Origin of the sequence: Occultella gossypii, from assembly GCF_019947135.1 — a bacterium.
Taxonomy (GTDB): Bacteria; Actinomycetota; Actinomycetes; order Actinomycetales; family Beutenbergiaceae; genus Occultella; species Occultella gossypii.
On record NZ_JAGSHT010000005.1, the window covers coordinates 284,158 to 334,327 of the forward strand.

The window sequence follows — 50,170 nt, forward strand, 5'->3', positions numbered from 1 at the left end:
GGCGAGGACGTCATCGACGTGCGCGCGTCGGCCCACCGCCCAGGCGCGCCAGGCACCACCCGGCTGCGCTGCCACCTCGACCGCTCTCATGGGTTCGAGGACAGCCAGGTCAGGTAGTTCGTGTACCGCTGGTGTGCGTACTTCAGGGCGAGGGCGTCGTCGTACAGGTGGCCGTAGAGCTTGCGGGCCATCGACCAGGAGTCGAGCACCCGCTCGATCCGGGCCAGCCGCACCCGCACGCTCGCGGCATCCACGCCGTCGAGCCCGGCGTGCAGCTCGTCCAGGATCTCGCCGACCGAATCGGAGCCGTCACGGTCGAGGGTGTCGTACTGGGCGCACGCGTCGTCGAAGATCCCGCGCAGCCAGGAGATCCGGTCCGTGCGCAGCGGGGCGCCGTCGTCGCCGTCGAACACCCCGGCCCGCAGGTCCGGGTTGATCTTGTCGTGCAGCACGAACGGCAGCACCGCGCGGACGTCCTCGATGCCCACCTCGGGGCGGCCCCGGAAGAACGCCATCGCCTTCGAGTAGGAGATGAGCGACTGCAGGGACCGGACCGAGAGCCCGTTCAGGGCGGAGGTGCCGACGTCGGAGAGCCGGTCCCGCCCGGTGTCCTGTGCGGCGATCTGATGCACGTCCGCGCCGGCGAGGCGGGCGGTGTCCTTCGTGCGGTACTCGAACTGCACGCCGGCGCGCTCGAGGAACTCCAGCTGGGCGGCGAAGAACTCGATCCGGCGGCGCACGTCGGCAGGCAGCGGCATGGCCCGGATCGCGGCGTCGAGGGCGTCGTGCTCGGCCTCGGTGAACACGATGCCCTCCGGCACCTGCTCCTCGGGACGGAGCCGGCGCGCGGCCCGGTCCACCAGCTGGTCCAGGAACCGGGTGTTGAACGGCAGCGCGTGTGCCACCACGTCGATCCGGTCCTTGAGCGCCTCGACCACCTGGTAGGTGCCGCCGCCGGCATCGTCGTTGGCGGTCAGGTACCAGGCGGAGGAGCCGGTGGAGTAGATCTGGTCGTAGACCTCGACGTAGCCGTCCGCGAGCACGGTCAGCAGCGCCGACTGGGTGCGGGTGGGGATCCGGTTGTACTCGTCCACGATCTTCACGCGCATGCCGAGCCAGGTGCGCCAGGCGACGTCCACCTCGCCGAGGGAGTCGGCCGAGATCAGGTCCTTGGGCAGCGGCGTGCCGAACATGTCCGTCACGGTCAGCTGTGGGTGGCCGTGCTGCATCGCCCGGCGGACCTCACGGATCGGGTAGCCGGCCAGGATCCCCATCAGCACAGCGGATGCGGTCTTCCCACGGCCGGGCCCGCCGAGCAGCAGGCACCGGCCGCGCACGGCGAAGGTGAGCAGTGGCAGCAGCACGAAGCTCGAGTAGGACTGCGCGGACGGCAGCCGTAGCTCGGCCGCGCTGTCCCCCAGGGCGAAGGACCGGCCCGCCGCGCCTGGGCGTTCGAACTCGATGTCGTAGTGCGGGGAGATGATCGCGTGGTTGACGATCCAGAAGTAGGCCTGCCGCAGCTTCTCGTCGAGCCCGGTCGGGCCGGCCGACTCCGGCGCGAGCGGGGCGAACAGGTCGTCGACGCTGAGTTCGCGCCGGTCCTCGCTGCTCGCCGTGGGCAGCGTGGGGGCGGCGGAAAGGCCCTCCGGGGCGACGGCGGGGGGTGGGCTCACGCGGGCGCCCACCCGATTGCTCCGGGGTGCTCCGGACTCGTTCATCGGCGGGTCCTGCTTCCTGCGCGGTGCGCGTCGGTGCCGGCCTGGGGCAGCGGATCGGCGAGGCGCCGGCCGTGGTCGAGGGCGTCGATGCGATCGACGGCGGCCGCGAGCCTCTCGGCGGGGGAGCCACGCAGTTCGTGCCAGGGCACGCCGGAGCCGTCGAGGACCTCGCGGAACCGAGCGGTCATCGCGTGCCGCAGGTGTTCGCCGTCCCGCAGCCCGTCCTGGACGAAGTCGATCTCGTCGCCGGTGAGCAGGTACAGGTCGGGGCGCCGGCGCGCGGCCAGTGCGGCCACCGAGGGCGAGGCGGCGCCCACGTACCGCTCGTGCCAGACCGTGGTGGCGAGCACGTCGGTGTCCGTGATGAGCAGCGGTCGCGGGGTCCGGGCCGCGGCCTCGTCCTCGAGCCGGGTCTGCTCGGCGGCGACCAGGGCGAACTCGCTCGAGTGCCAGGGCGCCGTCAGCCCGCCGGGCCGGATCTCGCTCCAGGTCCGCCCGAACTCGGGCACCTCCGGCGTGCCGTAGTGGGCGGTCAGGTCGTCGGCCAGGGTGGTGGTGCCGGTCGACTCCGCGCCGACGACCACCACGCGGGTGGTCAGGTACGCGCGCACCGGGGCCGGCAGTGCCCACCAGTGACGGTGCGGATCCGCGCGCACGGCGGTCCCGGAGACCGGCACCTCCTGGCGGGCCGGGTCCACCCGCACCCACTGGGCATCCAGGCGGTCCGCGAGTTCCACTCCGTACGCGTCCGAGGTGAACACCGCGTCGACGGGTGCGTCCAGCAGGGAGGTGATGACGGCGAGGTGGGCCTCCCAGGCGGCGTTCGAGCCGTAGTCCACGGGGGAGTCGTCGATGGCGTGCACCACGTGGGCCTGGGGCGCCTCGGTGCGGATCCAGTCGGCGCGGACCGGCGCGGGGACCGACTCCACGGACGAGGCGAGCACCTCGACGGTGAGCCGCTCACAGGAGCGCAGCCCGGTCCGGATCAGGTTCAGGTGGCCCGCGTGCAGCGGGTAGAACTTGCCCAGGACGAGGCCGTGCCGGAAGCGGCGCGTCACGAGCGACCGACCCGTGCAGGGCCCACGGCGTCCGGGTCCGCAGCATCAGCGTCACGCTCAGCCCCGTCCACGCTGCCGACGGCGTCCGCACCGCCCAGCGCCTTGCGCCACTGGCGCATCCCGACCACGCACATCGCGAGGTAGACCACGTACAGCACCGCCGTCAGCCACAGCCCCTGCGACGCGTACAGGCCGATCAGGATCACGTCGGTGACCAGCCATACGGTCCAGTTGCCCAGCCACTTGCGTCCGAGCATCACCTGAGCGACCACCGACGAGGACGTGGTCAGCGAGTCCCAGAGCGGGACGGCCGAATCGGTCCACGCGGAGAGGGCGAACAGGCCCGCGACGGTGAGCATCGCCGTCACCCCTACCGCGGCGACCCACGCCCAACGGGGCGTGCGCCGCACGACGAGGGCTCCGCCGTCGGGCCCGCGCCTGGTCCACCAGTACCAACCGAGCGCACCGACCACGGCGAACAGGACCTGCAGTGCCGCGTTCGCGTACAGGCCGGCGCTGGAGAACAGGATCAGGAACGCGACGTTGTTGGCGAGCCCGATCGGGAACGTCCACACGTTCTGGCGGACGGCGAGCCACACGCAGATCGCGCCGGTGACGAATCCGAAGACTTCCGTGGGGTCCACGCCCGCGAGACTAGCCGACCGGGGACTGGTGGATCGGTGGGAGCCGCATGTTGACACATGCCGATATGGGTATATATTGAGCACATGGCACGAGCAGCAACGACGGCGGATGCGTTCAACGCGGTGGCAGAACCACTGCGACGCGACATCCTCGATGCCCTGGCGGACGCCGAACGGTCCGTGGGGGAGGTTGTCGACCTGCTCGGGTTGGGGCAGCCGCAGGCGTCCAAACACCTGCGGGTCCTGCGTGAGGTGGGGTTGGTGGACGTGCGAGATGAAGGGCGTCGGCGGTTGTACCGCACGAACGCGCACGCGCTGCGGCCGATCCACGAGTGGGTCAGTCGCTACGAGGAACAGTGGAACGAACGGTTCGACGCGGTGGACACCGTGCTCGAGGAACTGAAGGAGAGCGAGTCATGAGCCAGACGACGACGAAGGGCACGGCGGTCCTGACGCTGCCGAGCGACACCGAGATCCTCGTGACGCGGGAGTTCAACGCGCCGCGACACCTCGTCTACCGGGTCTTCACCGAGCCGGACCTGATCAGGCGGTGGTGGGCCGGCCAGCGCGGCAACGTGACGGTCGCCGACGTCGACCTGCGGGTCGGCGGCGCCTGGCGGTACGTCCTGGTGGCCGACGGCGGCTTCGAGGTCGGCTTCCACGGCGAGTATGAGGAGATCGTGCCCGACGAGCGGATCGTGTGCACCGAGATCTTCGAGGGCATGCCCGGCGGCGAGGGGGCGGGCGAGGCGACCCGGATCACCTACACGTTCACCGAGACCGATGGCCGGACCACGCTCGAGGTGCTCACCGCCTGCAAGTCCAAGGAGACCCGGGACATCATCATCTCCTCGGGGATGGAGGTCGGGATGCAGGAGGGTTACGACCTCGTCGAGGAGCTCGCGGTCGAACTGGCGCTCTGACGCGGCCGCGTGGTCAGCGGCGCGGGGAGTCCACCCGGTCCCACCCGCGCGGCTGGCTGCGCGACCCGAGGCGGTCACTGCGGGAGCGGTACACCACGTACGGGCGCCACAGGTAGAACAGCGGGACGCTGAACACGTGCACGAGCCGGGTGAACGGCCACATCGCGAACAGCGCCATCGCCGTCATCGCGTGCAGCTGGAAGCCCAGCGGCGCCTGCGCCATCAGCTCCGGCTTCGGCTGCAAGTAGAAGATGCTGCGCCACCACTCCGAGACCCCGGTGCGGTAGTTGTAGTGGCCGCCAAGGTTCAGCACGCCGCCGGCGACCGTGTTCCACAGGCCCAGCGCGATGACGAGAGCGAGCGCGACGTACATCGCCTTGTCCATCCTGGTGGTCGCCCGGAACACCGGGCCGGTGGTGCGGCGGCGGTAGATCAGCAGCACCAGGCCGACGAGGGTGCAGAAGCCGGCGATCCCGCCGACCGCGATCGCGAGGAAGTGGTAGAGCTCCTCGGACATTCCGATCGCGTCGGTCCAGTTCTTCGGGATCACCAGGCCCATCACGTGGCCGAGGAACACGAACAGGATGCCGAAGTGGAACAGCGGGCTGCCCCAGCGCAGCAGCCGGTCCTCGTAGAGCTGGGAGGAGCGGGTGGTCCACCCGAACTTGTCGTAGCGGTAGCGCCAGATGTGCCCGACGACGAAGATCGCCAGCGCCACGTACGGCACGATCACCCAGAGCAGCGTGGTCATCGACTCTCTCCCATGTAGGACGGTGGAGCGAACGGTTCCAGGCCGACCTCCTCCTCGGGCGGCCCGGCCGCGATGAGGGTGGCGATGGCCTTCTCCTCCTCGCCGGCGAGCGGCGGGAGGGTGCCGCAGACGGCGGTGAGCGCGCCCGCGTAGGGCGAGCCGGCGTCCCGCAGGGCGACCCGGAGCACCTCGAGGCCGGCACGGTGCTTGAGCAGGAGCTCACGGCCCCAGGCCAGGTCGGTGGTGGCGGCGAACTCGAGCACCACGCACAGGTGGTCGGGCAGCTCGTCGTCGGAGAGCTCGAGCCCGCTCTGCCGGTAGGCGGACTTGAAGTCGAGCATCGCCATGCCGCGCTTGCGGGTGTCCCCGAACGCGTAATAGGTCAGGTAGAGGGCCCGGCGGCGGTCCAGGTCGAACGTGCGCACGTACTCGGCGCCGATCGCCTGCTCGTCGCCCCCTGGAGCTTGGCTGAGATGGTCGACGAGGCCGCCGAGGTCGCTGCGGGCCGGCTCGGGCAGGGTGGCGACGGCGGCGGCGAGGGCCGGGAGCCGGTCGGTCAGGTTCGCGTCGGGGTACTCGAGCAGGAACGCGGCGACGCGGTAGATGAGGGCGTTGGTGCCCTCGCCGGCCCGGGGCCGGTCCCGGCGGAGGGTGAGCAGCTGCTTCATGACCGCTTCTCGCCGTCGGCTGGTTCGTTGCTGTCCCGGCGCTCCGGGAACAGTCCCGACGGGCTGCCGTTGCCGTCCCAGTTGAGCAGGTTCACCCGGGCGGCCTTGTCCGACGGGTCGGTGCCGAAGTCGGAGCGCTGCCGCGACTTCAGGGCCGCGAAGTTCTCCACCGCGAGCGGCGTCTGCGAACCCGACCCCTCGCCGAACGGGCCGGAACCACCCATGCCCGGTCCGCCGTCGTAGTCCAGGGAGCATTCCGTGGCGAGCTCCTCCAGCCCGTGCGCCTGCTCGGCGTGCGTGGGCGGGATGACGTACCGCTCGTCGTACTTGGCCAACGCCAGCAGCCGGTACATGCCGCGGATGTCGGCGCCGGTCATCCCCACGGCGGTGGCGACGGACTCCTCGGGCTCGCGGCCCATGTTGATCTCGCGCATGTAGGAGCGCATCGCGGCCAGGCGGCGGAGCACGTTCGTGACCGGCACGGGGTCCCCGGCGGTGAACAGCTCGGCGAGGTATTCGACCGGGATCCGCAGGGTGTCGATCGCGGCGAACAGGTTGCCCGGGTCCTCGGCGTCCTCGCCGGTCTCGGCGACCACGTCGACCACGGGAGACAGCGGCGGGATGTACCAGACCATCGGCATGGTCCGGTACTCGGGGTGCAGCGGCAGCGCCACCTCGTAGTCGTTGATGAGCGACCAGATGGGGGAGCGCTGGGCGGCGAGCACCCAGTCGTGGGCGATCCCGGCCGCCTCGGCGGCGCGGACCACCTCCGGGTCGTGGGGGTCGAGGAAGCAGTCCCGTTGCGCGCGCAGGAGGTCCTTCTCGTCCGGGACCGACGCCGCGGCGAGGACCCGGTCGGCGTCGTAGAGGACCAGGCCGATGTAGCGCAGCCGGCCCACGCAGGTCTCCGCGCACACGGTCGGCAGGCCGACCTCGATGCGCGGGAAGCAGAACGTGCACTTCTCCGCCTTGCCGGTGCGGTGGTTGAAGTAGACCTTCTTGTACGGGCATCCGGTGACGCACTTGCGCCAGCCGCGGCAGGCGTCCTGGTCCACCAGGACGATGCCGTCCTCCTCGCGCTTGTAGATCGCACCGGAGGGGCAGGAGGCGGCGCACGCGGGGTTCAGGCAGTGCTCGCAGATGCGCGGCAGGTAGAACATGAAGGTCTGCTCGAACTCGAGCTTGACCTTGTCCGAGACCTTCGCCAGCACCGGGTCACCGGGCACGATCTCGGTGGAGCCGGCCAGGTTGTCGTCCCAGTTGGCGCTCCAGCTGATGTTCATGTCCTTGCCGGACAGCAGCGACTTCGGTCGGGCGACCGGGGTGTGCTGCTGGGCGGGGGCGGTGGTGAGGGACTCGTAGTCGTAGGTCCACGGCTCGTAGTAGTCGCTCATCGAGGGCATCTTCGGGCTGGCGAAGATCGTCGCGAGGTTCTTCAGGCGGCCGCCGGCCTTGAGCTTGAGCCGACCCCGCTTGGTGAGGGTCCAGCCGCCCTGCCAGGTGTCCTGGTCCTGGTAGGTACGGGGGTAGCCCTGACCCGGGCGGGTCTCCACGTTGTTGAACCAGACGTACTCGGTGCCGGACCGGTTCGTCCATGCCTGCTTGCAGGTGACCGAACAGGTGTGGCAGCCGATGCACTTGTCCAGGTTCATCACCATCGCCATCTGTGCCATGACGCGCATCAGTACTGCACCTCCTGGGAACGACGGCGGATCAGCGTGACCTCGTCGCGCTGGTTGCCGGTGGGGCCGATGTAGTTGAACGCGTAGGACAGCTGCGCGTATCCGCCCACGAGGTGCGTGGGTTTCATCATGATCCGGGTGAGCGAGTTGTGGATGCCGCCGCGTTTGCCGGATTTCTCCGACAGTGGCACGTCGATGAGCCGGTCCTGCGCATGGTGCATGTACACGGTGCCCTCCGGCATCCGGTGGGAGACGATCGCTCGGGCCACGACCACGCCGTTGCGGTTCACGCACTCGATCCAGTCGTTGTCCGCGACGCCGATCTTGGCCGCGTCGAGGTTGGACATCCAGACCGCCGGGCCGCCGCGGGACAGGCTCAGCATGAGCAGGTTGTCCTGGTACTCGGAGTGGATCGACCACTTGTTGTGCGGAGTGAGATACCTGACCGCGATCGTGGTGCCCGCGCCGCCCTCACCGCTGGCGCCGACGGGCGTCTCCCCGAACAGCATCGCCATGTTCAGCGGCGGTCGGTAGATCGGCATGTTCTCCCCGATCTCGGTCATCCAGTCATGGTCGAGATAGAACGACTGCCGGCCGCTGAGCGTGTGCCAGGGCTTGAGCCGCTCGACGTTGATCGTGAACGCCGAGTACCGGCGGCCGCCGCTCTCCGAACCGGACCACTCCGGCGAGGTGATCACGGGGGTGGGGGCCGCCTGGGTGTCCGCGAACCGGATCCGCTTGCCCTCGTGCTCGGCAGCCAGGTCGGCCATCGGCTGGCCGGTGCGCTGCTCCAGGGTGCGGAAGCCGGCGGTGGCCAGGTGCCCGTTCGTGGTCCCGGACAGGGACAGGATGAACTCGCAGACCTGGCGGTCCTGCTCGAGGGCTGGCCGGCCCTGCGCCACGCCGCCCAGCGCCTCGCCGTTCAGGTCCCGCAGGAGGTCCACCTCGTGGGCCAGGTCGAACGTGATCCCCTTCGTGGTGGCACCGAGTTCGGCCAGGAGCGGTCCGGCCGAGCGCATCTTGTCCGCGATCGCGGTGTAGTCCCGTTCGACGACGACGAGCTTCGGCATGGTCTTGCCGGGGATCGGTTCGCACTCCCCGAACTTCCAGTCCTTGACGATGCCCGACGGCGTCGCGAGCGCGTCCGGGGTGTCGTGCGTGAGCGGGACGGCCACGAGGTCCTTGCGGGTGCCGAGGTGCGCGCGGGCCTGCTTGGAGAACTCCGCGGCGATGTTGTGGAACGCCTCGAAGTCGGTGCGGGCCTGCCACGGTGGGGCGATCGCGGGGTTGAACGAGTTCACGTACGGGTGCATGTCCGTGCTGGAGAGGTCGTACTTCTCGTACCAGGTGGCGGCCGGCAGCACGATGTCGGAGAAGATCGTGGTGGAGGTCATCCGGAAGTCGAGGGTGAACAGCAGGTCGAGCTTGCCGGCGGGTGCCTCGTCGCGCCAGCGCACGTCCCGTGGGCGCTTGTCCGGTGGCGTCTCGGTTGCGTTGACGGAGTGGTCGGTGCCGAGCAGGTGCCGCAGGAAGTACTCGTCGCCCTTGGCCGAGCTGCCGAGCAGGTTCGAGCGCCAGATGCCCAGCACCCGGGGAAAGTTCTCGGGTGCGTCCGGGTCCTCCGCGGCGAACCGGAGCTCCCCGCTCTTGAGCTGGGCCGGGACGTAGGTGCCGACGTCCTGCCCGGCAGCCTCGGCGTCGTCGACGACCTGCAGCGAGCTGCGGTCGAAGGTGGGGTAGGACGGGGACCAGCCGAGCCGGGCGGACTGGGCGAGGATGTCCGCCGTCGCCATGCCGGCCCAGCGGCCGCCCGGGCGGCCGGACAGTTCGTCGGCGGTGAAGGCGTCGTAGCGGAACTGGTCGGTGTGCAGGAACCAGTACGCCGTCTGGATCATGTGCCGCGGCGGCCGGGACCAGTCCAGGGCGTTCGCGTACTGGTTGAACCCGGTCAGCGGACGCACCTTCTCCTGGCCCACGTAGTGGGCCCAGCCGCCGCCGTTGCGACCCTGGGACCCAGTGATCGTGGTGAGGGTGAGGAAGGCCCGGTAGATGGCGTCGGAGTGGAACCAGTGGTTCGTCCCGGCGCCCATCAGGATCATCGAGCGGCCCTTGGACTCCTCCGCGTTCGCGGCGAACTCCCGGCCGATCTTCGCGGCCTTCTTCGCGGGCACGCCGGTGATGGCCTCCTGCCACGCGGGCGTACACGGTGAAGTGGCGTCGTCGTAGCCGGTGGGCCATTGGCCGGGTAGGCCGTCGCGGCCGACTCCGTACTGGGCGAGCAGGAGGTCGAAGACCGTGGTGACCAGGTGTGCGCCGACCCGGCGCACCGGGACCCCACGCACGATCGCAGCGGCGGCGCCGTCGGGGGTGTCGAAGCGGGGCAGCGTGACCGGCACGGCGTCCGGGACCGCGCCTGGCCCGGCTGCCGCGCCCGTGGAAGCCGCGTCGGCGACGCTCAGCGAGGGGGTGACGCCCTCCAGGTCGAGGTTCCACTTGCCGGCGCCCGCCTCCCCGAAGCGGAAGCCGAGGGACCCGTTCGGGATCACCGGGGCGCCGGTGGACTCCTCCAGGACCACGGTCTTGAACTCGTCGTGCTCACCCCGGCCGAGCGTGCTCGGCGGTAGATCCGCGGCGGTGAGGAACTTCCCGGGAACGTAACCCTCGCCGTCGGGCTCGAGCCGGATCAGGAACGGGAGGTCGGTGTACGTGCGTGCGTAGTCGACGAAGTACGGTGTGTGCCGGTCGACGAAGAACTCCTTGAGCACCACGTGGCCCATCGCCATCGCCAGGGCGCCGTCCGTGCCCGGCACCGGGGCGAGCCACTCGTCGGCGAACTTGACGTTGTCCGCGTAGTCGGGGGCGACGGCGATGACCTTCTGGCCCCGGTAGCGGGCCTCGACCATCCAGTGTGCGTCCGGGGTACGGGTCACCGGGACGTTCGAGCCCCACATGATGAGGTAGCCGGCGTCCCACCAGTCGCCGGACTCCGGCACGTCGGTCTGGTCCCCGAACACCTGCGGCGAGGCCACCGGGAGGTCGGCGTACCAGTCGTAGAAGGACAGCATCGCGCCGCCGATGAGGGAGTAGAACCGGGACCCGACGCCGTGGGAGACCATCGACATCGCCGGAATCGGGGAGAACCCGGCGATCCGGTCCGGACCGTGGTCGGCGATGGTTGCCACGTGCGCGGCGGAGATCATCTCGACCGCCTCGCCCCAGCCGGCTCGGACCAGGCCGCCCTTGCCACGTGCGGCCTTGTACCGCTTGGACCGCTCCGGGTCGCCGGTGATGTCCCGCCAGGCGAGGACCGGGTCACCGAGGCGGGCCTTCGCCTCCCGGTACATCTCGAGCAGGACGCCGCGCACGTACGGGTAGCGGACCCGGGTGGGGGAGTAGGTGTACCAGGAGAACGCGGCGCCGCGCGGGCAGCCCCGCGGCTCGTAGTCGGGGCGGTCCGGGCCGGCGCTGGGATAGTCGGTCTGCTGCGCCTCCCAGGTGATGATGCCGTCCTTGACGTACACCTTCCAGGAGCAGGATCCGGTGCAGTTGACCCCGTGCGTGGACCGGACCACCTTGTCGTGCGACCAGCGGTCGCGGTAGAAGGTGTCCGCGTCCCGCCCGCCCTTCTGGTGCAACGTGCGCAGGTCTGCGGAGACCTCCTTGGGCTTGAAGAACCGCCGGGCCTTGAGCAGGCCCTCCACGATCCCGGAGTCCAGCCCGGGTGGTGGCGTCTGCTGTGTGGTCATGACGGGTTCCCTCCGGTGGCTGCTGCTGGGTCTGCGGCGTCGGTGGCGGCCGCGGCTTCGCCGCGGCGCAGGGCGGCCTTGCGGACCGGACCCCAGGTGAAGGCGGCCATGCCGAAGGCGACGAGGGCGAGCAGGATGTACCCGACCGTGTAGCTGCCGAGTGCGTCATAGGTGGCGCCCATCACGAGTGGCGGCACGAACCCACCGAGGCCGCCGGCCGCGCCGACCACGCCGGTGACGGACCCGACCTTGTTCGGCGGAGCGACCTGCCCGACGAGTGCGAACGTGGCGCCGGACGCGGCGCCGAGGGTGGCGGCCATGCCGAGGAACGCGGCCGTCGGGATCGGCACCAGCGGCAGGCCGATCGCGTCGATGGCCGCGAACACCCCGGTGGCCGCGAAGCTCACGAGCAGCACCTTGATCGCGCCGATCCGGTCCGACAGCGCGCCGCCGATCGGCCGGGCGACCACGGCCAGGATGACGAACACGGCCGTGCGGAACGAGGCATCGGTCCCGGTGAGCCCGTAGGCGTTCACCAGGTAGGTGGGTAGGTACACGCTGAAGGCGACGAACCCACCGAAACCGAGTGCGTACAGGGCCGCCAGCTGCCAGGTGACAGCGAGCTTCATCGTCGAAGCCGTGTTGGCGACGAACGAGCCCGCGGGCTTGGGCCGGTCCGGGGACTCCCGGAGCATCAGGTAGCTCACCACGGAGTACCCGGCCAGGATCGCGCTGACCAGCACGAACGGCGCCTGCCTGCCGAAGGAGTCGGCGAGCGGCACTGTCGTGAACGCCGAGACCGCGGTGCCGGCGGTGCCCATCCCGAAGATCCCCAGCGCGGCGCCGCGCTTGCTGACCCGGTACCAGGAGGACACGAACGGTACCCCGATCGCGAACGAGGTGCCGCCGAGCCCGAGGAAGAACCCGCCGAGCAGCATCATCGGGAACGAGTCCGCCACGAAGGCGATGAACAACACCGGGATGATGGTCAGCACGCTCACGAGCGGGAACATGAGCTTGGCGCCGAACCGGTCGGTCAGCGCCCCGATCGGGATCCGGCCGAGCGATCCGACGAGCACCGGAGTCGCCACCAGCGCCGACTGCTGGAAGCCCGTGAGGTCGAGCCGTGCTCCGTAGTCACCCCCGAGCGGGGAGATCAGCGACCACGCCCAGAAGTTGACGCCGAATCCGATCGTGGCCAGGACCAGCATCATGGTCGCCCTCGACCGCTGGCCCCGTTCCAGGGGCGTCATGGCCCCGCCTGCTGTGTTCGATCCGGACATCGTCTCCGCCGTTCTGACGCCGTGCGATCAACCTCCCGAAGAACCTAGCAAGGGCCGCAAGGGGGCGCCCGTGATAAATCACGGACGCCCCCGTGCGGATGGTGTCAGGGGAGCCGGTCCGCGAGCTGGGCCTCGTACAGCGACTCCGGGATCAGGCCGGCGCTGTCGGTGCCCTCGATCCAGCCCTCGGGGTGTGGGTACGGGCCGTCACCGGTGACGATGCCGAAGCACCCGATCGCGTAGTTCTGGCCGGTGGGTGGGCGCTGGACGACCAGCTGGGAGCCGGCCGTGTCCGTGTTCCAGGCCACCGAGTGCACCGCGGACCAGCCGTGCCCGGTGCCCCAGTCGCCCCGGTTGTAGAGGCCGATGGTGCGCTCGCTGTTCGGGTCGATCTCGGTGTGGTTGTCGAACAGCAGACCTTGGCTCCACTGCCGGTGTCCCTCGCTCGAGGTGTGCGAGCCGGTCGCGGTGGTCCGGTGGAACACCACTCCGGAGACCGAGCTGGTCCCGTTCGAGACGAATGCGTGCCGGGACTCGCTGGCGTGGCAGTCGGTGAACAGCACCTGCTGCGAGTTGCGCTCCACGTTGAAGTTGTAGCGCATGCTCCCCGTGATCTCGGAGACCGGGTCCAGCGCGTGGCAGGAGACGACCGTGGCCCGGGTGGTGGTGCCGGTGACGATGCCGGACTGGCTGAAGTGCAGCACGGTGCACCTGCGTACCCAGGCGTCCTCGGCCTGGCGGATCCGGATGGCGTGCTTGGCGTGGGACCCGGCCGCCGTGGTCGGGCCGTCGTAGGCGACGTCCACCCGCAGGTCCTCGATGCCGACCTCGGTGACGCGACGCGCCTGGTCCCAGACGTAGACGTAACTCTGGGACAAGGACCGGTCGAGGGTGGTGAACAGCGGCACGTCGACGCTCACCCGGTTGCCTGCGATGGCGGTGATGTACCGGTTGTAGACGATCGGGAGCTGTCCCGGCGTCCACGGTGCGTCGGTTCCGGTGCCGCCGCCGTCGACGGAGTCGATCCACTCCTGCGTACACGGGTGGGTGATGATGATGTTGTCGCCGACATTCAGGGCGGAGGCGTCCGCCACCGTGAAGGCGTCGTCGGCCACCCGCACGAGGTCGCTGACGAGATCGGTGCGGGTGCCGGGCACCTCGCCGTCCCAGTTGCCGTTGTCGCCGATGACGATGGCGCTGCGCTCCGGGTCCCCACCCTGTGGCCTGATGATCGTGTTCGTCGCAGGATCCGCCCCGTCGCCGACACCCCGGATCACGACGCCGCTATAGGGCTGGTCGATGGTGCGGCTCACCGGATACATGCCGGCCTGGAGCAGGAGGGCACCGCGGAAGCCGTCCTCGCCGACGGGCAGGGCACCGACCACCGCGATGGCGGCCTCGATGTGGTCGTGGTTGTCCGCGCCACCGGGCAACGGGGCGACCGAATGGACCACTGGGACGTCGGGAATCTCCCGGCCGCCGCGGTGATAGCCGGAATGCCCGAAGTCCGGCAGCCGGTGCCCGTCACGGCGGGGGTAGACGAGGCCGCCCCGCCCGTTGACGCGGACCAGGACGGAGTTCCAGGTTCCGGCGGGGGAGCGCCGCGAGCGTGCGGTTGATGCGGCCGGCCCGGTCCCGGCATACGCGGCGGTCGCTGTCGATGCGCCCACCGCACCCATCGTGGCTGCGCCCAGTAGGAATCCTCGACGTGAGATCTGCACAACTTCCTCCTTGAAGCTCGGTGAACCCGAATGATGGTGTGCCGGCATGGGGCTTCCACCACCGATTGCCACAAGTTGTCGCGCAACTGGGTATGCGCTTTCCGAGGCGGCGGGAGCCGAGGATGCGATCAGCGCGCGCGCGTTGACCCGCGGACCACCAGCGAGACCGGGACCACGATGTGCTCGGCTGGTCCCGGGTCCCCTGCGATGCGCCGAGCGAGCAGCCGCATGGCCGTGTGGGCCACGCCGCGATGGTCGGGGTCCACCGACGTCAAGCCTGGACTGAGGTAGTCCGACGTGGCGATGTTGTCGAAACCCGCGACCTGGATGTCCTGGGGGATACGGCAGCCATGCCCGGTCAGGGCCGACATGGCACCGAGGGCCACCACGTCGGTGACGGCGAAGACGGCGTCGAACCGGACACCGTCTCGCAGGAGCCTGCGAACCGCCTCGCGGGCGTCGTGCATCGAGAAATCCGGCAGCGGCACGATGAGGCGGGGATCCGCAACGATCCCGGCGTCCGAGTGCGCGGCCTCCCAACCGGCCCGGCGTGACGAGGCGATCCCCAGGTCGGGCGCGGTGGAGCCGCCGAGCACCACGATGTTGCGCGCCCCGCCGTCGATCATGTGCGCGGTGGCCAGCCGGGCACCGTCCTCGTTGGCGAGCATGACGTGGTCGACCGTCGCGGGCATCTCCCGCTCGCTTAGCACGACGAGCGGCACGCGCGACTGGGCCCGCGCGATGTCCTCGCGGTCGAGACCGACCGTCGACAGCAGGACACCATCGAACATCTGCAGACGCGTCAGGGAGATGGCTTCCCGCTCGTTCTCGGTGCGTGCTGCGGTCCGTTCCAGCACGAGATGGCGTCGACCGGCCTCCACCTCGACCGCGATCTCGTCCGCGAGGCCACTGAAGTAGTCGTGGAAACTGGGCGCGATGAACGCGATCGTGTCGGTCCGTCCGATACGAAGGTGACGGGCGCGCAGGTTGACCTCGTACCCCAGTTCCTCCGCGACCGCGAGGATCCTCGCCCGCGTTTGCTCGGCGACCCGTCCGCGGTTGCGCAACGCGTTCGAGACCGTTGCGACCGTGACGCCGGTGCGCTCGGCGATGTCGTTCAAGGTGACCACGGTTCATGCTCCCAGATACGTGATTCCACGGTCTCCGCCACCCCCCTGCAACCGGCGCCAGGACACGTCCTGACAGTTAACACCGTCCGCCCGAAAGTTTCGGAGCGAGGACTCCTGAGCGGGGCAATGGCCTCCGAGGTGAATAGATCTGCTTAATCGTTAGTGCACGTTCTCCCGTGGTCTCTTGACGTCGCCTCACGGGCGGTTCTACTCTCTGGAAAGTATCGGGTAGGAGATCGCAAGTTGCGTCGCTCACTCGGACCGAGGGCCCGCCGCCGAGGGCGGTCCTCGGTGGTTCCAAGCCCTTATCGGAACCCGATCGGCAGGCTCATGACCGGTCCGGCTCACGTAGCCCGGACCACGACTCGATGGAGAGATGGACATGGCAGCAACGGCAACAACATTGCGGCGACGGCGTCCAGGTGCGCTCGTCGCCGCGGCACTCGCCGCCACGCTCGGGCTCGTCGCCTGTAGCAGCGGGGACTCCGGCGAGCCCGACGCCGACGGCGCGGCCGAACTCGAATGCTCGACCGAGAGTGTCGCGAACGAACAGTGGCGGGCTGCCGAGCCCGTGACCTTCTCGATGCTCTGGACGGACTGGCCGGAGACGCCGGTCACCGAGCAGTGGCAGCTGTTCGATGAGATCGAGCGACGGACGAACGTGACCCTCGAGCTCACGAACATCCCGTTCAGCGACGCGGTGGAGAAGCGCAGCCTGCTGATCAGCGCGGGCGACGCGCCCCAGATCATCCCGCTCATCTACACGGGGGACGAGCGGCAGTTCGCGGCATCGGGTGCCGTGGTCCCACTCAGTGACTACGTCGACTACATGCCCAACTTCAGTCATTACGTCGAGGAGTGGGAACTGGGGGAGATGCTTGACAACCTCCGACAGGATGACGGCAGGTACTACATGACGCCGGGTCTGCAGGAGGTGTCGGTGCCGGTGTTCAGCCTGATCATCCGCAAGGACATCTTCGACGAGGTCGGGGCGCCCGTACCGGAGACGTGGGAGGACCTCCAGGCCGGACTCGAGCTGATCAAGGAGCAGTATCCGGACAGCCTCCCGCTGGCTGACGGCTTCGAAGGTGCGTCGATGCTGAACTACGCGAGCCACGCCTTCGGGACGGTCGCCGGCTGGGGATTCGGCAATGGGATGTGGTTCGACGAGGATGCCGGGGAGTTCGTGTACGCCCCGACAACCGACGGCTACCGCAGCATGGTCGAGTACTTCCGCGGGCTGGCCGCCGATGGGCTGCTGGACACCGAATCGTTCACCGAGGCCAACGATGGCATGGGGACCGTGACCGAGAAGTTCGCCAATGAGACCGTGTTCGCAGCCTCCGGCGCATCCGGCACGGTGCAGGAGTTCGCCACTGCCCTCGACGCGGCGGGCGTGACGGACTACGAACTGGTGCAGATCGCGCCGCCCGGCGGTGAAGCGGGCCAGGTCGTGGAGCCACGCAACTTCTGGAACGGTTTCATGCTGACCGCCGACGCGGTGGAGGACCCGAACTTCTGCGACATGCTGCACTTCGTGGACTGGCTCTACTACAACCCTGAGGCCCGCGAGATGCTGCAGTGGGGGATCGAGGACGAGACCTACACGACGGCTGACGACGGCACGATCTCCCTGATGCCGGACTACACCCTGGGAGCGTACAACCTCAACCCCGAGGGCACGATCGACATCCAGACCGACCTCGGCTTCGCGAGCAACGTCCTCGCCGGGTCGACGGAGTCCAGGACGCTCAAGGAGTCCTACAACCAGCCACAGTTCGTCGAGTACATCGACACGGTCCTGTCCACCCGGACCCCCCGTGATCCGTTCCCACGGGCACCCCTGACGGAGGCCGAGCTCGAGCAGGCGTCGCTGCTCGGGACACCGCTGCAGGACAGCGTGGACACCGCGACGCTCGAGTTCATCCTCGGTCGCCGGGACATGAGCGAGTGGGACTCGTTCCTCACCGAGATCGAGTCACAGGGTCTGTCGACCTATGTCGACCTGGTCAACGGCGCCCGGGAACGGGCCGCGGACCAGGACTGAACCGGTGACTCAGCCCTTGGCGGGCCGGCGGCGTACCCGCCGGCCCGCGGGGGTCGACCCGCTCACGAAGGAGTGACCCTTGAGCGCAGCATCCGTACCGAGCCGCACCCGTACCGCCGAGCCCGCGGTGATCCCGGGACCGAACGCACCGGCCCGCTCCTCCCACACCGGCGGCCGCGCCTCGTCCGACCGGCGCGGCCGGCGACCGCCGTCACCGAAGGTCCCGTGGCGCAAGGCGCTACGGCGTGACTGGGCGTTGTACGTCATGGCACTCGTGCCCGTCGCCTTCCTCCTGCTGTTCCGTTACGTCCCGATGCTGGGCAACGTCATCGCGTTCCGACGCTTCCGGCCCGGCGGCAGCATCTTCGGAGACGAGTGGGTGGGCCTTCGCTACGTCGAGATGTTCGTCAGCGACCCCAACTTCTGGATGGTCTTCCGGAATACGGCGATATTGGGCTTCTTGACCCTGCTCGTGTGTTTCCCGCTGCCGATCGTGCTGGCCCTGATGCTCAACGAGGTGCGCACCCGAGCGTTCAAGCGCACCGTCCAGTCGATCTCCTACCTGCCGCACTTCCTGTCGGTGGTGATCGTGGTGGGGATGGCGATGCAGTTGCTGTCGCTGCAGGGCACGGTGAATCAGGTCATCGAGTCGTTCGGCGGTGAGGCGGTCGCGTTCCTGCAGCGTGCGGAGTGGTTCCGGACCGTGTATGTCGGGTCCGAGGTCTGGCAGACGCTCGGCTGGGGAACGATCCTCTATCTCGCCGCGCTCACCACGGTGGACGCCTCTCTCTACGAGGCGGCGCGGATCGATGGCGCGAACCGGTGGCGCCAGACCTGGCACGTGACGCTTCCGGGCATCAGGCCGACCATGGTCACGCTGCTGATCCTGAACATCGGACTGTTCCTCAACGTCGGGTTCGAGAAGGTGCTGCTGCTCTACAACCCGCTGACCTACTCCACTGCGGACGTGATCTCGACGTACCTCTACCGAGTCGGGCTGGTGGCCAACAACTTCAGTTACGCGACGGCGATCGGACTGTTCCAGGCAGTCATCGGTCTGGCGATGATTCTCGCCGCGAACCTCGTCTCGCGCCGAGCGGTAGGAGCAAGCCTGTGGTGACTCAGAGTGCCCTGACCAAGACCACCCTTGGGACACGTTCGGGGCGGCCCGTCGGCCCGCGTGACACTCGGGGATACCGGGTGTTCACGTGGGTCAACGGCACCCTGCTGGTGCTGTTGTGCGCGGCGATGCTCTATCCGTTCGTCACCGTGCTCGCACAGTCGTTCAGTAGCGCGGGCGCGGTGAAGGCAGGACTGGTGAACCTCTGGCCTGTCGGCTTCAACCTCGACACCTACGGCGCGGTCATACAGAACAGCCACTTCTGGAGCTCGTATCGCAACACCGTCGTCTACACCCTGGTCGGGACGGCGATCGCGATGGCTCTGACGACTCCGTACGCATACGTGCTCGCCAAGCAGCACCTGCGTGGCCGCACGGTACTCATCGGAATCGCCGTCGCGACGATGTTCTTCAACGGGGGACTGATCCCGAACTACGTGTTGATCTCCACGCTCGGCATGACCAACACGATGTGGGCCCTGGTGCTCCCCGGAGCGATCTCGGTCTTCAACCTGCTGGTGATGAAGTCCTTCTTCGAGAACCTGCCCCGCGAGCTGGAGGAGGCGGCCCAGATCGACGGGCTGGGCTGGTTCGGCATCTTCGGACGCATCGTCCTACCGCTGTCGAAAGCCGTGGTCGCCACCATGGTGCTCTTCTACTCGGTGGCGATCTGGAACGACTGGTTCCCGGCCTTCCTCTATCTCGACAAGCAGGAACTGTTCCCCGTCACGCTCTTCCTGCGGAACCTGATCGCCGGTGCCTCGTCGGCGGCGTCGGAGGGTGCGGCAGCCGCAGGATCGACGACCGAGGCCATCTCCGCGAACATCCAGGCCGTCACCATGGTGCTGACCCTTGTCCCGATCCTGTGCGTCTACCCGTTCGTCCAGCGCTACTTCGTCTCCGGGGTCATGCTCGGCTCCGTCAAGGGCTAGCGCCTCCCCGGTACGTCATCCGTCCTACTCCCTGGAGGCCCCATGTCCCTCGACCACAGACGCGTGACCTCCACGGTCCAGGTCACCGACCGGGCCGGCGCGCCCCTGGACCATCGCGAGGTCACCGTGCGTCAGCTGCGGCACGCGTTCGAGTTCGGCTGCGCCGGCTTCGACATCGCACAGCAGTCGGATGAGTACCGCGCCAGGTGGCTCGATGTCTTCGACACCGCGACGCTCCCGTTCTACTGGGGCCGGTACGAGCCGGTGCGTGGTCGGACCGGACGTGACGAGCTCCTGCGTGACGCGCGCTGGTTCGCCGATCATGGGGTTCGTCTCAAGGGGCATCCGCTCGTGTGGCACACCGTGAAGGCGGCGTGGCTCGACGCGCTTCCGCTCGACGAGGCGGAGCAGCTGCTGCGTCGCCGGATCCGCAGGGAGGTCGCGGACTTCGCGGGCCTGATCGATGCCTGGGACGCCATCAACGAGGTGGTCATCATGCCCAGGTTCACGAACGAGCCCGACGGCGTCCCCAACGCGATCACCCGGCTGTGCGCTCGACTTGGCCGGGTGGAGATGGTGCGTCTTGCCGTCACCGAGGCCGGTGGCCACGCTGAGGGGCCACCACGCCTGATCCTCAATGACTTCGATCTCGGCCCGGAGTACGAGGAACTCATCGAGGGCGTTCTCGAGGCGGGCATCCCGATCGCCGCGATCGGGTTGCAGTCCCACATGCACAAGGGCTTTCGAGGTGAGGAAGCGCTCGATTCGGTGTGTGAACGGTTCGCGCGGTTCGGCCTGCCGTTGCACTGGACGGAGACCACACTCGTCTCCGGTGACCCGATGCCCGGGCACATCGAGGACCTCAATGACTTCGTCGTCGATGCCTGGCCGAGCACGTCCGAGGGTGAGGCCCGTCAGGCCGAGGAGATCGTGCGGCACTACCGGACCCTGGTGGCGCATCCGGCCGTGGCGTCGATCACGTACTGGGGGCTCGGCGATGCCGGCGCGTGGCTCAACGCCCCCGCCGGACTGCTTCGAGCGGACGAGTCGGCCAAACCCGCGTACCGCGCGCTCAGGGACCTGGTCCGCGGACAGTGGTGGCTTCCGGAGACGACGATGGGTACCGATGCGGATGGGCGCATCGCGGTCGCGGGTTTCGCCGGAACCTACGAGGTGGCCTCCGGCCGGGCGGCTGGAGAGTTCCCGTTGAGCGGCACCGACTCCCACGTGACCGTCGCCTTGGACTGACCCGGCCCGCCGTCGGGGGCCGGCGCGTCGAGCAGGCCGGGCCCCTTGCGCCGCTTGGTCGGCACGCCCGGGCCTCACCGGCCACCATGGCAGCAGGCCCGTCCGGATCACTCCGAACGGGCCTGCTGACCTGCGACTTCTCTTGTGGGCGATACTGGGATCGAACCAGTGACCTCTTCCGTGTCAGGGAAGCGCGCTACCGCTGCGCCAATCGCCCGGGCTGCGAGGTGGGTACGGGATTCGAACCCGTGTATACGGCTTTGCAGGCCGCTGCCTCGCCTCTCGGCCAACCCACCGGTGGTACTTTCATGGGACCCACCGGAGTGGTGCCTCCGAGCGGACGACGGGACTCGAACCCGCGACCCTCACCTTGGCAAGGTGATGCTCTACCAACTGAGCCACGTCCGCATGCTCGCTTCTCCCACCCGAAAGTGGTTTCTGCGTGCGTCGGAGACTCTAACCCAGTCCCGGGCCGAACGTCCAACCGGTCCCACCTGGGTAGCGTGTGACCGTGACCACAACGCCTCCGGGGCCTCATCGAGCACGGGCCTGGTTCCGTGGCGTCCGCGCCCGAGAGGTGATCGACTACGCCGACCTGGCCCGCGAGCCCGAGGCCCTGGACGACGGTGGTTGGTGGGTGGTGGTGGCCGAGTTCGACGGGCCGCTGCATGCGTGGCGGTTCGCCGAGGTGCACCACACCGGCGCCGCGGACGCCGTGGTGCGCGACGCGCAGCCGTGGCACGGTCCGGCGCCGGAGCAGTGGCGCAGCACCATGTCGCGCGAGGAGTACATCTCGGCCGTCGAGGCGGTCCGGGCCGCCGTTGTCGAGGGCGAGGTCTACCAGGCGAACATCTGCCGGGTGCTGTCAGCGCCCCTGGCCGGGCCGTCGCAGGCCGCACTGCCCGACGGCGGTGGCTGGCGTCCCGACGCGGCCGCCCTCGCGGTGCGGCTCGCCACGGGCAACCCCGCGCCGTACGCGGCGCTCGTCGACGTGCCGGCCGGTCCGGACTGGCCGGGGAGCTGGGTGGTGAGCGCGTCCCCGGAACTCTCGGTGCGCGTGCGCGATGGGTATGTCATGTCCGGGCCGATCAAGGGCACCGCGGTCACCGCCGACGGGCTCGGCGCGAAGGACCGCGCGGAGAACGTGATGATCACCGACCTGGTCCGCAACGACCTCGCGCGCGTGTGTCTGCCCGGCACGGTGGAGGTCACCGATCTGCTCGCCACCGAGGAACACCCGGGCCTGGTGCACCTGGTCTCCAGGGTCCGGGGCAAGCTGGCCCCAGGGCCCGGCGGCGGGGTGGACTGGGCGGCCTTGCTCGGGGCGACGCACCCGCCCGGTTCGGTCTCCGGTGCGCCCAAGTCCTCGGCGCTGCGCCTGATCGGTGAGCTCGAGCCGACGGCTCGGGGGCCGTACTGCGGCCAGATCGGCTGGCTGGACGCGGACGCAGGCGAGGCCCGGCTCGCGGTCGGGATCCGGACGTTCTGGTGGGCTGAGGCCGTGCTCAGGTTCGGCACCGGCGCCGGGATCACCTGGGGCAGCGATGCCGCGGCCGAGTGGGAAGAGACCGAACTCAAGGCCCGCCGGCTCGTCGGACTGGCATCCACGTCGCGGTAGATGCGGGTCGCGGCCGTCAGCCCACCTTCTCGAAGACGGCGACCTGGCTCGCGCTGGTGGACGTGAACGGAGCTCGATCCCAACCGGCCCAGCGGTCGCGTAGACGCAGGCCGGCAAGCCTGGCCATGAGGACCAGTTCCGAAGGCCAGACGTAGCGGTACGGCGCCGCGTGCTTGACCAAGCGTCCCGCCATCTCCATCCAGTGATGGGACCAGGCCACCTGCCCGACCAGATCGTCGTAGGTCTCGATGCCCACATGGTCGCGGTCGAGTGTGAACACCCGGCCCGGCGCGCCCGGCGGAACAGCCGCGGGCTGGGGAACGACCACCTCCACCACGAAGCACCCGTCGGGACCGAGGTGCGCCGCCGCGTTGGCGAAGACCGCCACCTGGTCCTCCTGGGTCGTGACGTTCATGATGGCGTTCGCAACCAGGTACACGAGCGTGAAACTGCCCGCGACCCGGGTGGTCGTCATGTCACCGATGCTGACCCGCACCGCCTCTGCGCCCGGTTTGGCGCGCAGCCGTCCGGCGATGTCCTCGGACAGTTCGATCCCCTCCACGGGGATTCCGCGTGCGCTCCGCGGGAGCGCCACCCGGCCGGTTCCGACCGCGAACTCGAGCGCCCTGCCATCGGCTGCCAGGTCAACGAGAGCATCCGCGATCGGGTCAACCACGGTCGGGTCGGCTTCGCCCGCGTAGACGGCGTCGTAGATCTCGGCGAGTTCCCTCGGCCAGGCCACGTAGCCCATGCCAGCAAGTCTCGCGCGACCTGGACGTGAGCACCATGGTTTACCACGACCGGCATCCCCGACGGGCGTGGCGTTTGGCCCTCCCGGGCGCTGCTAGTATCGTTCCTCGTCAGCCGCACCGCTCGAAGAGCGTGTGGCATGGGCGATTGGCTCAGTGGTAGAGCGCCTCGTTCACACCGAGGAGGTCACTGGTTCGAACCCAGTATCGCCCACATCCGAGGCCCTGATCTGCGAGAACGCAGGTCAGGGCCTTCTTCGTACCGTCCGGCGGAACGGCCCCGGCGGTCCGCGGTTGCTCGCTAACCTGAGCGCGAGACCGGCGAGGTGGCCGGCCCGACGTGGAAGGCCACACGATGACGATCTTCGAGGGCATCAGCGCTGAGTCCGTCCAGACGCCCCGGCTGCGCGCCAACGTGTTGCGGCGGCCCGCGACGTCGGCCACGCGCCGCACGGTGGTGTTCGTCCACGGCAACGTGTCCTCGTCCCTGTTCTGGCAGCCCCTGATGTTGGCCCTGCCCGCGGATCTGGATGCCTACGCGATCGACCTGCGCGGGTTCGGCGACTCCGAGACGTTGCCCGTCGACGCCACGCGCGGCCTGCGGGACTTCAGCGACGACGTCCACGGCGTGATCGAGGCGCTCGGCCTCGGCGACGGGGTGGACCTGGTCGGGTGGAGCATGGGTGCCGGGGTGGTGCTGCAGTACGCCCTCGACCACCCGGTGCGCACGCTCACCCTGCAGGCTCCGGTCTCGCCCTTCGGCTTCGGCGGCACCCGGGGCACGGGCGGCGAGCGCATCACACCCGACGACGCCGGTGTCGGCGCCGGTGGCGCGAATCCCGACTTCGTGGCCCGCCTCGAGGCCGGAGACACCAGCGATGAGGCGCCGACCTCGCCGCGCTCGGTGTATCGCTCGTCCTACGTGGCCGCCGGCTTCGTGTCCGAGCACGAGGACGTCTGGGTCACCTCGATGCTCACCACGAGGACCGGACCGGACAATTATCCGGGGGAATCGGTCGCCTCGCAGAACTGGCCGGGGTTCGCCGCCGGCACCCGCGGCGTGCTGAACACGATGGCCCCGAAGTACTTCGACGCGTCCGGTATCGTCGACCTCGGGACCAAGCCGCCGATCCTGTGGGTGCACGGCAGCGCGGACGCGATCGTGGGCGACGCGTCGTTCTTCGACATCAACCAGCTCGGTGCGGCGGGCGTGATCCCCGGCTGGCCGGGCGCGGACGTGGCCCCGCCCAGCCCGATGGTCGCCCAGACCCGCGCCGTGCTGGACGCCTACACGGCGGCGGGCGGCGCCTACCGCGAGGTGCTGTTCGAGGGCGCCGGGCACTCGCCGCACCTCGAGCGCCAGGCCGAGTTCCTCAAGGCCCTGTCCGAGCACCTCGCGTGAGCCAGGACAGCGCGCCGCCCGGGTGTCAGTACCCCGGCGGCGTAATCTGAGCGTCTGCGGACGCCGCCGGCGAGGAGCACCCATGGGCATCGACGACATCATCAGCAAGGCCAGGGCCGAGGCCGGCCCGGCGGGCATCGAGGCTCTCTCGGGGCAGATCGCCGAGCAGATCAAGGACCACACGCCCGAGGAGATCGACGAGATCACCGGCCAGGCAGCGGCGAAGGCCAAGGAACTGAGCTGAGCGTCTCGGAGTCCGTCCGCGGACCGACCGGCCACCCGGTGGTGCGCGGCGAATCGGGCCGGGCGGACTCGCTACGATCGAGGCGTCAGTTCATCGCCTCACCCATGCCCGCTTGGAGCCACACCGTGCCCGACCTGAACCTGCTCATCGATGGTGTCGAACGCTCTGTCGAGGTCGGCACCACGGCGAGCGACCTGTACGCCGAGCAGCGCGACGTCGTCGCCGTCCGGGTGGACGGCGAACTACGGGACCTGGCGGTCGCGCTCGACGGTGTGTCCGCCGTCGAGGCCGTGACGATCGACAGCCCGGACGGGCTGAGCATCCTGCGGCACTCCGCCGCGCACGTGCTGGCCCAGGCGGTGCAGCAGGTGAACCCGGACGCCAAGCTCGGCATCGGCCCGCCGATCACCGACGGCTTCTACTACGACTTCGACGTGGAGGAGCCGTTCACCCCCGAGACCCTCAAGGCGCTCGAGAAGGCCATGCAGCGGATCATCAAGGAGGGCCAGACCTTCCGCCGTCGGGTGGTCAGCGATGACGAGGCGCGCGCCGAGCTCGCCGCCGAGCCGTACAAGCTCGAGCTGATCGGTCTGAAGGGCTCCGGTGCGGACGCGTCCGCGGCCGCCGAAGGTGCCGGCGCCGAGGTCGGTGCGGGCGAACTGACGATCTACGACAACCTGCGTCGAGACGGTGCGACTGCGTGGAAGGACCTCTGCCGCGGCCCGCACCTGCCCTCCACCCGGCTGATCGGGAACGGCTTCTCCCTGATGCGCAGCGCGGCCGCGTACTGGCGCGGCAGCGAGAAGAACCCGCAGCTCCAGCGCATCTACGGGACCGCGTGGCCCACCAAGGACGAGCTCGTCGCCTACAAGGAACGTCTCGCCGAGGCCGAGCGCCGCGACCACCGCAAGCTGGGCGCCGAGATGGACCTGTTCTCGTTCCCCGAGGAGGTCGGCTCCGGGCTCCCGGTGTTCCACCCCAAGGGCGCGACGATCCGGATGGAGATGGAGGACTACTCGCGCCGCCGGCACATCGAGGCCGGGTACTCCTTCGTGAACACCCCGCACATCACCAAGGCGAAGCTGTTCCAGACCTCCAGGCACCTGGACTGGTACGCCGAGGGGATGTATCCGCCGATGCACCTGGACGAGGTGCGCGACGCGGACGGTGAGGTGACCCGGGCCGGTCAGGACTACTACCTGAAGCCGATGAACTGCCCCATGCACAACCTCGTGTTCAGCGCCCGCGGCCGCTCCTACCGTGAGCTGCCGCTGCGGCTGTTCGAGTTCGGGCACGTGTACCGGTATGAGAAGTCCGGCGTGGTGCACGGACTGACCCGCGCCCGTGGGTTCACGCAGGACGATGCACACATCTACACCACCCGCGAGCAGATGCGCGACGAGCTCGCCTCGCTGCTGTCCTTCGTGCTCGACCTGCTCAAGGACTACGGCCTGGACGACTTCTACCTGGAGCTGTCCACCCGGGACCCGGAGAAGTCCGTCGGGGACGAGGCCACCTGGGACGAGGCGACCCGCGTCCTCGAGGAGGTCGCCACCTCATCCGGGCTCGAACTCGTGCCGGACCCGGGCGGCGCCGCGTTCTACGGACCGAAGATCTCGGTGCAGGCCAAGGACGCGATCGGGCGCACCTGGCAGTTGTCCACGATCCAGCTCGACTTCTTCGAGCCGGACCTGTTCGAGCTCGAGTACACCGCGAGCGACGGCAGCCGGCAGCGGCCCGTGATGATCCACCGCGCCCTGTTCGGTTCCATCGAGCGGTTCTTCGGGGTGCTCCTGGAGCACTACGCCGGCGCCTTCCCCCCGTGGCTCGCCCCCGTTCAGGTGGTCGCGGTCCCGGTGGCGGAACCGTTCAACGACTACCTGGCCGACGTCGTCGCCCAACTGCGCGCCGCCGGCGTGCGCGCCGAGGTGGACACCGGCGACGACCGGTTCAACAAGAAGATCCGCACCGCCACCAAGGACAAGGTGCCGTTCGTCCTGATCGCCGGAGGTGAGGACGCCGAAGCCGGTGCGGTCTCGTTCCGGTACCGGGACGGCACCCAGCGCAACGGGGTGCCCGTGCCGGAGGCGATCTCGCTGATCACCGACGCGATCCGGCAGCGGGTCCAGGTCTGACGTGGCACCAGACGTCGAGGACGCCGGCGCCCACCCGGGCGAGCCGGACGGCTACCAGCGGCTCTGGACGCCACACCGGATGGCCTACATCGGTGGGGAGTCCAAGCCGGCCTCCGACGCCGCCCGGGACTGCCCGTTCTGTGCGGCGCCCGGGCGCGCCGACGACGAGGCCCTGATCGTCCACCGCGGCGAGACCGGCTACGTGCTGTTGAACCTGTACCCGTACAACTCCGGGCACCTGCTGGTCTGCCCGTACCGGCACGTCGCCGATCTGGTGGACCTGACCACGGCCGAGCGGCACGAGCTGGACGACCTCGTGGTGGCCTCGATCCACGCGCTCACCACGGCCAAGCGCCCGGACGGCTTCAACCTCGGCATGAACCAGGGGTCCGCCGCCGGCGCCGGGGTGGCCGCGCACGCGCACCAGCACGTCGTGCCCCGCTGGTCCGGGGACGCCAACTTCCTTCCGATCGTGGGCCGCACGAAGGCACTCCCGGAACTTCTCGCGGACACCCGCGCCGAGCTCGCAGCCGCCTGGGGGAGTTCCGATGGTCCTCGGTAGCCGGGGCCGCGGCTTCAGCTCGGTCGTGTTCGGGCCGGTCGCCCGGCTGCTGGTCCGCCTGCACGTCAGCCCGGACGCGGTGACCGTCGCGGGCACCGCGGCCGTCTCCGCCGCCGCCCTGGTCCTGTTCCCGCAGGGGTACCTGGTGGCCGGTGCGCTGGTGACCGGGATCCTCGTGCTCACCGACTCCGTCGACGGGCTGATGGCCCGTGAGATCGGGCGGACCAGCCAGTTCGGTGCCTACCTCGACTCGACGATGGACCGGATCTCGGACTCGGCGATCTTCGCCGGCCTGGTCCTGTACTTCGTGAACGCGCCCGACGGCGACTGGCGGATGGCCGGCCTCATCGCAGCCCTCGCGTGCCTGATCCTGGGCAGCCTGGTGTCCTACGCCCGGGCCCGCGCGGAGGGCTTGGACTTCACGGCCAAGGTCGGGCTCGCCGAACGCGCGGACCGGCTCATCGTCGCCCTCGCGGCGACCCTCGCCGTCGGGCTCGGCGCCCCGACCGCAGTGCTCGTCCTCGCGCTCTGCCTGCTCGCCCTGGCCAGCCTGTACACGGTCGGCCAACGCACCGCGACGGTCTACCGGCAGGCAGAGGCACGGGACGCGGCGCAGCGGGACACCACCGCGGGCCGCGACGGGGGAGGCGCACAGCCATGATGCGACCGGACCCCGCCAAGGCGTTCCAGATCGCGTGGAAGGTCGTCGGGAAGATGCCCCGATCCATGGCTCGCGGCATCTTCGACGTGATCGCGCTCGGTGCGCATGCCGCCCGGATCGGCGGGGTGCGTCAGCTCGAGGCGAACCTCGCCCGGGTGCGGCCCGAGGCCGACGCCCGGGAGCTGCGCCGACTGTCCCGCGCCGGGATGCGTTCGTACATGCGGTACTACTGCGAGTCGTTCCAGCTGCCATCGATGACGGCAGCGGAGCGGGATGCCCGGGTGCGGGCCATCGGTGCCGACAGGGTCCGGGAGCACGTGCAAGGTGGGGGCTCGGTGGTGATGGCCCTCGGCCACGCCGGCAACTGGGACCTCGCCGGCGCCTGGGCGCAGGAGCACGTCGGCCGGGTGGTGACCGTTGCGGAGAAGCTCGAGCCGGAGGAGCTGTTCCGGGAGTTCCTCGCGTTCCGGGAGGGCCTGGGCATGGTCATCGTGCCCTACGAGCGCGGCTCCGGGGTGTTCCGGCGGCTGATCTCCGAGGCCCGCGACCCGGCCCTGATCCCGCTGCTGGCGGACCGGGACCTGTCCCGGTCCGGCGTGGAGGTGCTCCTCGGTGACGTCCCGATGCGGGTGGCGCCGGGCCCCGCGGCCCTGGCGATGGCCTCCCGGTCGGCGCTGTCCCCGGTCTTCATCCACTACGAGCGACTGTCCGGTGCCCGCAGGCGGGCCGCGCGGAGCCCATGGGGCATCGTGATCGAGTTCTGCGAATTCGTCGACCTACCCGACGGCGGTGCGCGCCAAGGCTCCGGTGGTGCGGCCCGGGAGGAGCGCACCCAGCTGCTCACGCAGCTCTGGTTCGACATCTGGGCGGCGCGGGTGCGAGCGCACCCGGAGGACTGGCACATGCTGCAGAAGGTCTTCACGGCGGACCTCGACCCGGAGCGGCTTGCCCGCGCGAGCGCGGAGCAGGCCCCATGAGGATCGGCCTGGTCTGCCCGTACTCCTTCGACGCGCCGGGCGGTGTGCAGTTCCACATCCGCGACCTCGCCGGGAAGTTCCTCGAACTCGGCCACGAGGTGTCCGTCCTGGCGCCCGCGGACGAGGACACGCCGGTCCCGGACTACCTCGTCTCCGTCGGCGGGGCGTTGCCGGTCCGGTACAACGGCTCGGTGGCCCGACTGTCGTTCGGGCCCGTGGTCGCGGCGAAGACCCGGTCCTGGCTGACGGGAGGGAACTTCGACGTGGTGCACATCCACGAGCCGCTCGCGCCGTCGGTGGGACTGATCGCGCTGATGCAGTCCGAGGCCCCGGTGGTCGCCACCTTCCACAGCGCCCAGCTCCGCTCCCGGGCGATGCAGCTCGGGTACCCGCTGGCACGGCCCGGGCTGGAGCGGATCAGTGCCCGGATCGCGGTGTCCGAGGACGCGCGGCGCACCATCGTCGAGCACATGGGTGGCGACGCCGTCGTCATCCCGAACGGCGTGTACACGCAGGTCTTCGCCACAGCCGAACCCGCCGACCGGTGGCGCGGCACGCCGCAGGCACCGACCATCGCCTTCCTCGGCCGGCTCGACGAGCCCCGCAAGGGCCTGGCGGTCCTCGCCGCTGCCGCGCCGGCGATCCTGGATGCCCATCCCGGTGCCCGCTTCCTGATCGCCGGCAAGGGGGACATGTCCGAAGCCAGGGAACTGCTCGGGGACCGGGCCGGAGCCCTCGAGGAACTCGGCCCGATCACGGACGAGGAGAAGGCGTCCATGCTCGCCGCCACCGACCTCTACGTGGCGCCACAGCTCGGTGGGGAGAGCTTCGGCATCGTGCTCGTCGAGGCCATGAGCGCCGGTGCCTCGGTGGTGGCCAGCGACCTGCCCGCGTTCCGCCGGGTCCTCGACGACGGCGGCTCAGGCTTCCTGTTCACCACGGGTGACCCGGACTCGCTGGCGAGCACCGTCATCGGTGCCCTGGCCGACCCCGCGGAGATGCAGCGACGACGTGCCTACGCACGCACCGCCGTCGGGCGTTTCGACTGGGACCGCGTGGCGGCCAGGATCCTCGACGTGTACGCGATGGTGACCGAGCACGAGACCGCGGAACCGCGCTCGCTCCTGGGCCGCCTGTTCCGGCGGGGTGAGGAACGATGAGCGGCGCCGAGATCACCCTGGTCGTCATCGCCGCTGTGGCGCTGGCCGGATTCCTGCTCTGGCGGATCGCCCAGCGGCTCGACCGGCTGCACCAGCGCGAGCTCTCCTCGCGCGCCACCCTGGACGCCCAGCTGGTACGACGCGCCGAGGCCGCCGCCGCCCTGGCCGAGTCGGGAATCCTCGACGCAGCCAGCGCCCTGATCGTCGGTGACGCCGCGTGGCGTGCCGCCGTGGAGGCGCGGCGCCTCGTCGGCGACGACACCGGCGATCCCGCCAGCACCGACGACGCCCGCGGCCAGGCCGAGAGCGAACTGACCCAGGCTCTGCGCGCCGCCCTCGGTGGCGCGCAGGACCAGGCGCACCTCGCCGCGGAGCCCGGCGGCGAGGAGCTGCTCGAGCGGCTCGCCCAGGCGAACTACCGGGTCCAGCTGGCCCGCCGGTTCCACAACGATGCCGTGGTCCAGATCATCGGTATGCGGGACACCACGCTGGTGCGGACGTTCCATCTGGCCGGCCGGGCGAAACTGCCCCAGACCTTCGAGATGGACGACGCGCTCACCGTCCAGGTGGGCAGCGCCAGGCCCTAAGGTTGGGGCCATGTCGAACCAGTACGGCTACCCGAGTGGCCCGAGCGGGACCGGCCCGCCGGCCCAGCAGCCGCAACGGCAGGCCTACCCGACGGCGTACCGTCCGGGCGGGTTCGCGCCGTCGCCGGCGGACTGGGGCACCATGAACGCCGCGGTGGCGCCGCCGCCGAACACGACCGGCCCGATCGAGCAGGTCTGGGCGCCGGGTCAGCGGCGCAGCAACCGGCACCTGTTCAACGTGATCGGATACGCCCTCGGGGCCGTGACGCTGGTCATCGCCCTCATCATCATCATGTACCAGACCGGCGTCGGGAAGACCACGGCGGCGTTCTTCCTTGCGCTCATCCCGCTCACGATCGTGCTGCTCGGGGTGCGCTGGCTGGACCGGTGGGAGCCGGAGCCGAAGGGGATGCTGGTCCTCGCGCTGCTCTGGGGCGCCGGGGTGTCGGTGCTCAGCGCGCTGCTCATCAACACCGCGATCATCCAGTGGATCTACGAACAGACCCTCGACCCGCAGGGGGCCAACACCCTCGGCGCGGTGGTGGTCGCCCCGGTGGTCGAGGAACTGGTCAAGGGCATCGGTGTGCTGCTGATCTTCCTGTTCCGGCGGCAGCACTTCGACGGACCGGTCGACGGCGTCGTGTACGCCGCGACCGTGGCTGCCGGGTTCGCGTTCACCGAGAACATCCTGTACTTCTCCCAGAACGCGGACGCGGTCTGGACAGTCTTCGTGCTCCGCGGCATCTTCTCGCCGTTCGCGCACGCCCTGTTCACCTCCTGCGTGGGTATCGCACTCGGGATGGCGGCCCGCTCGAGCCGGGCCAGCGTCGTCGTGTTCGCGTTCCCGGTGGGTCTCGTCGGCGCGATGGGCCTGCACGCCCTCTGGAACGGCAGCGCCAGCCTCGGCAACAACTTCGTGCTGCTCTACCTGGTGATCCAGGTGCCGCTGTTCATCGCCACCGTCGTGCTGCTGGCCTGGCTGCGAAGACAGGAGGCCGACGTCATCCGGGCCCGGCTCTCCGAGTACGCCCAGGCGGGGTGGTTCGCGCCGCACGAGGTCGAGATGCTCTCCTCGCTGCGGATGCGCGGGCAGGCCAGGAGCTGGGCGGACGGGTACGGCGAGCGGGCCAAGGAGGCGATGCGCTCGTTCCAGCGCGACGCGACCTCGCTGGCGTACCTGCGCCAGCGCGTCCTCACCGGACGCGCGGACCTGCGTGCCTCGCAGAGTGAGCACGAGCTGCTCAACATGGTCCAGCGCGACCGGCACGTGTTCACCACCAACGCCCGCGGCGTCGGTCCCGCCTGAGCCGGTCCGCGGACTAAACTGGTGGCTCACGCCCCCGCCCAACCTTCGATCAGAGGTCACCGTGTCCGAGCAGTCCCAGTCAGCGCAGTCCGAGCCCACCGAGCCCACCGGCGCGGCCCCAGAGGTCGGCACCGCCCGCGTGAAGCGCGGCATGGCGGAGATGCTCAAGGGCGGCGTCATCATGGACGTGGTGACCGCCGACCAGGCGAAGATCGCCGAGGACGCCGGCGCGGTCGCCGTGATGGCCCTCGAGCGGGTCCCGGCGGACATCCGCGCCCAGGGCGGCGTGTCCCGGATGAGCGACCCGGACATGATCGACTCGATCATCGAGACCGTGTCCATCCCGGTGATGGCCAAGGCCCGGATCGGCCACTTCGTCGAGGCGCAGGTGCTGCAGAGCCTCGGCGTGGACTACATCGACGAGTCCGAGGTGCTCACCCCGGCGGACTACTCCCACCACATCGACAAGTGGCAGTTCACCGTCCCGTTCGTGTGCGGCGCCACCAACCTCGGCGAGGCGCTGCGCCGAATCACCGAGGGCGCGGCGATGATCCGCTCCAAGGGTGAGGCCGGCACCGGCGACGTCTCCAACGCGACCACCCACATGCGCACCATCCGCGACGAGATCCGCCGCCTGACCTCGCTGCCCGAGGACGAGCTGTACCTGGCCGCGAAGGAGCTGCAGGCGCCGTACGAGCTCGTCAAGGAGGTCGCCACGAACGGCAAGCTGCCCGTCGTGGTGTTCACCGCCGGCGGCATCGCCACCCCCGCGGACGCCGCGATGATGATGCAGCTCGGCGCCGAGGGCGTGTTCGTCGGCTCCGGCATCTTCAAGTCCGGCAACCCCGAGCAGCGCGCCGCGGCCATCGTCAAGGCCACCACGTTCTACGACGACCCCGACGTCATTGCGAAGGTCTCCCGCGGGCTGGGCGAGGCGATGGTGGGTATCAACGTCGACGACATCCCGGTGCCGCACCGCCTTGCCGAGCGCGGTTGGTGAACGACCTCGGCCCGGAGTGGCGTGTCGGCCCTGACGGCCGGTACTTCCGCAAGGCGGCCCGCGTGCTCCTGCTGGACCACGCGGACCGGCTGCTGCTCGTGCGCGGTCACGACGTCGACCAGCCCGAGCGGTCCTGGTGGTTCACCGTCGGCGGCGGGATCGACGCGGGGGAGACCTCCCGCGAGGCGGCCGTCCGTGAGGTCGTCGAGGAGACCGGGCTGAGCGTGGACCCCGAGGCCCTGGTCGGCCCGGTGCTGACGCGCTCGGCGATCTTCGACTTCTTCGCGCGGGACGTCCGGCAGGACGAGGAGTTCTTCGTGGCCCGGATCTCCTCGCCCGGGGAACTGAGCGAGGCGGGCTGGACCGAGATCGAGCGGGACTTCGTCGACGAGATGCGGTGGTGGGACCTGGACGCCCTGGCGGAGGTCACCGTGGAGGTCTTCCCGGCTGAACTTGTCGAGGTGACCCGCTCGCTGCTCGACGGGTGGGACGGGACCGTCCGGCACCTGGGCGAGGTGTCCGAGTGAGCGGCCCCCTGATCGGTGTCCTGGCGCTGCAGGGGGACGTCCGAGAGCACACCCACGCCCTCCGGGCGAGCGGCGCCGAGGTGGTGCCGGTGCGCCGGCTGAGTGAGCTCGCCGCCGTCGAGGGCCTGGTCATCCCCGGCGGGGAGTCGACCACCATGGACCGGCTCCTGAAGGTCTTCGAACTGTACGAGCCGTTGCGCGCGCGGATCGCCGACGGGCTGCCGGTGTACGGCTCCTGCGCCGGGATGATCCTGCTCGCCGACAGGATCCTGGACGGCGCCGGTGGGCAGGCCACGGTCGGCGGCCTCGACATGACGGTGCGGCGGAACGCGTTCGGCCGGCAGGTCGATTCCTTCGAGGAGGACCTGGACGCACCGCTGCTCGGGGCCGGGGAAGGAGACGCGCCGTTGCACGCCATCTTCATCCGGGCGCCGTGGGTCGAGGAGGTCGGCCCGGGCGTCGAGGTCCTGGCCACGGTGAGGTCGGGGCCCGCGGCGGGTAGGATCGTCGCCGTACGCCAGGGGGTGCTGATGGCCACGGCCTTCCACCCGGAGATCGGATCGGACCATCGAGTCCACCGGGCCTTCGTCGACCTGGTGCTCGCGAACCGCCGACGCGAGGAGTCTGCCGCGGCGGCGGACCTGTAAGCAGCACGGGTAAGAGAAGAGGGTAGGGACATGTCCGGTCACTCAAAGTGGGCGACGACCAAGCACAAGAAGGCCGCGATCGACGCCAAGCGGGGCCAGCTGTTCGCGAAGCTCGTCAAGAACGTCGAGGTCGCTGCGCGCACCGGCGGCGGGGACCCCGCGGGCAACCCGACCCTCTTCGACGCCATCCAGAAGGCGAAGAAGTCCTCGGTCCCGAACGACAACATCGACCGTGCGGTCAAGCGCGGCTCCGGCCTCGAGGCCGGCGGCGCGGACTATCAGACCATCATGTACGAGGGCTACGGCCCCGGCGGTGTCGCGGTCCTGGTCGAGTGCCTGACCGACAACCGCAACCGCGCGGCCTCCGACGTGCGGGTCGCCTTCAGCCGCAACGGCGGCTCGCTCGCAGACCCGGGCAGCGTGTCCTACCTGTTCACCCGCAAGGGTGTGGTGCTCGTGCCCAAGTCCGGCGAGCTCGGCGAGGACGACGTCCTCGAGACCGTCCTGGACGCCGGCGCCGAGGAGGTCAACGACCTCGGTGAGGCGTTCGAGGTGATCAGCGAGGCCACCGACCTGGTGGCCGTCCGCACCGCCCTGCAGGGCGCCGAGATCGACTACGACTCCGCCGAGGCCCAGTTCGTACCGGCCACCCAGATCGAGGTGGACGCCGACGGTGCGCGCAAGGTGCTGCGACTGATCGACGCCCTCGAGGAGAGCGACGACGTGCAGAACGTGTTCGCGAACTTCGATGCCTCCGACGAGGTCATGGCCGAGCTCGAGAACGACTGACTCCGCCTCGGCGCGCTTCCATGGCCGGCGGGTAGTGCGTGGCGCTACCGCGCCATGTCCGACGGCGGTGCGAGAGTAGCGGGGTGAGCTTCCGCATCCTCGGGGTCGACCCGGGCCTGACCCGCTGCGGCCTCGGCCTCGTCGAGGCCGGTCGCGGTCGGAGCCTGCGACTGGTGGACGTCGGCGTGGCCCGGACCGGGGCCGACGAGGACCCGGCGCACCGGCTGCTGCACATCGCGGACGAGCTGGAGGCGTGGATCCGCCGGCTCGAGCCGGATGCGGTCGCCGTGGAACGGGTGTTCGCCCAGCACAACGTCCGCACCGTGACCGGGACCGCCCAGGTGGCCGGTCTCGCCATGGTCGCGGCCACCCGCGCCGGGGTGCCGGTTGCGCTGCACACCCCGAGCGAGGTGAAGGCCGCCGTCACCGGCAACGGCCGGGCGGACAAGGCGCAGGTGCAGGAGATGGTGCGCCGCATCCTCGGTCTCGAGCAGCGGCCGCAACCGGCCGACGCGGCGGACGCCCTCGCCCTGGCGATCACGCACGCCTGGCGAGCCCACGCCGTCGGGCAGGTTCACGGAGGCGATGATGCCCGCGCCGGCCGGCAGACGTCCGCCCAACAGGCGTGGGCCCGCGCGGAGGCCGCCGCACGCTCCGGGGGCAGGGCGCAGCGGGTCACCGCCCGACCGGCGGGTCGTGGGTAGGCGCACGCCGCGCTCGGATACGCTGTGATGGTCGTACGGATGTTCGTTCTAGCTGGAGGTCGTAGTCGGTGATCGCGTCGGTGCGAGGTCGTGTCGAGCACGTCGGGCTGGATGCGGCGGTCCTGGAGGCCGGGGGACTGGGGTACCGGATCCACGCGACCCCGGGCACGCTCGCGACGCTGCGCGACGGTGCCGAGGTCAAGCTCGCCACCACACTCGTGGTCCGTGAGGACTCGATGACACTGTTCGGCTTCGCCGACGACGAGGAACGGGACATCTTCGAGCTCCTGCAGACCGTGAGCGGCGTCGGCCCCCGGCTGGCCCTGGCGATGCTCGCGGTACACACGCCGAACGGGCTGCGCCGTGCGGTCGCCGGTGAGGACTTCAAAGCGCTGACCCGGGTGCCCGGGATCGGGGACAAGGGTGCCCGGCGGATCGTCCTGGAGCTCGGCGACCGGCTCGGTCCCGCGATCGAGGAGGGTGCCCGCCCGGCGCCGACCCCGGCCGGGTCGCAGGCGGACGTGGTGGCTGCCCTGGTCGGTCTCGGCTGGGCGGCCAAGCAGGCCGAGGCGGCCGTGGACAGGGTGCTGGCCGAGGGGGAGCTGGACGCCTCGGACACCGGTGCGGTGTTGCGCGCTGCCCTGCAGCACCTCGGCGGGAGTACGCGTGGCTGAGCACCCTGAGCAGGACCAGCTCGGCGAGCACCTGCTGGCTGCGGAGGCGGACGAACTCGACCGCGCGGCCGAGGCGGCCCTGCGCCCGCGGCGGCTCGCGGAGTTCATCGGTCAGCCAGTGGTCCGTGACCAGCTCTCGCTCGTGCTCGACGCTGCCAACGCTCGCGGCCGCACCCCGGACCACGTCCTGCTGGCCGGGCCGCCGGGGCTCGGCAAGACGACGCTCGCGATGATCATCGCCGCCGAGGTCGATGGTGCCCTGCGGCTCACGTCCGGCCCGGCCGTCCAGCACGCCGGGGATCTCGCCGCAATCCTGTCCGCGCTCCAGGAGGGCGACGTCCTCTTCATCGATGAGATCCACCGGCTGGCCCGGCCCGCCGAGGAAATGCTCTACCTGGCCATGGAGGACTTCCGGGTGGACGTGGTGGTGGGCAAAGGCCCGGGCGCCACGGCGATCCCGCTCTCCCTGCCCCGGTTCACCGTGGTCGGTGCGACGACCCGCTCGGGGCTGTTGCCCGCGCCGCTGCGGGACCGGTTCGGCTTCACCGCCCACATGGACTTCTATTCGACGGCGGAACTCGAGTCGGTCCTACGGCGTTCGGCCCGGCTCCTGGGCGCCGAGCTCGACGAGTCCGCCGCCGCGGAGATCGCGAAGCGGTCGCGCGGCACGCCTCGGATCGCGAACCGGCTCCTGCGTCGGGTGCAGGACTGGGCCCAGGTGCGCGGCACCGGGGCGCTCGACCACGCGGCCGCGATGGCCGCGCTCAAGGTGTTCGAGGTGGACGAGCTGGGGCTGGACCGGCTGGACCGGTCCGTCATGCGAGCCCTGTGCGAGCGGTTCAACGGCGGCCCGGCCGGGCTGACCACGCTGGCGGTCGCCGTCGGTGAGGAGCCGGAGACCGTGGAGACCGTCGTCGAGCCGTTCCTGGTCCGCGAGGGCCTGGTGGCCCGCACTCCGCGGGGCCGGGTCGCGACGGCAGCGGCGTTCGCCCACCTCGGCCTCACACCCCCGAAGCAGTCCGGCATGCTCTGGGACTGACCGGGGACCACGCGATGCGGCCGGATTGGTGGCGGCGCATGGTTGGTGCCATCAGTCTTGTCGCCTAGAATCGGGCGAACCCCCTCAATCTTGGAGTAATTCCTCATGGATGGTCAGAGCCCGATCCTGCTTATTGTGCTCGGCGTTGCGATCGTCGGCCTGTTCTGGATGAACAGCCGCGCGAAGAAGCAGCAGCAGAAGAAGCTCTCGTTCCGGGACTCGCTGGCGCCCGGGCAGGAGGTCCAGACCATCGGTGGTCTGGTGGGGACCGTCACGCACGTCGAGGGCGACCTGATCACGATCGCGACCACTCCCGGCACCGAGCTGAGGTTCGTGCGCGCTGCCATCGCGAAGCTCGTCGAGCCGACGGAGGCCGATGATGAGTTCGACGACGAGGGCACCGAGGCTGACACAGAGGACGAGACCGCCGCGTCCGAGCAGTCGGAAGGGACGCCGTCGGCCACGGCGGCCGGGGACCGACCGACCGGGTTCCTCTCCGACGACGACCTGAAGAAGCCCTACCGGGACGGCGAGAAGCCGTAACGCTCGTTCCACGTTCCGCCCATCTTGTGGCGCTGACGCGCGCCCACACGGAAGAAGACCTCGTTGGCAACACCTAAGAAGTCTGCGGTACGTCCGCTGCGCACGCTGACGTTCCTGGCGGTGCTCATCGCGATCGTCTTCGGCTCGGTCGCCGCCGGCACGAAGTGGTCCGACGCGACCTGGACGCCGAATCTCGCGCTCGACCTCGAGGGCGGGACGCAGCTGATCCTCACCCCGAAGACGGAGGACGGCGACCCCATTACCTCCGAGCAGGTGAGCGAGGCCATCCGGATCATCCGTCAGCGCGTCGACGCCTCCGGTGTGGCCGAGGCGGAGATCACCAGCCAGGGCGGGCAGAACATCGTCGTCGCGTTGCCCGGCACCCCGTCCGAGGAGACCCTCGACCTGGTCCGGCGGAGCGCACAGATGCGCTTCCGGCCGCTGCTGGTCGAGGCCGGCCCGGGGCAGATCGATCCCGCCCAGCTCGAGGCTGCGACCGACCCGGCCACGGACCCGACGGTGGTCGACCCGTCGGCCGATCCCACCGCGACCGACCCGGCGACGGACCCCGCCACGGAGGAGACGACCGAGCCCGCCGCGGACGGCGTTGTCCGCGGGACGGTAGGGGCCGAGACCACACCGCCGAGCGACGACCCCACCACCGAGCAGCCCATCGAGGACGCCACGGAGGAACCGTCCGAGGAGCCCACCGAGGAGCCCACGGCCACCACCTACACGCCGGAGGAGATCGAGGCCGCGGCCATGGCAGCCTCCGACGCCAACGGTGACGGTGTCCTCTCGAACGAGCCCGCCACCGAGCCGACCAGCGCGAGCGACCAGGCGTGGATCACCGAGCAACTCACCTACGACTTCTACATGCTCGACTGCACCGACCCGGCGAACCTGGTCGGCGGCGGCGCTGACGACCCCGACCTGCCGCTCGTGTCCTGCGCCGATGACGGCACCGCCAAGTACATCCTCGGTCCGATGGAGCTCGCCGGCACCGAGATCTCCTCCGCCAGCTCCGGCCTCCAGGTCACCGAGTCCGGCACCGTCACCAACGACTACGTCGTCAGCATCCAGTTCACCAGCGCCGGCGGTGAGACCTTCGCCGCGGTCACCGAACGCCTCGCCTCGCCGGAACTGCAGGCGAACGGGACCAACCGGTTCGCGATGGTGCTGGACGGGCTGGTGATCTCGGCGCCGAGCGTCACCGAGCAGATCCCGAGCGGTGAGGCGCAGATCAGCGGCAGCACGGCGAACCCGTTCACTCGGGACGAGGCCACCGCACTGGCGAACCAGCTCAACTTCGGTGCCCTGCCGATCACGTTCGAGGTGCAGAGCGAGGAGCAGATCTCCGCGACGCTCGGCACCGAGCAGCTCGAGCGCGGGCTCCTCGCCGGCCTCATCGGGCTGATCCTGGTGGTCGTCTACTCGCTGTTCCAGTACCGCGGTCTCGCCATCGTCACCGTGGCCAGCCTCGTCGTCGCAGGATCTCTCGTGTACGGGGTCATCGCACTGCTGTCCTGGGTCCAGGGCTACCGGCTGTCCCTGCCGGGCGTGGCCGGTCTGATCGTGGCCATCGGTATCACCGCGGACTCCTTCATCGTGTACTTCGAACGCATCCGGGACGAGGTCCGCGAGGGCAGACGCCTCGACGCCGCCGTCGAGGAGGGCTGGAAGCGGGCCAGACGGACCATCCTGGCATCCGACGCCGTGAACCTGCTCGCCGCCGTGGTGCTGTACTTCCTGGCCGTCGGCGGGGTCCGCGGGTTCGCGTTCACCCTCGGCCTCACCACCATCATCGACCTCGTGGTCGTGGTGCTGTTCACGCACCCGATGATGCAGCTGCTGACCCGCACGAAGTTCTTCGGAGAGGGACACCGGCTGTCCGGTCTCGACCCCGAGCACCTCGGCGCCTCCGTTTCCGCGTACAAGGGCCGGGGCCGGTTCCGTAGCCCCGAGGAGCGGCTCACGATCGCCGAGCGCAGGCGACGTGACGCCGAGTCCGCGGCCTCCGCGGAGTCACCCGAACCCGCCGAGGACTCCCCGGACGACCCCGGCGGCGAATCCGAGAGCGTCACCTCCACTTCGGCCAAGGACGGTGAGAAGTGATGATGAACTTCGCCAAGTTCGGCAACGAGCTGTATTCCGGCAAGCGGTCGTTCGACATCGTCGGCAACCGGCGTCGCTGGTTCGCGATCGGGATCGGTCTGATCATCCTGTCCGGGCTGCTCGTCGGGATCCGGGGGATCAACCCCGGGATCGAGTTCCGGGGCGGCTCGGAGTTCACCGTCTCCGGGACGTCCAACCCGGACCCACAACTCGCGCACGACGCACTCGCCGAGGTCAACAGCGAGCAGGTCGCGCGGGTGTCCACGGTCGGCTCGTCAGCGATCCGGGTGCAGACCGAGGAACTCACCGACGCCGAGACCGGCGAGCTCGCCGACCTCTTGGCTGAGGCGTACGACGTACCGACGGGCGACGTGACGTCCTCGTTCGTGGGCCCGTCCTGGGGCGCGGACGTCACTTCCAAGGCCGTCCAGGGACTGGTCATCTTCCTGGTCCTGGTCACCCTCGTGATGGCGCTGTACTTCCGCCGATGGTCCATGGCCATCGCCGCGCTCATCGCGCTGCTGCACGACCTGATCGTCACGATCGGGCTGTACTCAGGTGTCGGGTTCGAGGTCACCCCGGCGAGCGTGATCGGGTTCCTGACCATCCTCGGCTACTCGCTCTACGACACGGTGGTGGTCTTCGACAAGGTCCGTGAGAACACCGAGGGTGTCCTGGACCAGACCCGCTACACCTACGCCGAGGCGGCGAACCTGGCCGTCAACCAGACGCTGGTGCGGTCGATCAACACCTCGGTGGTCGGGTTGCTGCCGGTCGCGTCGATCCTGTTCGTCGGCGCCTTCCTGCTCGGCGCCGGCACCCTGCGGGACATCGCGCTCGCCCTGTTCATCGGGATGCTGTTCTCCACGCTGTCCTCGGTCTTCATCGCCACCCCGATGGAGGTGGTGCTGCGTCAGCGTGACCCGAAGATCGCAGCGCACACGGCGAAGGTCCTCGACCTGCGGGACCGCCGCGTGGCTGAGGCCGAGGAGGTCGGTCTCACGGCGGACGAGGTGCTCGCGGAGGCGCGGGCCGGCGGCCTGGTGGCCGGGCGGCACCTCGGCCAAGGTGCGCAGCCTCGGCGCAAGACCAAGCGATGACGCCACGGATGATCTCCGCGGGCCTGCACGACCTGATCACGGACAGGGTCCGGGACGTGCCGGACTTCCCGGAGCCCGGGGTGCTGTTCCGTGACATCACTCCGTTGCTGGCGGACGGCACCGCATTCTCCGCGGTGGTGGGTCACCTCGCCGACGTGTTCGGCGGCGAGGTGGACGTGGTGGCCGGCATCGAGGCCCGCGGCTTCCTGCTGGCGGCACCGCTGGCTGCGGTACTGGGCGTCGGGGTCGTCGCGGTCCGCAAGGTCGGCAAACTGCCGCCGCCCACGCTGCGGACGGCCTACGACCTCGAGTACGGCAGCGCGGAGATCGAGGTCTCCCCGGCCGGGCTCACGCCGGGTGCGCGGGTGGTGCTCATCGATGACGTGCTCGCCACCGGCGGTACCGCAGCGGCCGCGTGCCGGCTCCTGGAGGAGGCGGGCACGCGGGTGACCGGCATCGGGTTCCTGATCGAGCTGCTGGAACTGGGCGGGCGGGACCGCCTGCCCGACCGTCCGATGCACGCCCTGGTCAGCTACTGAGCCGTGCAGGTCGTAGCATGGCCAGATGAGCGAGGACGTCGCCGTCGGGACCACACCCGACCCCGGTAGCCGGGATCAGGGTGGCGATCCGGTCGTGCCCGGATCCCGGATGCGATCGCGCCTGGTGCGTCTGGGATCGCGCGGGCACTCCACGGCGCCCGCGATCGAACCTCTCATCCAGGTGGTGCGCAGCAACCACCCGAAGGCGGACACGGCGCTCCTCGAACGCGCCTACCGGGTCGCCGAACGCGCGCACAAGGGGCAGTCCCGCAAGAGCGGCGATCCCTACATCACGCACCCGGTCGCCGTCGCCACGATCCTCGCAGAACTCGGCATGACCCCGCCCACGCTCGCGGCGGCGCTGCTACACGACACCGTCGAGGACACCAGCTACAGCCTCGACGCGCTCCGCGCCGACTTCGGCGACGAGATCGCCCTCCTCGTCGACGGTGTCACCAAGCTCGACAAGGTCAGCTACGGGGAGGCCGCGCAGGCCGAGACCGTCCGCAAGATGGTGATCGCGATGGCGCGCGACATCCGGGTGCTGGTCATCAAACTCGCCGACCGACTGCACAACGCTCGGACCTGGAAGTACGTGTCGGCCGACTCCGCGTCTCGAAAGGCCCGCGAGACGCTCGAGATCTACGCTCCGCTGGCCCACCGACTCGGTATGAACACCATCAAGTGGGAGCTCGAGGACCTGTCCTTCGCCACGCTGTACCCGAAGGTGTACGAGGAGATCGTCCATCTCGTGGCCGAGCGTGCCCCGGCCCGGGAGGAGTTCCTGGCGATCGTGCGGGAGCAGGTCACGGGTGACCTCAAGGCCGCGAAGATCAAGGCCACCGTCACCGGCCGGCCCAAGCACTACTACTCGATCTACCAGAAGATGATCGTGCGCGGCCGCGACTTCGCCGACATCTACGACCTCGTCGGGGTCCGCGTCCTGGTGGACTCGGTCCGGGACTGCTACGCCGCGCTCGGTGCGCTCCATGCGCGCTGGAACCCGGTGGCCGGGCGGTTCAAGGACTACATCGCGATGCCCAAGTTCAACATGTACCAGTCGCTGCACACCACGGTGATCGGGCCGACCGGAAAGCCGGTCGAGATCCAGATCCGCAGCATGGACATGCACCGGCGAGCGGAGTACGGCGTCGCCGCCCACTGGAAGTACAAGGAGACCGGGAAGCAGACCGGCAAGCAGGGCAGGGCCGAGTCGGACGCTGATGCGATGCCGTGGCTGCGCCAGCTCCTGGACTGGCAGCGGGAGACCTCGGATCCGGGGGAGTTCCTCGACTCGCTGCGGTTCGAGATGTCCGGCGCGGAGGTGTACGTGTTCACGCCGAAGGGGGACGTCCTCGCGCTCCCTGCGGGATCCACGCCGGTGGACTTCGCATACGCCGTGCACACCGAGGTGGGCCACCGCACCGTGGGTGCGCGGGTGAACGGGCGGCTTGTGAACCTCGAGTCGACGCTCGAGAACGGTGACACCGTCGAGGTGTTCACCTCGCGTGCCGAGGGCGCCGGTCCCAGCCAGGACTGGCTGAGCTTCGTCAAGAGCCCTCGAGCCAGGAACAAGATCCGGGCCTGGTTCACGAAGGAGCGCCGCGAGGAGGCCATCGACTCCGGGCGCAACCTCATCGCGAAGGCGATGCGCAAGCAGAACCTGCCGATGCAACGGCTGCTGAACCACGAGACCCTGGTCACCCTCGCCGATGAACTGCGGTACGCCGGCGTCAGCGAGCTCTATGCGGCCGTGGGCGAGGGACACGTGTCCGCGTCGAACGTGGTCCAGAAGCTCGTCACGTCGCTCGGCGGCGACGAGGTCACCGAGGAGGACGAGGCCGAGGCGACCCGCCCCGGCCAGCCGGCCCACCGAACCCGGTCCGGTGACCCTGGGGTCATCGTCAAGGGCATGGGGAACACGGACCTGTGGACCAAGCTCGCCCGGTGCTGCACGCCGGTACCCGGTGACCCGATCGTCGGCTTCATCACACGCGGTTCCGGGGTGTCCGTGCACCGGGCGGACTGCTCGAACGTCGAGGGGCTACGCGCCCAGCCGGAACGGATGATCGAGGTGGACTGGGCCCCGAACGCGCAGAGCGTGTTCCTGGTGCAGATCCAGGTCGAGGCCCTGGACCGCAACGGGCTGTTGTCCGACGTGACCAAGGTGCTCTCGGACAACCACGTGAACATCCTGTCCGCGAACGTCGCCACGTCGAGGGACCGGGTCGCCGTGTCCCGGTTCGTGTTCGAGATGGCCGAACCGTCCCACCTCGGCCACGTGCTCCGGGCGGTGCGCAACATCGATGGCGTGTTCGACGTGTACCGGCTCACCGGTTCCCGTTCGGACAAGTCCCGCGGCGCCGCGACGGTCTGAGCCGCCGCGGCGCACCTGCGGATGAGTCAGCGCGCGTCGTCCGCCGCGCGGAGCACCTGCTCCAGCCATGACTTGCGGGCGTCGAGCGCCTCGGTGGCGTCCTTGATCCGGCGCGCGTCGCCGGAGGCCTTCGCCTTCTCCAGGTCATCCTCGAGCCCAGCGATGGCGGCCTCGAGCTGAGCGGCGGCGCCTTCCGCGCGGGCGCGCACCCGCGGGTTGGACGTCTTCCACTCCCGCTGCTCGGCGTCCCGGATGGCCTCCTCGACGGCCCGCAGGCGTGCTTCGACGCGCTGCAGGTCGCCGCGAGGCACCTTCCCGGCGGCCTCCCAGCGGTCCTGGATGTCCCGGAGCTTGGCCTTGGCGGAGCGTAGGTCACGAACCGGCAAGATCCCCTCGGCCTCGGTGAGGATCGTGAGCTTCACCTTGAGGTTCTCGCCGAACTCGGCGTCCGTCTCGGCGTTGCGGGCGTTGCGGGCCTCGAAGAACGTGTCCTGGGCGGCGCGGAACCGTGCCCACAGGGCGTCGTCCTCCTTGCGGGAGGCGCGGCCGGCGCGCTTCCACTCGTCCATCAGGTCGCGGTACGCGGCGGCCGTGGGGCCCCAGTCCGTCGAGCCGGAGAGGGCCTCGGCCCGCTCGATCAGCTGCTCCTTGGTGGCCTTCACCTGACCGTGTGTCTTGTCCAGCTCGGCGAAGTACTGGCGCCGGTTGCGGTCGAACTGGGACCGTGCGTGCGAGAACCGCTTCCAGAGTGCGTCCTCGGACGGGCGGTCCAGCCGGACGCCCGTCTTCTGGGCGTGCTTCCACTCGTCGAGGAGCTTGCGCAGCTCCTCACCCTGCTGGCGCCACTGCACCCGGGCAGGGTCGGCACCGGCGATCTCCTCGGCGCGCTCCACGATGACCGTACGCTCGGCGAGGGCCTGCGCGCGGGCGGCCTCCCGTTCGGCGGCGATCTCCTTGCGGCGCTCGGCGGCCTGCTCGCGCAGGTCCTCCAGCTCCGCTCGGAGCCCGTCGAGGTCGCCGACCACGGCCGGGTCCTCGAACTGCGAGGTCAGGCCCGCCAGGGTGCTATCGAGGTCTTTGACGGTCAGCGTCGACAGGCGGGTGCCGAACAGGCGGACCTGGGCCTGCAGGTCGAGGAAGCGCCGGATGTACAGCGAGAGCGCCTCCTCCTCGGATACGCCGGGGTACTGCCCGACGACGCGTTCGCCGTCCCCTTCGCGTACGTGCACCGTGCCGTCCGCGTCGACCCGGCCGTACTCGGCCGCGGCAGCGACCTCGATCGGGTCGAGCGGGGGACCGGCCTCGGTGCTCGCATCGACCGGTGCGGGCGCCGCCACGGGAGGCACGACGGCGGGGGTGCTGTGCGCGAGGACGGCCGGCGTGGGCACCGGGCCGGGTCGAGGCCCCGGGCGCGGCACCGGCTTCGGGGTCGGCGCAGCGGTCTCTGCAGACACGGCGGGCTGGGCCTGCTCGACGGCGGGGGTCGCCTGCTCAACGGCGGGAGCCGCCTGCTCTACGGCGGGAGCCGGGGCCTCCTGGGTCGCGGACTTGGTTGCCGCGGACTCCTCGGCAGCCGGAGCACCAGTGGCTTCGCTGGCGGGGAGCCCGGCGGCTTCAGCGGCGGGCGCTTCTGCCTCGTCGGCGGCGGGTGCGGCGGGGGCCTCGGTCACCTGCGCGCCGGGAGCGGCAGCAGGCTCGCCAGCAGCCGTCTCCGCGGGTTCAGCGGTAGCAGGCTCGGCCGCAGCCGTCTCCGCGGGCTCAGCGGTAGGAGGCTCGGCAGCCGCTGCCACTGCAGGCTCCGCGGCGAGTGGCCTCGGCTCCTCGGTGGTGGCAGGGTCAGTGGCCTCGACAACGGGTTCAGCGGCGGACGCCTCTGCTGCGTCGGCTGCGGGTGCGCCGGCAACCTCCGTCGCCTCTGCGCCCGGTACGGCAGCTGGCTCGCCAGCAGGCGTGTCCGCGGCGGGAGTCTCGGCGGCAGGTGTCTCAGCCGGCTCCGCGGCCGGTGCCTCCGGCTTCTCGGTGGTGCCCGTGTCAGTGACCTCCGCAGCGGCGCCGCCGGCGGGTGCCTCCGCTTCGTCTGCGACAGGTGTCTCGGCGGTCACCGCCGCTTCCTCAGCGGGCACCGCGGCACTCTCGGCAACAGCCGTCTCAGCAGGCTCGGCGGCGGGTGCCGCCGGCTCGTCAGCGGCCGGGGCGTCGGTGGCTGCGGTCTGCTCGGCTTCGGTGGCCTCGGCGGTGGGGGCCTCGGTGGCCTCAACGGCGGGGGTCTGGGTGGCCTCGGCAGTGGTGGCTTCGGTGGCCTCGGCGACGGGGGCCTCCGGCTCGTCAGCGGCTGGCGCTTCGGTGGCCATCGCCCCGTCGCCAGCGCGTGCCTCGGTGGCTGCTTCCTCGTCGGCAACGGCCGGCTCCGTGACCTCAGCGGCCGTCGTTTCGGTCTGTGAGGCCTCGGTGACCTCGGTCGATGGCACGGTCTGCTCCTGCGACAACTGGATCTCCACGTCTTCGTTCGGCTGGTCCGGGTTGTTCGGGTGCTCGGTCACAGGACCTCCACGCTCTCGATGATGACGTTCTCGATCGGTTGTCCGTCCCCGGAGCCGTCCGCGGTACCGGCTGCGCCGATCGCCTGCAGGATCTCCAGGCCGCTGTCGATGGTGCCGAACACCGAGTAGCCACCGGCCGCGTCGGAGGGCAGCGGGACGTCATTGAACACCAGGAAGAACTGCGAACCCTGACTCTCGGCGTTACCACTCTGCCGAGCCATGGCGATGGTGCCGGCGGGGTAGACGTCATCCGCGGGTGCGTTCTCGATGGGTCCGAAGGAGTAGCCGGGTCCGCCTCCGCCGGTCGCCGTCGGGTCACCGCACTGCAGCAGGGAGTCCGGGAGCAGTCGGTGACAGGCGGTGCCGTCGAAGTAGCCGTTGGAGGCCAGCATGATGAACGAGGCCACGGACTGCGGCGCCAGGGCACCGTCCAGGGTTGCCTCAACGTCACCCATATTGGTGTGGATGATGACGCTCCAGTCCTGGTTCAGGGAGTCGGCCGCCGGCGGCGGGGCCTGGTAGGTCTGCGGGTTCGTGGTCGGCAGCGCGCCCGGCTCGGGCGCCGGTGACTCGCTCTCGGGCGCCGTGGCGGTGTCGCTCCCGCTCGGCTCAGCGGCGGGGTCACCCTCCAGTTGCTTGTTCCAGAAGAACAACCCTGCGACGACCACGAGGAGTGCGAGCACCGACACGGTCGCGACGATCCGCCGCTCCCGTGCGACGGCGTTGTTCTTGGCCAACTTGGCGGCACGCTTGTTGTATCGACGACGCGCGTACTCGCGTTCCCGCTTACTCGGGGACACCTATTTCCTCCTCGGAACAGACAACGGCCACGATGCGGACTCACACCCCGCACCCGCGCCGATTCGCGCGCACGCGGGGACGCCGAAGATGGCGCACGTGCCCGATTCTAGGCAAGGCTGCCACACGCCCCTGACCGTGGGGGTCCTCAGGTCGGTCACGGGATGGTCACAAACTCAAGGTGTGTCGCTCGATGGAATGATGGGGGCATGGCTCGAATCGCACCCTTGTCCGGATTTCCCGAGTGGCTTCCCGAAGGCCGCGCCGTCGAATCGCACATCCTGCGCACCGTGGCGCACGTCTTCGAACTGCACGGCTTCGTGGGGATCGAGACACGTGCGGTAGAGCCGCTCGAGCAACTGCTGAGCAAGGGGGAGACGTCCAAGGAGGTGTATCTCCTGCGCCGCCTGCAGGACGACGGCCCCGAGGCGCAGGTCGCCGGAGACAAGACGCTCGGCCTGCACTTCGACCTCACCGTGCCGTTCGCGCGCTACGTCCTCGAGAACGCCGGCCACCTCGCCTTTCCGTTCAAGCGGTACCAGATCCAGAAGGTCTGGCGCGGCGAGCGGCCCCAGGACGGTCGGTTCCGCGAGTTCACGCAGGCGGACATCGACGTCGTCGGCTCCGAGGAGCTCCCGTTCCACTTCGAGGTGGAGTTGCCGCTCGTGATCGCCGAGGCGTTCGCCGCCCTGCAGGAGATCGGGCTGCCACCGGTGCGGATCTCTGTGAACAACCGGAAGGTCGCGCAGGGCTTCTACGAGGGCCTCGGCCTGGCTGACGTCGAGGGCGTCCTGCGCACGATCGACAAGCTCGACAAGATCGGCTCGGATGCCGTCATCGATGCACTCCAGCGCGATAACGGGGCGAACGAGGAGCAGGCCCGGGCCTGCCTCGCTCTGGCGTCGATCACCGGCACGGACGCGTCCGTCGCCGAGCGGGTGCTCGCCCTCGGCGTGCGCACGCCGCGCCTCGAGGAAGGGCTGGACGAACTGGTCCGACTCGTCGAGACCGCTGCCGCGCGTGCCCCGGGAGTGGTGGTCGCGGACCTGAAGATCGCCCGCGGCCTCGACTACTACACGGGCAGCGTCTACGAGACCACCCTCGTCGGACATGAGCAGCTCGGCTCGATCTGCTCAGGCGGCCGGTACGACTCGCTCGCTTCGGACGGCAGCCGCACCTATCCGGGCGTGGGCTTGTCCATCGGGGTGTCCCGCGTGGTCTCCCGGTTGCTCGCCGCGGGTATGTCGTCGCCCACCCGGGCGATCCCGACGGCGGTGCTGGTTGCGGTCGCGGACGAGGCACACCGCGGCGCTTCCGACGCCATCGCCGCGGCGCTGCGCGCCCGCGACATCCCTGCCGATGTCGCCCCGAGTGCGGCCAAGTTCGGCAAGCAGATCCGCCACGCGGACCGGCGCGCGATCCCGTTCGTCTGGTTCCCCGGTACCGACGGAGCCACTGACCAGGTCAAGGACATCCGCTCCGGCGACCAGGTCGACGCGGACGCCGCAACCTGGGCGCCGCCTGCGCAGGACCGCTGGCCAGCCGTCCTCCCACAGACCACCTAGGAGGCGCAAGACCCCTTAGAAGGGTGGTGGTTCGTCGGGGTTGGGTGCGGTGCGGTAGGTGGGGCCGTGTCCGGTGTGTCCGGGGTGGGTTCGGGGTAGTTCGGTGGTGGTGCCGTCGGGGGTGCGCATGTAGACGTGGCCGGTGGGGGTGCGCCAGAACCGGTTGCCGTGTTGGTCGACTTCGTCTTCGAAGTCGCCGTGGGTTTTCAGGACGTGGCAGCGTCGGCATTTGGGGTCGAGGTTGTCGTCGCTGGTGGGTCCGAGAGGAAAGGGGGTGCGGTGGTCGAGTTCGGTCATCCGGGCGGTGGCTGAGCAGCCGGGTGCGGTGCAGTAGGGTTCGTTTTCTTTGATCCGGTCGGTCATGTTCTGTGGGGGTTCGTAGCGGGTGGTGCCGTAGTCGGTGACTTGGTTGGTGGTGGGGTCGGTGACCAGGCGTCGCCAGGTGCCGCCGGCGGCGAAGGCGCGGGCGACGTCGGCGGGGATCGGGCCGAGTCCTTCGATGTCGCCGGGGTCGTCGCCGCCCATCAGGGTCGACAGGGAAACCCGGATGAGGATCTGGGCGCGGCGCCCGCCGAGGACTCCGACCGGCCAGACCCGGGGCAGCCCTTGACCCCGCGAGGGCGTGAACACCCGCGGATCGGCCCCGGTATCGGCGCCGTGCCAGGACCCCCAGAACCCACCCGAGCCGGCCCCAGCCCCACCCGAAGACGCGGTGGGCGCACCCGTGACCTCGGACCCGCCCGTCGGGCCGGTGGTGGGCGCACTTGTCCCCTCGGCTCCGCCCGTCAGGCCCGCGGTGGGCGTACTTGTCCCCTCGGACCCGCCCGTCGGGTCGGTGCTGGGCGTACTTGTCCCCTCGGACCCGCTCGTCGGGTCGGTGGTGGGCGCACTTGTCCCCTCGGACCCGCCCGTCGGGCCCGCGGTGGGCGTACTTGTCCCCTCGGACCCGCTGGTCGGACTGGGGCTTGGCGTACTTGTCCCCTCGGACCCGCTGGTCGGACTGGTGCTGGGCGTACTTGTCCCCTCGGACCCGCCCGTCGGGCCCGCGGTGGGCGCACTTGTCCCCTCGGACCCGCCCGTCGGGCCCGCGGTGGGCGTATTTGTCCCCTCGGACCCGCTCGTCGGGTCGGTGGTGGGCGCA

Annotated in this window: 44 protein-coding genes, 4 tRNA genes and 1 pseudogene (1 of these 49 cut by a window edge); 31 read left to right on the top strand and 18 right to left on the bottom strand. The window is 70.1% G+C overall.

Translation table 11 applies throughout. The features are described from left to right. The 4 genes in view from KCQ71_RS06040 to pnuC are tightly spaced (at most 41 nt apart) and all read right to left on the bottom strand, a layout consistent with a single transcriptional unit that may run on beyond the window. Window positions 1-90: the beginning of a hypothetical protein gene (locus KCQ71_RS06040; protein ID WP_223403870.1), read on the bottom strand. It extends 936 nt beyond the left edge of the window; only the first 90 of its 1,026 coding nucleotides appear in the window; the start codon lies at window positions 88-90; the stop codon falls past the left edge of the window. Then, window positions 87-1,673, bottom strand: a complete 1,587-nt coding sequence (locus KCQ71_RS06045) for a MoxR family ATPase (RefSeq protein ID WP_223403872.1) — start codon at window positions 1,671-1,673, stop codon at window positions 87-89. The genes KCQ71_RS06040 and KCQ71_RS06045 overlap by 4 nt, the downstream gene beginning before the upstream one ends. A 41-nt stretch (window positions 1,674-1,714) precedes the next feature. Then, window positions 1,715-2,776, bottom strand: a complete 1,062-nt coding sequence (locus KCQ71_RS06050; protein ID WP_223403874.1) for an AAA family ATPase — start codon at window positions 2,774-2,776, stop codon at window positions 1,715-1,717. Continuing rightward, complete coding sequence (gene pnuC, locus KCQ71_RS06055) at window positions 2,773-3,420, bottom strand: nicotinamide riboside transporter PnuC (RefSeq protein WP_223403876.1); 648 nt, start codon at window positions 3,418-3,420, stop codon at window positions 2,773-2,775. Before pnuC ends, KCQ71_RS06050 begins: the two co-directional genes overlap by 4 nt. An 84-nt stretch (window positions 3,421-3,504) precedes the next feature. Between pnuC and KCQ71_RS06060 the strand changes: the two genes are divergently transcribed. Together KCQ71_RS06060 and KCQ71_RS06065 are read left to right on the top strand one after the other, a co-directional pair. Continuing rightward, window positions 3,505-3,840: an ArsR/SmtB family transcription factor gene (locus KCQ71_RS06060; RefSeq protein WP_223403878.1), complete on the top strand. Its 336-nt coding sequence runs from the start codon at window positions 3,505-3,507 to the stop codon at window positions 3,838-3,840. Next, on the top strand, window positions 3,837-4,343 hold the full coding sequence (locus KCQ71_RS06065; protein ID WP_223403880.1) for an SRPBCC family protein: 507 nt from the start codon (window positions 3,837-3,839) through the stop codon (window positions 4,341-4,343). Before KCQ71_RS06060 ends, KCQ71_RS06065 begins: the two co-directional genes overlap by 4 nt. A gap of 13 nt (window positions 4,344-4,356) precedes the next feature. On the opposite strand, the gene narI is transcribed toward KCQ71_RS06065, so the two are convergent. The 7 genes from narI to KCQ71_RS06100 form a co-directional block, all read right to left on the bottom strand. After that, complete coding sequence (gene narI, locus KCQ71_RS06070) at window positions 4,357-5,094, bottom strand: respiratory nitrate reductase subunit gamma (protein ID WP_223403882.1); 738 nt, start codon at window positions 5,092-5,094, stop codon at window positions 4,357-4,359. After that, window positions 5,091-5,762 carry a nitrate reductase molybdenum cofactor assembly chaperone gene (gene narJ / locus KCQ71_RS06075; protein ID WP_223403884.1) on the bottom strand — a complete coding sequence of 224 codons (672 nt, stop codon included), beginning with the start codon at window positions 5,760-5,762 and terminating at the stop codon, window positions 5,091-5,093. The genes narI and narJ overlap by 4 nt, the downstream gene beginning before the upstream one ends. After that, window positions 5,759-7,444, bottom strand: coding sequence for a nitrate reductase subunit beta (gene narH, locus KCQ71_RS06080; RefSeq protein ID WP_223403886.1), 1,686 nt, complete (start codon window positions 7,442-7,444; stop codon window positions 5,759-5,761). The genes narJ and narH overlap by 4 nt, the downstream gene beginning before the upstream one ends. Further along, window positions 7,444-11,190: a nitrate reductase subunit alpha gene (locus tag KCQ71_RS06085; protein WP_223403887.1), complete on the bottom strand. Its 3,747-nt coding sequence runs from the start codon at window positions 11,188-11,190 to the stop codon at window positions 7,444-7,446. Before KCQ71_RS06085 ends, narH begins: the two co-directional genes overlap by 1 nt. Next, window positions 11,187-12,443 carry an MFS transporter gene (locus KCQ71_RS06090; RefSeq protein WP_223403889.1) on the bottom strand — a complete coding sequence of 419 codons (1,257 nt, stop codon included), beginning with the start codon at window positions 12,441-12,443 and terminating at the stop codon, window positions 11,187-11,189. The genes KCQ71_RS06085 and KCQ71_RS06090 overlap by 4 nt, the downstream gene beginning before the upstream one ends. A gap of 134 nt (window positions 12,444-12,577) precedes the next feature. After that, window positions 12,578-14,143 (bottom strand): hypothetical protein, encoded by a 1,566-nt coding sequence (locus KCQ71_RS06095; RefSeq protein WP_223403891.1) that lies wholly within the window; start codon window positions 14,141-14,143, stop codon window positions 12,578-12,580. 179 nt (window positions 14,144-14,322) lie between these two features. Beyond that, the gene (locus KCQ71_RS06100; protein ID WP_223403893.1) at window positions 14,323-15,324 is read right to left on the bottom strand and encodes a LacI family DNA-binding transcriptional regulator; all 1,002 of its coding nucleotides are present in this window, start codon (window positions 15,322-15,324) and stop codon (window positions 14,323-14,325) included. 382 nt (window positions 15,325-15,706) lie between these two features. On the opposite strand from KCQ71_RS06100, the gene KCQ71_RS06105 reads away from it, so the two are divergent. The 4 genes from KCQ71_RS06105 to KCQ71_RS06120 all read left to right on the top strand — a co-directional run bounded on the left by KCQ71_RS06105 (window position 15,707) and on the right by KCQ71_RS06120 (window position 20,671). Further along, window positions 15,707-17,371 (top strand): ABC transporter substrate-binding protein, encoded by a 1,665-nt coding sequence (locus KCQ71_RS06105; protein ID WP_223403895.1) that lies wholly within the window; start codon window positions 15,707-15,709, stop codon window positions 17,369-17,371. 79 nt (window positions 17,372-17,450) lie between these two features. After that, entirely contained in the window at window positions 17,451-18,491 is a 1,041-nt protein-coding gene (locus tag KCQ71_RS06110; protein WP_223403897.1) for an ABC transporter permease, read from the top strand. 80 nt (window positions 18,492-18,571) lie between these two features. Continuing rightward, window positions 18,572-19,423 (top strand): carbohydrate ABC transporter permease, encoded by an 852-nt coding sequence (locus KCQ71_RS06115; protein WP_372453936.1) that lies wholly within the window; start codon window positions 18,572-18,574, stop codon window positions 19,421-19,423. 42 nt (window positions 19,424-19,465) lie between these two features. After that, window positions 19,466-20,671 carry an endo-1,4-beta-xylanase gene (locus KCQ71_RS06120; protein ID WP_223403899.1) on the top strand — a complete coding sequence of 402 codons (1,206 nt, stop codon included), beginning with the start codon at window positions 19,466-19,468 and terminating at the stop codon, window positions 20,669-20,671. Window positions 20,672-20,816: 145 nt separating this feature from the next. Here KCQ71_RS06120 and KCQ71_RS06125 read toward each other — a convergent pair. The 3 genes from KCQ71_RS06125 to KCQ71_RS06135 form a co-directional block, all read right to left on the bottom strand. Continuing rightward, window positions 20,817-20,888, bottom strand: a tRNA-Val gene (locus KCQ71_RS06125). A gap of 8 nt (window positions 20,889-20,896) precedes the next feature. Continuing rightward, window positions 20,897-20,967: transfer RNA gene (locus KCQ71_RS06130), tRNA-Cys, on the bottom strand. 39 nt (window positions 20,968-21,006) lie between these two features. Further along, window positions 21,007-21,079 (bottom strand) — tRNA-Gly (locus KCQ71_RS06135). 103 nt (window positions 21,080-21,182) lie between these two features. Here KCQ71_RS06135 and KCQ71_RS06140 point away from each other — a divergent pair. Next, window positions 21,183-22,289 carry a chorismate-binding protein gene (locus tag KCQ71_RS06140; protein WP_223403901.1) on the top strand — a complete coding sequence of 369 codons (1,107 nt, stop codon included), beginning with the start codon at window positions 21,183-21,185 and terminating at the stop codon, window positions 22,287-22,289. Window positions 22,290-22,305: 16 nt separating this feature from the next. Here KCQ71_RS06140 and KCQ71_RS06145 read toward each other — a convergent pair whose 3' ends face one another. Next, on the bottom strand, window positions 22,306-23,040 hold the full coding sequence (locus KCQ71_RS06145) for a methyltransferase domain-containing protein (RefSeq protein ID WP_223403903.1): 735 nt from the start codon (window positions 23,038-23,040) through the stop codon (window positions 22,306-22,308). A gap of 140 nt (window positions 23,041-23,180) precedes the next feature. Between KCQ71_RS06145 and KCQ71_RS06150 the strand changes: the two genes are divergently transcribed. From KCQ71_RS06150 to KCQ71_RS06255, 22 genes are all read left to right on the top strand, one after another. Next, window positions 23,181-23,252 (top strand) — tRNA-Val (locus KCQ71_RS06150). Between the two features lie 141 nt (window positions 23,253-23,393). Further along, complete coding sequence (locus KCQ71_RS06155; protein WP_223403905.1) at window positions 23,394-24,440, top strand: alpha/beta hydrolase; 1,047 nt, start codon at window positions 23,394-23,396, stop codon at window positions 24,438-24,440. A gap of 82 nt (window positions 24,441-24,522) precedes the next feature. Beyond that, window positions 24,523-24,684, top strand: coding sequence for a hypothetical protein (locus tag KCQ71_RS06160; RefSeq protein ID WP_223403907.1), 162 nt, complete (start codon window positions 24,523-24,525; stop codon window positions 24,682-24,684). A 104-nt stretch (window positions 24,685-24,788) separates the two neighbouring features. Next, window positions 24,789-26,819, top strand: a complete 2,031-nt coding sequence (thrS, locus tag KCQ71_RS06165; protein WP_249422599.1) for a threonine--tRNA ligase — start codon at window positions 24,789-24,791, stop codon at window positions 26,817-26,819. 1 nt (window position 26,820) lies between these two features. Next, window positions 26,821-27,381: an HIT family protein gene (locus KCQ71_RS06170; RefSeq protein ID WP_223403909.1), complete on the top strand. Its 561-nt coding sequence runs from the start codon at window positions 26,821-26,823 to the stop codon at window positions 27,379-27,381. Further along, window positions 27,368-28,042 (top strand): phosphatidylinositol phosphate synthase, encoded by a 675-nt coding sequence (gene pgsA, locus KCQ71_RS06175; RefSeq protein ID WP_223403912.1) that lies wholly within the window; start codon window positions 27,368-27,370, stop codon window positions 28,040-28,042. The genes KCQ71_RS06170 and pgsA overlap by 14 nt, the downstream gene beginning before the upstream one ends. Further along, the gene (locus tag KCQ71_RS06180; RefSeq protein WP_308116611.1) at window positions 28,039-29,019 is read left to right on the top strand and encodes a phosphatidylinositol mannoside acyltransferase; all 981 of its coding nucleotides are present in this window, start codon (window positions 28,039-28,041) and stop codon (window positions 29,017-29,019) included. The genes pgsA and KCQ71_RS06180 overlap by 4 nt, the downstream gene beginning before the upstream one ends. Continuing rightward, on the top strand, window positions 29,016-30,179 hold the full coding sequence (locus KCQ71_RS06185; RefSeq protein WP_223403914.1) for a glycosyltransferase family 4 protein: 1,164 nt from the start codon (window positions 29,016-29,018) through the stop codon (window positions 30,177-30,179). Before KCQ71_RS06180 ends, KCQ71_RS06185 begins: the two co-directional genes overlap by 4 nt. After that, window positions 30,176-30,766, top strand: a complete 591-nt coding sequence (locus tag KCQ71_RS06190) for a LemA family protein (RefSeq protein ID WP_223403916.1) — start codon at window positions 30,176-30,178, stop codon at window positions 30,764-30,766. The genes KCQ71_RS06185 and KCQ71_RS06190 overlap by 4 nt, the downstream gene beginning before the upstream one ends. A 10-nt stretch (window positions 30,767-30,776) precedes the next feature. Continuing rightward, window positions 30,777-32,072, top strand: a complete 1,296-nt coding sequence (locus tag KCQ71_RS06195; protein ID WP_223403918.1) for a PrsW family intramembrane metalloprotease — start codon at window positions 30,777-30,779, stop codon at window positions 32,070-32,072. Window positions 32,073-32,133: 61 nt separating this feature from the next. Beyond that, window positions 32,134-33,072 (top strand): pyridoxal 5'-phosphate synthase lyase subunit PdxS, encoded by a 939-nt coding sequence (gene pdxS / locus KCQ71_RS06200; protein WP_223403920.1) that lies wholly within the window; start codon window positions 32,134-32,136, stop codon window positions 33,070-33,072. Next, the gene (locus tag KCQ71_RS06205; RefSeq protein ID WP_223403922.1) at window positions 33,069-33,599 is read left to right on the top strand and encodes an NUDIX hydrolase; all 531 of its coding nucleotides are present in this window, start codon (window positions 33,069-33,071) and stop codon (window positions 33,597-33,599) included. Before pdxS ends, KCQ71_RS06205 begins: the two co-directional genes overlap by 4 nt. After that, complete coding sequence (pdxT, locus tag KCQ71_RS06210) at window positions 33,596-34,246, top strand: pyridoxal 5'-phosphate synthase glutaminase subunit PdxT (protein WP_223403924.1); 651 nt, start codon at window positions 33,596-33,598, stop codon at window positions 34,244-34,246. Before KCQ71_RS06205 ends, pdxT begins: the two co-directional genes overlap by 4 nt. 30 nt (window positions 34,247-34,276) lie before the next feature. Further along, window positions 34,277-35,035 (top strand): YebC/PmpR family DNA-binding transcriptional regulator, encoded by a 759-nt coding sequence (locus KCQ71_RS06215; RefSeq protein WP_223403926.1) that lies wholly within the window; start codon window positions 34,277-34,279, stop codon window positions 35,033-35,035. 83 nt (window positions 35,036-35,118) lie between these two features. Then, window positions 35,119-35,739, top strand: a complete 621-nt coding sequence (ruvC, locus tag KCQ71_RS06220) for a crossover junction endodeoxyribonuclease RuvC (protein ID WP_223403928.1) — start codon at window positions 35,119-35,121, stop codon at window positions 35,737-35,739. A 68-nt stretch (window positions 35,740-35,807) separates the two neighbouring features. Continuing rightward, window positions 35,808-36,413 (top strand): Holliday junction branch migration protein RuvA, encoded by a 606-nt coding sequence (gene ruvA, locus KCQ71_RS06225; RefSeq protein ID WP_223403930.1) that lies wholly within the window; start codon window positions 35,808-35,810, stop codon window positions 36,411-36,413. Continuing rightward, a complete protein-coding gene (ruvB, locus tag KCQ71_RS06230; RefSeq protein WP_223403932.1) occupies window positions 36,406-37,452 on the top strand; it encodes a Holliday junction branch migration DNA helicase RuvB in 1,047 nt (348 codons plus the stop codon). The genes ruvA and ruvB overlap by 8 nt, the downstream gene beginning before the upstream one ends. Before the next feature lie 105 nt (window positions 37,453-37,557). After that, window positions 37,558-37,995: a preprotein translocase subunit YajC gene (gene yajC / locus KCQ71_RS06235; protein WP_223403934.1), complete on the top strand. Its 438-nt coding sequence runs from the start codon at window positions 37,558-37,560 to the stop codon at window positions 37,993-37,995. A gap of 63 nt (window positions 37,996-38,058) precedes the next feature. Beyond that, the gene (secD, locus tag KCQ71_RS06240) at window positions 38,059-40,110 is read left to right on the top strand and encodes a protein translocase subunit SecD (RefSeq protein WP_223403936.1); all 2,052 of its coding nucleotides are present in this window, start codon (window positions 38,059-38,061) and stop codon (window positions 40,108-40,110) included. After that, window positions 40,107-41,210 carry a protein translocase subunit SecF gene (gene secF / locus KCQ71_RS06245; RefSeq protein WP_372453938.1) on the top strand — a complete coding sequence of 368 codons (1,104 nt, stop codon included), beginning with the start codon at window positions 40,107-40,109 and terminating at the stop codon, window positions 41,208-41,210. The genes secD and secF overlap by 4 nt, the downstream gene beginning before the upstream one ends. Beyond that, window positions 41,207-41,749 carry an adenine phosphoribosyltransferase gene (locus tag KCQ71_RS06250; RefSeq protein WP_223403940.1) on the top strand — a complete coding sequence of 181 codons (543 nt, stop codon included), beginning with the start codon at window positions 41,207-41,209 and terminating at the stop codon, window positions 41,747-41,749. Before secF ends, KCQ71_RS06250 begins: the two co-directional genes overlap by 4 nt. Before the next feature lie 25 nt (window positions 41,750-41,774). Beyond that, entirely contained in the window at window positions 41,775-44,126 is a 2,352-nt protein-coding gene (locus KCQ71_RS06255; protein ID WP_372453940.1) for a RelA/SpoT family protein, read from the top strand. 26 nt (window positions 44,127-44,152) lie between these two features. Here KCQ71_RS06255 and KCQ71_RS06260 read toward each other — a convergent pair whose 3' ends face one another. After that, window positions 44,153-46,666 carry a DUF349 domain-containing protein gene (locus KCQ71_RS06260; RefSeq protein WP_308116613.1) on the bottom strand — a complete coding sequence of 838 codons (2,514 nt, stop codon included), beginning with the start codon at window positions 46,664-46,666 and terminating at the stop codon, window positions 44,153-44,155. Beyond that, window positions 46,663-47,466 (bottom strand): peptidylprolyl isomerase, encoded by an 804-nt coding sequence (locus tag KCQ71_RS06265; RefSeq protein ID WP_223403942.1) that lies wholly within the window; start codon window positions 47,464-47,466, stop codon window positions 46,663-46,665. The genes KCQ71_RS06260 and KCQ71_RS06265 overlap by 4 nt, the downstream gene beginning before the upstream one ends. A gap of 207 nt (window positions 47,467-47,673) precedes the next feature. Here KCQ71_RS06265 and hisS point away from each other — a divergent pair, with 207 nt between their 5' ends. After that, a complete protein-coding gene (hisS, locus tag KCQ71_RS06270; RefSeq protein WP_223403944.1) occupies window positions 47,674-49,029 on the top strand; it encodes a histidine--tRNA ligase in 1,356 nt (451 codons plus the stop codon). Between the two features lie 15 nt (window positions 49,030-49,044). Here the strand turns inward: hisS and KCQ71_RS06275 are convergent, their stop codons facing one another. Continuing rightward, entirely contained in the window at window positions 49,045-49,659 is a 615-nt protein-coding gene (locus KCQ71_RS06275; protein ID WP_223403946.1) for an HNH endonuclease signature motif containing protein, read from the bottom strand. 94 nt (window positions 49,660-49,753) lie between these two features. Between KCQ71_RS06275 and KCQ71_RS06280 the strand changes: the two are divergent. Then, a pseudogene (locus KCQ71_RS06280) lies at window positions 49,754-50,170 on the top strand (hypothetical protein); the annotation flags it as partial.

Bases quoted from the DNA above. Each gene is read 5' to 3' on its own strand.
- KCQ71_RS06185 (WP_223403914.1), top strand. From the start codon at position 29,016: ATGAGGATCGGCCTGGTCTGCCCGTACTCCTTCGACGCGCCGGGCGGT.
- KCQ71_RS06145 (WP_223403903.1), bottom strand. From the start codon at position 23,040: ATGGGCTACGTGGCCTGGCCGAGGGAACTCGCCGAGATCTACGACGCC.
- KCQ71_RS06195 (WP_223403918.1), top strand. From the start codon at position 30,777: ATGTCGAACCAGTACGGCTACCCGAGTGGCCCGAGCGGGACCGGCCCG.
- KCQ71_RS06215 (WP_223403926.1), top strand. From the start codon at position 34,277: ATGTCCGGTCACTCAAAGTGGGCGACGACCAAGCACAAGAAGGCCGCG.
- KCQ71_RS06120 (WP_223403899.1), top strand. From the start codon at position 19,466: ATGTCCCTCGACCACAGACGCGTGACCTCCACGGTCCAGGTCACCGAC.
- KCQ71_RS06085 (WP_223403887.1), bottom strand. From the start codon at position 11,190: ATGACCACACAGCAGACGCCACCACCCGGGCTGGACTCCGGGATCGTG.
- KCQ71_RS06090 (WP_223403889.1), bottom strand. From the start codon at position 12,443: ATGACGCCCCTGGAACGGGGCCAGCGGTCGAGGGCGACCATGATGCTG.
- yajC (WP_223403934.1), top strand. From the start codon at position 37,558: ATGGATGGTCAGAGCCCGATCCTGCTTATTGTGCTCGGCGTTGCGATC.
- KCQ71_RS06060 (WP_223403878.1), top strand. From the start codon at position 3,505: ATGGCACGAGCAGCAACGACGGCGGATGCGTTCAACGCGGTGGCAGAA.
- KCQ71_RS06190 (WP_223403916.1), top strand. From the start codon at position 30,176: ATGAGCGGCGCCGAGATCACCCTGGTCGTCATCGCCGCTGTGGCGCTG.
- narH (WP_223403886.1), bottom strand. From the start codon at position 7,444: ATGCGCGTCATGGCACAGATGGCGATGGTGATGAACCTGGACAAGTGC.
- hisS (WP_223403944.1), top strand. From the start codon at position 47,674: ATGGCTCGAATCGCACCCTTGTCCGGATTTCCCGAGTGGCTTCCCGAA.
- thrS (WP_249422599.1), top strand. From the start codon at position 24,789: ATGCCCGCTTGGAGCCACACCGTGCCCGACCTGAACCTGCTCATCGAT.
- KCQ71_RS06065 (WP_223403880.1), top strand. From the start codon at position 3,837: ATGAGCCAGACGACGACGAAGGGCACGGCGGTCCTGACGCTGCCGAGC.
- KCQ71_RS06250 (WP_223403940.1), top strand. From the start codon at position 41,207: ATGACGCCACGGATGATCTCCGCGGGCCTGCACGACCTGATCACGGAC.
- narJ (WP_223403884.1), bottom strand. From the start codon at position 5,762: ATGAAGCAGCTGCTCACCCTCCGCCGGGACCGGCCCCGGGCCGGCGAG.
- pgsA (WP_223403912.1), top strand. From the start codon at position 27,368: ATGGTCCTCGGTAGCCGGGGCCGCGGCTTCAGCTCGGTCGTGTTCGGG.
- KCQ71_RS06180 (WP_308116611.1), top strand. From the start codon at position 28,039: ATGATGCGACCGGACCCCGCCAAGGCGTTCCAGATCGCGTGGAAGGTC.
- KCQ71_RS06160 (WP_223403907.1), top strand. From the start codon at position 24,523: ATGGGCATCGACGACATCATCAGCAAGGCCAGGGCCGAGGCCGGCCCG.
- KCQ71_RS06105 (WP_223403895.1), top strand. From the start codon at position 15,707: ATGGCAGCAACGGCAACAACATTGCGGCGACGGCGTCCAGGTGCGCTC.
- KCQ71_RS06155 (WP_223403905.1), top strand. From the start codon at position 23,394: ATGACGATCTTCGAGGGCATCAGCGCTGAGTCCGTCCAGACGCCCCGG.
- narI (WP_223403882.1), bottom strand. From the start codon at position 5,094: ATGACCACGCTGCTCTGGGTGATCGTGCCGTACGTGGCGCTGGCGATC.
- KCQ71_RS06255 (WP_372453940.1), top strand. From the start codon at position 41,775: ATGAGCGAGGACGTCGCCGTCGGGACCACACCCGACCCCGGTAGCCGG.